The organism is Corticimicrobacter sp. (assembly GCF_040137905.1).
In the GTDB taxonomy this organism is placed as follows: Bacteria; Pseudomonadota; Gammaproteobacteria; order Burkholderiales; family Burkholderiaceae_B; genus Corticimicrobacter.
The window spans coordinates 1-57,093 of sequence record NZ_JBEFDG010000096.1; the positions used below are offsets into that span (position 1 = coordinate 1).

General features: G+C 61.7%; 54 protein-coding genes and 2 riboswitches. Of the genes, 40 read left to right on the forward strand and 14 right to left on the reverse strand.

The window, feature by feature from the left end; genetic code table 11:
* The coding region (locus ABN482_RS15905; protein WP_349504891.1) for a YeeE/YedE family protein at positions 1 to 799 on the forward strand (799 nt) is incomplete at its 5' end.
* Here ABN482_RS15905 and ABN482_RS15910 read toward each other — a convergent pair.
* Positions 725 to 2,023 carry a class I SAM-dependent methyltransferase gene (locus ABN482_RS15910; RefSeq protein WP_349504892.1) on the reverse strand — a complete coding sequence of 433 codons (1,299 nt, stop codon included), beginning with the start codon at positions 2,021 to 2,023 and terminating at the stop codon, positions 725 to 727. The two genes, ABN482_RS15905 and ABN482_RS15910, sit on opposite strands and share 75 nt — an antisense overlap.
* Positions 2,024 to 2,288: 265 nt before the next feature.
* Between ABN482_RS15910 and panD the strand changes: the two genes are divergently transcribed.
* The 23 genes from panD to hslO all read left to right on the forward strand — a co-directional run bounded on the left by panD (position 2,289) and on the right by hslO (position 27,946).
* Positions 2,289 to 2,702: an aspartate 1-decarboxylase gene (gene panD, locus ABN482_RS15915; RefSeq protein WP_349504893.1), complete on the forward strand. Its 414-nt coding sequence runs from the start codon at positions 2,289 to 2,291 to the stop codon at positions 2,700 to 2,702.
* 40 nt (positions 2,703 to 2,742) lie between these two features.
* Complete coding sequence (gene siaA / locus ABN482_RS15920) at positions 2,743 to 4,746, forward strand: biofilm regulation protein phosphatase SiaA (RefSeq protein WP_349504894.1); 2,004 nt, start codon at positions 2,743 to 2,745, stop codon at positions 4,744 to 4,746.
* A 14-nt stretch (positions 4,747 to 4,760) separates the two neighbouring features.
* The gene (gene siaB / locus ABN482_RS15925) at positions 4,761 to 5,297 is read left to right on the forward strand and encodes a biofilm regulation protein kinase SiaB (RefSeq protein WP_349504895.1); all 537 of its coding nucleotides are present in this window, start codon (positions 4,761 to 4,763) and stop codon (positions 5,295 to 5,297) included.
* 18 nt (positions 5,298 to 5,315) lie between these two features.
* Positions 5,316 to 5,702: a biofilm regulation phosphoprotein SiaC gene (gene siaC, locus ABN482_RS15930; protein WP_349504896.1), complete on the forward strand. Its 387-nt coding sequence runs from the start codon at positions 5,316 to 5,318 to the stop codon at positions 5,700 to 5,702.
* Positions 5,699 to 6,496, forward strand: a complete 798-nt coding sequence (siaD, locus tag ABN482_RS15935; protein ID WP_349504897.1) for a biofilm regulation diguanylate cyclase SiaD — start codon at positions 5,699 to 5,701, stop codon at positions 6,494 to 6,496. Before siaC ends, siaD begins: the two co-directional genes overlap by 4 nt.
* Positions 6,497 to 6,577: 81 nt before the next feature.
* Positions 6,578 to 6,820 carry a 50S ribosomal protein L28 gene (rpmB, locus tag ABN482_RS15940; protein WP_109062226.1) on the forward strand — a complete coding sequence of 81 codons (243 nt, stop codon included), beginning with the start codon at positions 6,578 to 6,580 and terminating at the stop codon, positions 6,818 to 6,820.
* A 97-nt stretch (positions 6,821 to 6,917) separates the two neighbouring features.
* Positions 6,918 to 7,088, forward strand: coding sequence for a 50S ribosomal protein L33 (rpmG, locus tag ABN482_RS15945; RefSeq protein ID WP_349504898.1), 171 nt, complete (start codon positions 6,918 to 6,920; stop codon positions 7,086 to 7,088).
* Between the two features lie 163 nt (positions 7,089 to 7,251).
* Positions 7,252 to 8,472: an ABC transporter substrate-binding protein gene (locus tag ABN482_RS15950; protein WP_349504899.1), complete on the forward strand. Its 1,221-nt coding sequence runs from the start codon at positions 7,252 to 7,254 to the stop codon at positions 8,470 to 8,472.
* The gene (locus ABN482_RS15955; RefSeq protein ID WP_349504900.1) at positions 8,469 to 10,370 is read left to right on the forward strand and encodes an ABC transporter permease; all 1,902 of its coding nucleotides are present in this window, start codon (positions 8,469 to 8,471) and stop codon (positions 10,368 to 10,370) included. Before ABN482_RS15950 ends, ABN482_RS15955 begins: the two co-directional genes overlap by 4 nt.
* A complete protein-coding gene (locus ABN482_RS15960) occupies positions 10,367 to 11,155 on the forward strand; it encodes an ABC transporter ATP-binding protein (RefSeq protein WP_349504901.1) in 789 nt (262 codons plus the stop codon). Before ABN482_RS15955 ends, ABN482_RS15960 begins: the two co-directional genes overlap by 4 nt.
* A 213-nt stretch (positions 11,156 to 11,368) precedes the next feature.
* A complete protein-coding gene (locus ABN482_RS15965; RefSeq protein ID WP_349504902.1) occupies positions 11,369 to 12,343 on the forward strand; it encodes a helix-turn-helix domain-containing protein in 975 nt (324 codons plus the stop codon).
* Between the two features lie 150 nt (positions 12,344 to 12,493).
* A complete protein-coding gene (locus ABN482_RS15970; protein ID WP_349504903.1) occupies positions 12,494 to 14,236 on the forward strand; it encodes a methyl-accepting chemotaxis protein in 1,743 nt (580 codons plus the stop codon).
* 196 nt (positions 14,237 to 14,432) lie between these two features.
* Complete coding sequence (locus ABN482_RS15975; protein WP_349504904.1) at positions 14,433 to 16,157, forward strand: methyl-accepting chemotaxis protein; 1,725 nt, start codon at positions 14,433 to 14,435, stop codon at positions 16,155 to 16,157.
* 138 nt (positions 16,158 to 16,295) lie between these two features.
* Positions 16,296 to 18,989 carry a leucine--tRNA ligase gene (gene leuS, locus ABN482_RS15980; RefSeq protein ID WP_349504905.1) on the forward strand — a complete coding sequence of 898 codons (2,694 nt, stop codon included), beginning with the start codon at positions 16,296 to 16,298 and terminating at the stop codon, positions 18,987 to 18,989.
* 3 nt (positions 18,990 to 18,992) lie between these two features.
* Positions 18,993 to 19,520 carry an LPS-assembly lipoprotein LptE gene (locus tag ABN482_RS15985; protein WP_349504906.1) on the forward strand — a complete coding sequence of 176 codons (528 nt, stop codon included), beginning with the start codon at positions 18,993 to 18,995 and terminating at the stop codon, positions 19,518 to 19,520.
* 17 nt (positions 19,521 to 19,537) lie between these two features.
* Positions 19,538 to 20,581, forward strand: a complete 1,044-nt coding sequence (gene holA, locus ABN482_RS15990; protein ID WP_349504907.1) for a DNA polymerase III subunit delta — start codon at positions 19,538 to 19,540, stop codon at positions 20,579 to 20,581.
* A 116-nt stretch (positions 20,582 to 20,697) separates the two neighbouring features.
* Positions 20,698 to 21,957, forward strand: coding sequence for a glutamate-5-semialdehyde dehydrogenase (locus ABN482_RS15995; RefSeq protein WP_349504908.1), 1,260 nt, complete (start codon positions 20,698 to 20,700; stop codon positions 21,955 to 21,957).
* 48 nt (positions 21,958 to 22,005) lie between these two features.
* Complete coding sequence (locus tag ABN482_RS16000) at positions 22,006 to 22,434, forward strand: CopD family protein (RefSeq protein ID WP_349504939.1); 429 nt, start codon at positions 22,006 to 22,008, stop codon at positions 22,432 to 22,434.
* 5 nt (positions 22,435 to 22,439) lie between these two features.
* Positions 22,440 to 24,212 (forward strand): THUMP domain-containing protein, encoded by a 1,773-nt coding sequence (locus ABN482_RS16005; RefSeq protein WP_349504909.1) that lies wholly within the window; start codon positions 22,440 to 22,442, stop codon positions 24,210 to 24,212.
* 241 nt (positions 24,213 to 24,453) lie between these two features.
* Positions 24,454 to 24,999 (forward strand): RDD family protein, encoded by a 546-nt coding sequence (locus tag ABN482_RS16010; RefSeq protein WP_349504910.1) that lies wholly within the window; start codon positions 24,454 to 24,456, stop codon positions 24,997 to 24,999.
* A 110-nt stretch (positions 25,000 to 25,109) separates the two neighbouring features.
* Positions 25,110 to 26,459, forward strand: coding sequence for an AMP-binding protein (locus ABN482_RS16015; protein WP_349504911.1), 1,350 nt, complete (start codon positions 25,110 to 25,112; stop codon positions 26,457 to 26,459).
* A 14-nt stretch (positions 26,460 to 26,473) separates the two neighbouring features.
* The gene (locus tag ABN482_RS16020) at positions 26,474 to 26,995 is read left to right on the forward strand and encodes a gamma carbonic anhydrase family protein (RefSeq protein WP_349504912.1); all 522 of its coding nucleotides are present in this window, start codon (positions 26,474 to 26,476) and stop codon (positions 26,993 to 26,995) included.
* Positions 26,996 to 27,004: 9 nt separating this feature from the next.
* Positions 27,005 to 27,946 carry an Hsp33 family molecular chaperone HslO gene (gene hslO, locus ABN482_RS16025; RefSeq protein ID WP_349504913.1) on the forward strand — a complete coding sequence of 314 codons (942 nt, stop codon included), beginning with the start codon at positions 27,005 to 27,007 and terminating at the stop codon, positions 27,944 to 27,946.
* A 127-nt stretch (positions 27,947 to 28,073) separates the two neighbouring features.
* On the opposite strand, the gene ABN482_RS16030 is transcribed toward hslO, so the two are convergent.
* The 3 genes from ABN482_RS16030 to ABN482_RS16040 all read right to left on the reverse strand — a co-directional run bounded on the left by ABN482_RS16030 (position 28,074) and on the right by ABN482_RS16040 (position 31,840).
* Positions 28,074 to 29,933 carry a methyl-accepting chemotaxis protein gene (locus ABN482_RS16030; protein ID WP_349504914.1) on the reverse strand — a complete coding sequence of 620 codons (1,860 nt, stop codon included), beginning with the start codon at positions 29,931 to 29,933 and terminating at the stop codon, positions 28,074 to 28,076.
* Positions 29,934 to 30,135: 202 nt separating this feature from the next.
* The gene (locus tag ABN482_RS16035) at positions 30,136 to 31,425 is read right to left on the reverse strand and encodes an MFS transporter (protein ID WP_349504915.1); all 1,290 of its coding nucleotides are present in this window, start codon (positions 31,423 to 31,425) and stop codon (positions 30,136 to 30,138) included.
* Positions 31,426 to 31,432: 7 nt separating this feature from the next.
* Entirely contained in the window at positions 31,433 to 31,840 is a 408-nt protein-coding gene (locus ABN482_RS16040) for a heme-binding protein (protein ID WP_349504916.1), read from the reverse strand.
* Between the two features lie 126 nt (positions 31,841 to 31,966).
* Between ABN482_RS16040 and ABN482_RS16045 the strand changes: the two genes are divergently transcribed.
* Positions 31,967 to 32,608 (forward strand): C40 family peptidase, encoded by a 642-nt coding sequence (locus ABN482_RS16045; protein ID WP_349504917.1) that lies wholly within the window; start codon positions 31,967 to 31,969, stop codon positions 32,606 to 32,608.
* A gap of 22 nt (positions 32,609 to 32,630) precedes the next feature.
* Here ABN482_RS16045 and ABN482_RS16050 read toward each other — a convergent pair whose 3' ends face one another.
* From ABN482_RS16050 to lptF, 3 genes are all read right to left on the reverse strand, one after another.
* Positions 32,631 to 32,981 carry a DUF2325 domain-containing protein gene (locus tag ABN482_RS16050; protein WP_109062206.1) on the reverse strand — a complete coding sequence of 117 codons (351 nt, stop codon included), beginning with the start codon at positions 32,979 to 32,981 and terminating at the stop codon, positions 32,631 to 32,633.
* Between the two features lie 188 nt (positions 32,982 to 33,169).
* The gene (locus ABN482_RS16055) at positions 33,170 to 34,123 is read right to left on the reverse strand and encodes a CysB family HTH-type transcriptional regulator (protein WP_349504918.1); all 954 of its coding nucleotides are present in this window, start codon (positions 34,121 to 34,123) and stop codon (positions 33,170 to 33,172) included.
* Positions 34,124 to 34,274: 151 nt separating this feature from the next.
* Positions 34,275 to 35,435 carry an LPS export ABC transporter permease LptF gene (gene lptF / locus ABN482_RS16060; protein WP_349504919.1) on the reverse strand — a complete coding sequence of 387 codons (1,161 nt, stop codon included), beginning with the start codon at positions 35,433 to 35,435 and terminating at the stop codon, positions 34,275 to 34,277.
* 123 nt (positions 35,436 to 35,558) lie between these two features.
* Here lptF and ABN482_RS16065 point away from each other — a divergent pair, with 123 nt between their 5' ends.
* From ABN482_RS16065 to ABN482_RS16080, 4 genes are all read left to right on the forward strand, one after another.
* Complete coding sequence (locus tag ABN482_RS16065; RefSeq protein ID WP_349504920.1) at positions 35,559 to 37,061, forward strand: leucyl aminopeptidase; 1,503 nt, start codon at positions 35,559 to 35,561, stop codon at positions 37,059 to 37,061.
* Positions 37,062 to 37,068: 7 nt separating this feature from the next.
* Positions 37,069 to 37,494 (forward strand): DNA polymerase III subunit chi, encoded by a 426-nt coding sequence (locus ABN482_RS16070; protein WP_109062202.1) that lies wholly within the window; start codon positions 37,069 to 37,071, stop codon positions 37,492 to 37,494.
* Positions 37,495 to 37,696: 202 nt separating this feature from the next.
* On the forward strand, positions 37,697 to 38,401 hold the full coding sequence (locus ABN482_RS16075; protein ID WP_349504921.1) for a Bax inhibitor-1/YccA family protein: 705 nt from the start codon (positions 37,697 to 37,699) through the stop codon (positions 38,399 to 38,401).
* Positions 38,402 to 38,485: 84 nt separating this feature from the next.
* Positions 38,486 to 38,938 carry a GNAT family N-acetyltransferase gene (locus ABN482_RS16080; protein ID WP_349504922.1) on the forward strand — a complete coding sequence of 151 codons (453 nt, stop codon included), beginning with the start codon at positions 38,486 to 38,488 and terminating at the stop codon, positions 38,936 to 38,938.
* Between the two features lie 64 nt (positions 38,939 to 39,002).
* Here the strand turns inward: ABN482_RS16080 and ABN482_RS16085 are convergent, their stop codons facing one another.
* Complete coding sequence (locus ABN482_RS16085; RefSeq protein ID WP_349504923.1) at positions 39,003 to 40,244, reverse strand: D-amino acid dehydrogenase; 1,242 nt, start codon at positions 40,242 to 40,244, stop codon at positions 39,003 to 39,005.
* A gap of 147 nt (positions 40,245 to 40,391) precedes the next feature.
* Positions 40,392 to 40,495, reverse strand: a riboswitch (glycine riboswitch).
* Positions 40,496 to 40,692: 197 nt separating this feature from the next.
* Between ABN482_RS16085 and ABN482_RS16090 the strand changes: the two genes are divergently transcribed.
* The 4 genes from ABN482_RS16090 (at position 40,693) to ABN482_RS16105 (ending at position 44,999) form a co-directional block, all read left to right on the forward strand.
* Positions 40,693 to 41,976 carry an aspartate carbamoyltransferase gene (locus ABN482_RS16090; RefSeq protein WP_349504924.1) on the forward strand — a complete coding sequence of 428 codons (1,284 nt, stop codon included), beginning with the start codon at positions 40,693 to 40,695 and terminating at the stop codon, positions 41,974 to 41,976.
* Positions 41,977 to 42,130: 154 nt separating this feature from the next.
* Positions 42,131 to 42,880, forward strand: a complete 750-nt coding sequence (cuyB, locus tag ABN482_RS16095; protein ID WP_349504925.1) for a cysteate racemase — start codon at positions 42,131 to 42,133, stop codon at positions 42,878 to 42,880.
* Positions 42,881 to 43,047: 167 nt separating this feature from the next.
* On the forward strand, positions 43,048 to 43,977 hold the full coding sequence (locus tag ABN482_RS16100; RefSeq protein WP_349504926.1) for a LysR substrate-binding domain-containing protein: 930 nt from the start codon (positions 43,048 to 43,050) through the stop codon (positions 43,975 to 43,977).
* Between the two features lie 50 nt (positions 43,978 to 44,027).
* The gene (locus tag ABN482_RS16105) at positions 44,028 to 44,999 is read left to right on the forward strand and encodes a diguanylate cyclase domain-containing protein (RefSeq protein WP_349504927.1); all 972 of its coding nucleotides are present in this window, start codon (positions 44,028 to 44,030) and stop codon (positions 44,997 to 44,999) included.
* A gap of 54 nt (positions 45,000 to 45,053) precedes the next feature.
* On the opposite strand, the gene ABN482_RS16110 is transcribed toward ABN482_RS16105, so the two are convergent.
* The 4 genes from ABN482_RS16110 to ABN482_RS16125 all read right to left on the reverse strand — a co-directional run bounded on the left by ABN482_RS16110 (position 45,054) and on the right by ABN482_RS16125 (position 50,342).
* Positions 45,054 to 46,214, reverse strand: coding sequence for a linear amide C-N hydrolase (locus ABN482_RS16110; RefSeq protein ID WP_349504928.1), 1,161 nt, complete (start codon positions 46,212 to 46,214; stop codon positions 45,054 to 45,056).
* A 51-nt stretch (positions 46,215 to 46,265) separates the two neighbouring features.
* On the reverse strand, positions 46,266 to 47,642 hold the full coding sequence (locus tag ABN482_RS16115) for a DUF3141 domain-containing protein (RefSeq protein WP_349504929.1): 1,377 nt from the start codon (positions 47,640 to 47,642) through the stop codon (positions 46,266 to 46,268).
* Positions 47,643 to 47,922: 280 nt separating this feature from the next.
* Positions 47,923 to 48,738: a MetQ/NlpA family ABC transporter substrate-binding protein gene (locus ABN482_RS16120; protein ID WP_502877319.1), complete on the reverse strand. Its 816-nt coding sequence runs from the start codon at positions 48,736 to 48,738 to the stop codon at positions 47,923 to 47,925.
* Between the two features lie 143 nt (positions 48,739 to 48,881).
* Entirely contained in the window at positions 48,882 to 50,342 is a 1,461-nt protein-coding gene (locus ABN482_RS16125) for a cryptochrome/photolyase family protein (RefSeq protein WP_349504930.1), read from the reverse strand.
* Between the two features lie 99 nt (positions 50,343 to 50,441).
* On the opposite strand from ABN482_RS16125, the gene ABN482_RS16130 reads away from it, so the two are divergent.
* The 5 genes from ABN482_RS16130 to ABN482_RS16150 all read left to right on the forward strand — a co-directional run bounded on the left by ABN482_RS16130 (position 50,442) and on the right by ABN482_RS16150 (position 54,981).
* Complete coding sequence (locus ABN482_RS16130) at positions 50,442 to 51,335, forward strand: TIGR01777 family oxidoreductase (protein WP_349504931.1); 894 nt, start codon at positions 50,442 to 50,444, stop codon at positions 51,333 to 51,335.
* 56 nt (positions 51,336 to 51,391) lie between these two features.
* Positions 51,392 to 51,559, forward strand: a riboswitch (FMN riboswitch).
* A gap of 187 nt (positions 51,560 to 51,746) precedes the next feature.
* Positions 51,747 to 52,352 (forward strand): 3,4-dihydroxy-2-butanone-4-phosphate synthase, encoded by a 606-nt coding sequence (gene ribB, locus ABN482_RS16135; RefSeq protein WP_349504941.1) that lies wholly within the window; start codon positions 51,747 to 51,749, stop codon positions 52,350 to 52,352.
* Positions 52,353 to 52,395: 43 nt separating this feature from the next.
* Positions 52,396 to 53,463 (forward strand): Dyp-type peroxidase, encoded by a 1,068-nt coding sequence (locus ABN482_RS16140; RefSeq protein ID WP_349504932.1) that lies wholly within the window; start codon positions 52,396 to 52,398, stop codon positions 53,461 to 53,463.
* Positions 53,456 to 54,253: a family 1 encapsulin nanocompartment shell protein gene (locus tag ABN482_RS16145; RefSeq protein WP_349504933.1), complete on the forward strand. Its 798-nt coding sequence runs from the start codon at positions 53,456 to 53,458 to the stop codon at positions 54,251 to 54,253. The genes ABN482_RS16140 and ABN482_RS16145 overlap by 8 nt, the downstream gene beginning before the upstream one ends.
* 8 nt (positions 54,254 to 54,261) lie before the next feature.
* A complete protein-coding gene (locus ABN482_RS16150) occupies positions 54,262 to 54,981 on the forward strand; it encodes a hypothetical protein (protein WP_349504934.1) in 720 nt (239 codons plus the stop codon).
* 86 nt (positions 54,982 to 55,067) lie between these two features.
* Here ABN482_RS16150 and ABN482_RS16155 read toward each other — a convergent pair whose 3' ends face one another.
* Both ABN482_RS16155 and ABN482_RS16160 read right to left on the reverse strand, forming a co-directional pair.
* On the reverse strand, positions 55,068 to 55,259 hold the full coding sequence (locus ABN482_RS16155; protein WP_349504935.1) for a YqaE/Pmp3 family membrane protein: 192 nt from the start codon (positions 55,257 to 55,259) through the stop codon (positions 55,068 to 55,070).
* A 134-nt stretch (positions 55,260 to 55,393) separates the two neighbouring features.
* A complete protein-coding gene (locus tag ABN482_RS16160) occupies positions 55,394 to 55,876 on the reverse strand; it encodes a hypothetical protein (protein WP_349504936.1) in 483 nt (160 codons plus the stop codon).
* 97 nt (positions 55,877 to 55,973) lie between these two features.
* Here ABN482_RS16160 and ABN482_RS16165 point away from each other — a divergent pair, with 97 nt between their 5' ends.
* On the forward strand, positions 55,974 to 56,909 hold the full coding sequence (locus ABN482_RS16165; protein WP_349504937.1) for a heparan-alpha-glucosaminide N-acetyltransferase domain-containing protein: 936 nt from the start codon (positions 55,974 to 55,976) through the stop codon (positions 56,907 to 56,909).
* On the forward strand, positions 56,910 to 57,093 hold a 184-nt coding region (locus tag ABN482_RS16170), incomplete at its 3' end, for a transposase (RefSeq protein WP_349504938.1).

Here is a 57,093-nt window from a genome sequence, read left to right on the forward strand (position 1 = left end):
ATGCATCAGCGCCCATCTGTACCGACTGGGCGAAGGTGCCGCAGCCTCCCCCTTTGCCCTGCTCGGTGCGCTGGTCGGCTTCGGCCTGGGTTTTGCCTCCTGGAATACGCTGTACCTGTCCGCCATTCAGTCGGCACCAGTTGCATGGCTGCCTCACTCGCTGGGCTACGGGGGGTCGGCATTGCTGCAGACCGCGCTGCTGGGCGGCATCGCCTGGCTGCTGCTGCGCACGCACCGCCCACCCGAAACGGCGGATGATACGCAGACTGCCTCCCTCTCCCTGACGACACTGCTGACACTGCGCTGGTCTGCCACGACAGGAGGCCTGCTGGTTGCACTGATTGCCGTACTGGCCTACCTGCGCATTGCCCCGCTGGGCGTCACGGCGGAGTTGGGCAGCATTGCCCGCACGCTTGCTGCCGGCTGGTCACTGCTGCCCGAGCGACTGGAAGGCCTCGACAGCTTCGCCGGTTGCGCCACGGCCATCAAGAACACCCTGCTGTCGCCCAACGGCGCGTTCGTGCTGGCCCTGATCGGCGGAGCCTGGGCTGCCGCGCTGGCCGCCGACCAGTTCCGTCCGCAGTGGCCGGACTGGCGCGCAGCCAGCCGCAATTTCGGCGGCGGCATCCTGATGGGCTGGGGAGCCATGGTAGCGCTTGGCTGCACGGTCGGCACCCTGTTGTCGGGCATCATGGCAGCCGCCGTTTCGGGCTGGATCTTCGCGCTATTTTGCGTCGCCGGTGCCTGGCTCGGCTGGAGATTGCGCGTACATGTAGCCTCGCGTCCACGGATAGGCTGAGACCGGCGGCGGCGCGGCCGGATCGATCCGCTGCTCCGCCTGGGTCTGGCACAGCACCTGATAGAGCGATATCCAGCCATGCTCGAATCCCATGGCACATCCCGCCAGATACAGCCGATAGGCGCGCAGCGCCCGTTCGCCCGCCTTCCCCTTTTCAGCCACCAGCACGGCACGCGCTTCCTCCAGCCGCGACTCGAGCGCATCGCTCCACGCCCACAGGGTCCGGGCATAGTGTGGCCGCAGACTTTCGGCATCGACTGCCTCGAACCCGCTGTGACTCATGGCTTCGACCACCCGGCTGACATGGGTCAGCTCGCCGCCGGGAAAAATGTAGCGCTCGATGAATTCGCCCATGCCATTGCCAAGCTCGGCGTTGTACACCCCTGCCGACGTGATGCCATGATTGAGCAGCATGCCCTCGGGCCGCAGCAGGTTGCGCAGCTTGGAAAAATAGGCCTCGAGCTGGGCGCGCCCCACGTGCTCGAACATGCCGACCGATGCGATCTTGTCGAATGGCTCACCTTCATCCAGATTGCGGTAATCGAGCAACAGCATGCGCACCCTGCCCGACAAACCGCGACTTTCGATCAGGCCATTCACATAGGCATGCTGGTTGTGCGACAGCGTAATCCCGGTCGCCTGCACCCCATAGTGTTCGGCAGCCCACAACAGCAGCCCGCCCCAACCCGCCCCGACATCCAGGAAACGCTCTCCCGGCTGCAGCCGCAGCTTGCGGCAGATATGGTCGAGCTTGGCTTCCTGGGCCTGCGCCAACGTCATCTGCGGTTCGCGATAATAGGCACACGAATACACCCTGCGCGGGTCCAGCCAGAGTGCGTAGAAGGCATCGGACAGGTCGTAGTGGAATTCGATCTGGCGTGCATCTCGGTCCACAGAATGACGCCACACCGATACCAGGCGCCGTATCAGCTCAGTCAGCCAGCCGCTGCGGGCAGCCTCGACCGGGGAGCCCGGCAACAGCGCCGCCGCCACGGCCATGACATCACGCATGCGCCCCTCGATATCGACCCGGCCCTCGACGTAGTCCTGCCCCAGCACCCCGACCTCGCCGGAAGCCAGGTTGGCGAGCGTCTTGATGTCATGCAGTTGCAGTCGGACAGCGGGAGCGTCCGTGCCGATCGGGGTGCCATCGGGCAGGATCAGCTGAACGGGATGGGGAAGCTGCTGCAGCCTGTTGGCTATGGCATTTGATACCGGACTCACGACACCTCCTTCTGGATGGAAAAAAGGTCTACACATGCACTCCGATGCAGCATGGGCTTCATCATGTCCTGATGACGAAACCCGCCTGAAAGAATACTACCTCCTGCAATCCTGTATTTCCATACCTGCAAAACCGGAATTGAAAGTGTCATTCATCAACTTTCCTGGCCGTCCCTGCAATTCTCCCTATATAAATTCGCTTCACGATTCTACCGATGACACTACAATGATCTCCCGTCATCCCCCGCTTACCACAGGATATATCGTGAGAAAAGTCGTTCGCGGCAAACTTCATGGCATCCGGGTCACAGGTGCCGATCTCGAATATCACGGCTCCATCACTCTGGACCCTGATCATTGCGAAGCCGCCGGCATCCTGCCACTGGAATTCGTCGATATCTGGAACAAGCATTCTGGTGCACGCATCAGCACGTATGTCATCTATGGCGAACGCGGCTCTCGCTGCTGCATCCTCAATGGTGCCGCTGCACGCACCTGCCAGAAGGGCGACGAGGTCATCATCTGCAATTCTGCCTATATTCAGGAGCACGAGCTTGAGCAGATCCAGCCAATGGTATTGACCTTTCATCCCGACAACTCGGTTCGCGAAACTCTGTCGTACGATGTCGGTCGCGACACACAGGGCCGCCTGTCCTTCAATATCGTCACGCATTCCTGAGACGCCCCCCCTCAACCCACACTCTTACACCCACTCGGACATGGCACTCTGGAAAGCCGGCCTGCGGGCCAAATCCATCGTCGCACTCCTGCTGGCCTGCCTGGCGGCGCTGATTCCCGCCGGCCTGCTCGGCTGGCAACTGATGGACAACGTGCGCAACCATTTCGGTGAAGCCTACGCACGCAACCTGATCCTGCTTCAGCGCCAGACCATCCTGGCACCGGTGGCGCGAGACATTGCCCTGGCTCGGCGCCTGGCCAACTCGGAAGTCACCATCCAATGGCTGCGCGACGAACAGGATCCCGACAAGACCGGGCTGCTGTTCAGGGAAGCAGAGAAATATCGCCAGGACCTGCACGACCACGCCTATTTCATCGCCAGCGCCGAAAGCGGCAACTATTACTTCAATGACGACACCAAGGCCTACAGCCAGCAGCCTCGCTACACGCTGAACACCAAGAGCCAGGACGACGCCTGGTTCTACAGCACGCTGCAGCAGGAAGCCCCCTATTCCCTGAACGTCAACCATGATGCCCAGTTGCAGGTCACGCAGATCTGGGTCAATGTCCCCATCCGGGATAATGGCGAGGTGCTCGGCCTGGCAGGCAGCGGCTTCAACCTGAGCCAGTTCGTGCAGGAATTCATCGCCAACAGCGAAAGCGGTGTCACACCGATGCTGGTCAACCGCAACGGCATCATCCAGGCACACCAGAATGAAAAGCTGATCGCCCTGAACCAGGCAGCCGGTGCTGCCGTGGGCGCGCAGCAGACCCTGGCAGGCCAGCTCGGCGATCCCACCCAGGCCGCGGCACTGGAAGACGCCATGCTGCTGGCCCAGGCCGAGCCAGGCACGGTGCAAAGCCTGTTCGTCGATATCGGCCAGCAACGCCAGTTGCTGACCCTGACCTACCTGCCCGAACTTGACTGGTACATCGTGCTGGCCGTCGACCTGCAGGCTGCCCGAGGCATCGATACCGGCTGGTTCAGCCTGATGATGGTGGTGGTCATCGTCTTGCTGGCGGTCCTGATCCTGGCCTTCGGCTATGCCGTGGAACGCCTGGTCCTGCGTCCCGTGCGGGACCTGCAGCGCTCCGCCCAGGCCCTGGCAGCCGGGCACTATGATGTGGCACCACCTCCGCCGCGTCACGATGAGCTGGGCGATCTGAACCGTGCCTTCAGCACCATGGCGGCGCAGATACGCAACCATACCCAGGACCTGGAAGGCCGCATACAGGCACGCACACAGGAACTCGAGCAGGCCAACGATGAAATGCGCCGTGCGCACCAGCAGATCAACGATTCGATCGAGTATGCCAGCCTGATCCAGCGCGCCATCCTGCCTGACGAGCAACTGCGGCAGATTCCCGGCCTGGACTCCTTCGTCCTGTGGCGCCCCCGAGACATCGTCGGCGGCGACTTCTACCTGTGCCAGGGCAATGCCGATCAGTACATCCTGGGGGTGGTCGACTGCGCCGGTCATGGTGTGCCCGGCGCGCTCATGACCATGCTGGCACGTGCCGCGCTGGACCATGCCGTCGCGGAAACCGACAGGCAATCACCGGCCGCCATCCTGCATCGCGCCGACCAGGCCATGCGCGACATGATGCACCAGTACGAGCTGCCTCGCGGCATTGCCACCAACATGGATGTCGGCCTGGTGTGCGTGGATCGCACGCTTGGCCTGCTGCATTTTGCCGGTGCCCGGATCGGCCTGTACTGGAGCGATGGTCATACTGTCGATGAGGTCAAGGGACACCGGCGCGCCATTGGTGACCGTCGCCAGGGTACCTACACCGATCAGGAACTGGTCTTGCGCACGGATGTAACATACTACCTGGTCACAGATGGCTTCCTGGATCAGGCAGGCGGCGAATTCGGCTACGGTTTTGGCCATACCCGCCTGGCACAGTTGCTGCTTGAAAATGCCGGCCTGCCGCAGGACCAGCGAGCCGCAGCCCTGGAAGCCGCCCTGGAGGCCTACCGCGGCAACCACCCACAACGGGACGATATTACCGTCCTGTCCTTCCACTTTCACACACGATGACCCATCACATGGACATGATCGACCTATTCGCCCTGAGGGCCAGCATGGATCGACAACGCATCCTGCTGTGCTTCAACGGCCCCATTTCCCGCAGCCTGATCGAAGAGATCGGCACGGCCCTGAAAAACTACCTGCAGGCCGACAGTGCGCAGCCATCGGCCGCCATGGATGTGTTCAGCGTATATATCGAAATGACGCAGAACATCCGCCACTACGCCCTGGCACAGGGCTACAGCGAGCAGGACAGCGCCGCCACGGTCATCGTCGCCAAGGAGGATGAGAGCCGCTATATCATCCATGCGGGCAATCTCGTGGAAGCTGCCGACGCCTCACGCCTCCTGGCCAAGGTGGATGAACTCGCCCCCATGGACAAAACCGCCCTCAAGGCCGCCTACAAGGCACAATTGCGCCAACCCCGCAACACCGATGCCGTATCGGGTGCCGGCCTGGGCTTGATTGACATCGCCCGCAAGTCAGCAGTTCCCCTTGCCGCATCGCTGACCCCCACGGAAAATGGCCGCGTCTTTTTCAGCCTGCGCGCCGTGATCTGATTTTTTGCATCGACCAGCATGAACGACCTGAACATCCCCAGCAGCCAATCCACTCCCGGTGTCACCAGTGCCTTTTCCGAAGGCGTCCTGCTGATGCGGGGAGACTCCTACCCCGAAAATTCGTACGAATTCTTCACGCCGATCATCCAGTGGCTCGAAGCCTACCTGGGCAGCGAGCAACGCCCCCTGCGCCTTGAGCTACGTCTGGTCTACATGAATACAAGCTCCGTCAAGGCCATGATGGACATTTTCGACATGCTCGAGGAAGCCCACCTGGGTGGCCAGCCAGTCAGCGTGGACTGGTACTACGATCCGCTCAACGAGCGTGTCTTCGACCTGGCGGATGAGTTTCGCGAGGACTGCACGTTCCCCTTCAACATCAGCAGCGACAGCCAAAGCACATGAACCTGCCAGAACAGGATCTGGCCGGGCATATCCAATCCCTGCTGGATGATCCTGCCCATCAGGGCCATCCACTGTACGACGCACTGCAGCGCCTGCTGGCCTACAGTGAAGAACAGAACGAGCGCCTGGCGCGGCTGGTCCGGATTTCCGATGGCTATCATTCCATTTCGCACAGCCGCCAGGAAACGCTGACGCAGCAATATGACAAGCAGTTGCGACGCCTCGAAAAACTGACCCGGATTTCAGACCGTTACCAGAACAGCCTGCGTGAACTCAGCGACGCCCTGCGTGATTCGGCCTCACGCGACGCCCTGACCGGACTGAACAATCGCCGCTTCCTGACCCAGCGGCTCCAGGAAGAAACCCGGCTCTCGCACCGCAAAGGCATCAGTTACGCACTGGGCATCCTGGACATCGATCATTTCAAGCTCATCAACGACCAATTCGGCCATGTGGCCGGTGACAAGGTCATTGTCGGCATCGGCCAGGCAATCCAGACAGCGCTGCGCGAGTACGACATCTGTGGTCGCTGGGGCGGCGAAGAGTTCCTGATCCTGCTGCCCGACACGGATGCGGATGCGGCACGCTCCGTGGCCGAGCGCGTGCGCCTGCGCATCGCCGAACTGGGGCCTGCGCTCGAGTCTGTGCTGGGCCAGGCACATCCCATCTCCGCCAGCCTGGGCTGGACGCAATACCGATCCGGCGAGGATTTCTCCGAAACGCTCACCCGTGCCGACAATGCCCTGCTTGCCGCCAAGTCGGCAGGACGCGACAGAACAGTTTTTATTGCATAATTGCTTGCCAAAGCACGTTCAATCGTAGTACCATTGCTGGCTTAGTTATGTAATTCCGATAGAATTCAAAGAGGTGCAACCATGGCACGCGTATGCCAAATTACCGGCAAAGGCCCGATGGTGGGCAACAACGTATCGCACGCTAACAACAAGACCAAGCGTCGCTTCCTGCCCAATCTGCAGTCGCGTCGTTTCTGGCTCGAAAGCCAGAACCGCTGGATCCGTCTGCGTGTTTCGACCAACGCACTGCGCACGATCGACAAGCACGGCATCGAAGCCGTCCTGGCCGACCTGCGCGAGCGCGGCGAAGCGATCGAAGGCTGATTGCCCAGATCCAAAGTGATACGTCCGATCCGGCATGCCGGATCGACACTGAACAAAACCAGGCTGTTACAGCCTACCTGTCTACCAGGAGCACATCATGGCGACCAAAGGCGCACGTGAAAAAATCAAGCTCGAGTCCAGCGCTGGCACCGGGCATTTCTATACCACCACCAAAAACAAGCGCAACATGCCTGAAAAGATGCTGATCAAGAAATTTGATCCCGTCGCTCGCAAGCACGTTGACTACAAGGAAACGAAGCTGCGCTGATTGCAGCCGCCTTGCCGGACGCACCTACTGGCCCAGCATGCATGGCATGTCGGGCCTTTTTCCGTTGCCAGCCAGAATCAGCACCAACCGGAGGAATTTTCCCGCACCGGTTTTTTTTGCAGTATATTTATGCTCATATTGAGCATTTATGGTTGCAGACCCCATGAATCCCACCCGCTTCGTCCGTACAGTCCTGCTGGCGCTTGGACTTGCCTCCTTCAGCGCCCTCGCCCAATCCGGATCAGACACCGCCACACCATTGCGCATTGGCGAGGTCAACAGCTACAAGGCCATTCCCGCCTTTCTGGAACCCTACAAAATGGGCTGGCAACTGGCCCAGGAACAGATCAACGCACGCGGCGGCGTGCTGGGACGTCCCATCGAGGTGCTCTGGCGTGATGACAACGGCAACCCCGGAGAATCAATTCGCGCTGCCCAGGATCTGATGACGCGCGAAGGGGCCGAAGTCCTGTTCGGCGGATTCCTGTCGCACACCGGCCTTGCGCTGACCGATTTCGCGCGCCAGCGCAAGGTATTCTTCCTGGCAGCGGAGCCGCTGACCGACAAGATCACATGGCAGAATGGCAATCGCTACACCTTCCGCCTGCGCCCCTCGACCTGGATGCATGTGGCAGCACTGGCACCGGAAGCCATCAAGCTCGACAAGAAACGCTGGGCCATCGTCTACCCCAACTACGAATACGGCCAGTCGGCCGTGGCCACATTCAAGCAAATGATGCAGGCCGCGCAACCGGATATCGAATTCGTCGCGGAACAGGCCGTACCGCTGGGCAAGATCGATGCCGGCGCAGTCGTGCAGGCACTGGACGACGCGCGCCCCGATGCCATTTTCAATGTCCTGTTCGCGGCTGACCTGACCCGCTTCGTGCGCGAAGGCAACACACGGGGCCTGTTCGAAGGCCGCGAAGTGGTTTCCGTCCTGTCCGGAGAGCCCGAGTATCTCGATCCTCTGGGGGCCGAAACACCACAAGGCTGGATCGTGACCGGCTACCCGTGGTATGGCATCGACACCCCCGGCAACCGGGCCTTTGTCGAGGCCTACCAGACCCGCTTCAATGACTATCCCCGCGTCGGCTCGGTTGTGGGCTATACCTCGCTCATGTCGCTGGCCGCCGGTATCGAAAAGGCCGGCTCGACCGATACGGAAGCCCTGATCGAGGCCTTCAGGGGCCTGCAACTGGACTCTCCCTATGGCCCGATCGAGTACCGCTCCCTGGATCACCAGGCCACCATGGGCGTCTACGTCGGCAAGACCGCACAGCAGGACGGCAAGGGCGTCATGGTCGATTTCCGCTATATCGACGGTGCCGACCTGCAGCCCAGCGACGAACAGGTACGGCAACTGCGCACGACTGCACCATGAATCTGGGCGGACTGCCGCTGCAACTGCTCAACGGACTGGCCGATGCCAGTGCGCTGTTCCTGGTCGCCAGCGGGTTGTCGCTGATTTTCGGTGTCACCCGCATCATCAATTTCGCGCACGGCTCGTTCTACATGCTGGGTGTCTATCTGGCCGGCACACTGATCCACGCGCTCGGCGCAACCGGCATCGGCTACTGGCTGGCACTGCCGCTGGCCGCCATACTGGTCGGCGGCATCGGTGGCCTGGTCGAAATCATTGTCCTGCGCCGTATCTACCGCGCACCTGAACTGTTCCAGCTGCTGGCCACCTTCGCCGTGGTGCTCATCATCGGCGACCTGGCACTGCTGGCCTGGGGCCCCGAGGATCTGTTTGCCCCGCGCGCACCCGGGCTGTCCGGCTCGATCGAGATTTTCGGACGCCGCTTTCCAGAGTACGACCTCTTCCTGATCGTTGTCGGCCCGCTGGTACTGGGCCTGCTCTGGCTGCTGCTGCACCGGACCCGCTGGGGCGTACTGCTGCGCGCCGCCGCCGAAAACAGAACCATGCTGGGCGCGCTCGGCGTCAACCAGGCCTGGCTGTTCACCACCGCCTTCGCCCTCGGTGCCTGCCTGGCCGGGCTGGGCGGCGCACTGGCCGCGCCACGCATTCCGGCCACGCTCAGCCTGGATCTCGAAATCATCGCCAGCGCCTTCGTCGTGGTCGTGGTCGGCGGTCTCGGATCGCTCGGTGGTGCCTTTCTGGCGGCCCTGCTGATCTGCGAGGTCAAGGCTTTATGTATTTTCATCGGCCAGGTCGATCTGTGGGGCTGGTCGTTCAGCATGTCGAAGCTGACCCTGGTTGCCGAGTTCATCATTATGGCGATCATTCTGGTGTTCCGCCCCTGGGGGCTGCTGGGCAAACCACTGCCCGAACAACATGATGCCGCACCGCTCAGCACCAGCCTTTCGAGCGATACGCCACATGCACCCGGCAGGGTGCGGCTGCTGCGCCTGGGTGGTGCGACGCTGGTCATCGGCCTGCTGGCATTGCCCTGGCTACTGGCGCATTGGCCCTACCTGACGATTCTGGCGACAGAAATCCTGATTGCCGGGCTTTTTGCCGCCAGCCTGTACCTGCTGATCGGTCCCGCCGGCCTGCATACGTTCGGCCATGCCGCCTGGTTCGGCCTGGGTGCCTACGGTGCAGCCCTGCTGTTCCTGGAGCTGAACCTGCCGATGGAAGCTGCGTTACTGGCGGGCCCCCTGGTCGCGGCGGCCGGCGGCCTGTTATTTGGCTGGTTCTGCGTACGGCTGTCCGGCGTCTACCTGGCCATGCTGACGCTTGCCACGGCTCAGATTCTCTGGTCCCTGACCTACCAGTGGGATGGCTTCACCGGCGGCAGCAACGGCCTGATCGGTCTATGGCCCAGCGCCTGGCTGTCCTCACCTGCAGCCTACTACTATCTCAGCCTGACACTGTCCGGTCTCGGCATCGTCTTCCTGTTTCGTCTGTCAGGCTCGCCGCTGGGCTATGCTCTGCGCGCAACCCGCGACTCTACGCTGCGTGCCGCTGCGATTGGCATGGATACCCGTCGCATCCAACTGGCCGGTTTCGTGGCAGCAGCACTGGTGGCCGGCCTGGCCGGCTCCGTGTACGCATTTTTCAAGGGCAGTATCGCGCCCGACGATGCGCTGTCGATCGGCCGCTCCGTGGACGGACTGGTCATGGTCATCCTGGGCGGACTGGGCTCACTGGCCGGCCCGCTGTCCGGGGCCGCCGCCTACACCTGGCTGCATGACAGCATTTCGAGACTGGGTGATTACTGGCATGCCATGCTGGGCGGCATTATCCTGCTGCTGATTTTCTTCATGCCACAGGGCCTGAGCAGCCTGTGGGCTCGACCGGGAGCACGCACATGACCCTGTCGCCCGGCATCGCCGTCCCCACTTCTCCCCCTGCGGCGCTGTTGCGCGTCGAGAACCTGAGCAAGCGCTTCGGCGGCCTGCAGGCTGTCGACAATGTCTCCTTCGAGCTGGCTGCAGGCCGGATGCTGGCGCTGATCGGTCCGAACGGTGCCGGCAAATCCACCACGTTCAACCTGCTCAATGGCCAGATCACACCGGACCAGGGCCACATCCGGCTGGCCGATATCGACCTGGCAGGCCTGTCGTCACGCGAGATAGGCAGGCAGGGTGTCGGACGCACATTCCAGACTGCCGCTGTATTCGGTTCGTTCAGCGTGCTCGAAAACATCCAGATTGCCCTGCTGGCGCGTGACCGCCGCCTGTTTTCATTCTGGCGCAAGGCCCAGGGATACCGGACTGACGAGGCCATGGACCTGCTGACGCAGGTCGGCATGCAAGGCAGTGCCGGGCGGCTGTGCGGTGTCCTGGCCTACGGCGACATCAAGCGTGTCGAACTGGCCATTGCACTGGCGGGCCGCCCTCGCCTGCTGCTCATGGATGAGCCGGCTGCCGGCATGACGGCACCTGAGCGACATGCTCTGATGGCTCTGGTACGGCACCTGGCCGATGAGCGAAATATGGCGATTCTGTTTACGGAACACAGCCTGGACGTGGTCTTTGCCCATGCCGACAGCATCGTGGTACTGGCCCAGGGCCACATCATTGCCGCCGGTACACCTGACGAGATCCGCGCCCACGCAGGCGTGCGCAGCGCCTATCTGGGCTCGAGCAGAGTCTGAATAAATCCCGGGATGAATATTCATTCGTGATATTCACGCATTGCAGGGTCAAATCCAGCCCCAAGAGACACTCAAGCAGCGATACCCCGCCTCCGGGTATCGCTATTCCCATGATTGACACACGTCAACTCAATTCACAATTGCACTATGAATCAGATATTCGCCCACAGACCACACGCCCCCGGATAATAGCGAGGGAATCTCCGAGACCATATGCTGATCGAGCTTTATTCTCCACCAGAAAGCCGTCATGAGTTATCCAGCTTTGATGAGTGCCGTGCCTTTGCCGCGACCCACTTTCCCTGGCTGCAACTTCAAGTGGACCGGCGGCGCGACTTCCGGGCCAATATCAATCACCGGACCTTTGGCAGTCGCCGTCTCACAACTGCCTACTACACGCAGGAATGCCGCATGCACTACGAGCGGCCCATCCGGAACCATGCGGAAAACGGTCATCTCAAAATTGTCTGGCTTCATGCCGGCGGCATGCACCTGAGCCAGGGCGGCAGGCAATGCATCCTGCCAAGCGGACAAGTCACGCTCTACGACGCCGGTTTTCCATATAGCCTGCACCTCGCCCCCGAGACCTGTCTGACCGTACTGACACTACCGTACGACACCATACCCGACTGGCACCTGCATGCCGCCAGACTCTGCGCTCGCCCCATGGCGAACCTGCCCTGTACACACACGGCACTGGTCGCCGCGCGCACACTGCTGCATGGCGCGCAGTTGAGTCTGGCCGATGCCGACATCATTCTGCAATCCGCCCAATGGCTGCTGCAGCACTCATTGCTGCAACAATTGCAAGACAGCCCTCAACCCGCGCTTGAACCCAAGCTGGCACAGGCACATCGCTTCATCCGACAGCACCTGTCCAATCCGGCACTCAGTCCGGCCACGCTGGCTTCGGCGCTGCACATTTCACGACGCACGCTATATGCACTGTTCCAGCATCACTTCCTGACGCCAGCCCAGTATATCCGCTGGATTCGCCTGGTTTCCGTGCGACAGGCACTGGCACAACCCGTACTGGCCCACAAAAGCATCCTGACGTTGGCGCTGGAGCACGGGTTCAACGACGCAGCCAGTTTTTCCCGCATGTTCAAACAGGCTTTCGGCGTGTCTCCACATCAGTGGCGACACAGGAACCTGCAGGAAGCAGCCTGCGACACCGACACGCAATAAGCCCTTTCCACATGCCATGATTTGCGCAATATCATGGCAGAGTGCCAAGCGCCAAATTTGCATCATGCGTCAATGTGTATGCACGGATCGGCAAGCAGCCGATCCGCCCAAGTCATTAGACTGGGCATCCCTTTTCAAGGAATATACATAATGCATTTTTCCGACTGGCGAGTCGGCACCCGCCTGGGTGCTGGCTTCGGCGCGCTTATTCTTCTTCTCGTCATCATGGGCGGCGTGGCATTGATCAACCTGTCCGGCATGAACCGCAGCATGGCCTATGTGATCGAGCATGAATATCCGCTGACAGTCGATGCCAACAACCTGATCGATAAACTCAACGAACAGACCGGTGCCTATCAAACCCTGCTGCTCACCAATAACCGGGGAGGATCGCAGGATCTGCTCAACACCATCCAGAATACGATGGGCACAATCTCCGCATTGATGGACTCCCTGGATAAATCACTGACGGATTCCCGGTCACGCCAGGCGCTGACCAACGCAACCACCATCCGCACAGAATTTCTCGCATCGGGTTCCCGGATACGGGAACATATCGCCGCATATGCGCAAGATGCGGCCACGAATGAATACCTCCGGGGCATGAAGCCCATTCAGGAGCGGTATGAGGAAGAAATAGTCAGGCTGATCGAGCGCGAGAATCAACTGATGCTCGAGGCCGGTGCCCAGGTCAAGGAATCGTACCAAGAGACTCAAATGATCATGATCACCCTGATTCTGGCCGGTGCCATCCTGGGCATCGGCATCGCCTTTTTCATGACGCGCAGTGTCACCCGCCCGCTGGGCGAGGCCGTTGCACTGGCCAACCGGGTCGCAGCAGGTGACCTGACCAGCCAGATCGAACATGCATCCAAGGATGAAACCGGGCAGTTGCTGCGCGCACTCGATACCATGAATGGCAGTCTGCGCACCATCGTCGAGCGCGTACGCACGGGCGCAGACAGCATTTCTTCGGCCACCGCACAGATCGCCGCCGGCAACCAGGACCTTTCGGGACGTACCGAAGAACAGGCCAGCTCACTGGAAGAAACAGCCGCCTCCATGGAGCAGATCACAGCCACCGTCAAGAACAACGCCAGCAGTGCCGGCGAAGCAAATCGGTTGGTGGATGGTGCCGCAACCCTGACCAAGCAAAGCGTCAGTGTCATGGGCGAAGTCAGCAGCACCATGACGGCCATCAGCGATGCCTCGCGCCGCATTGCCGAAATCATCAACGTGATCGACAGTATTGCTTTCCAGACCAATATCCTGGCGCTCAACGCCGCAGTCGAAGCCGCGCGCGCCGGCGAACAGGGTCGGGGCTTTGCCGTCGTCGCCAGCGAAGTGCGCAACCTCGCCCAGCGCAGCGCAACCTCGGCCAAGGAAATCAAGAGTCTCATCGACGAGTCGGTAGCGACCGTCGGACGCGGCAGCGCACTGGTTTCCCAGGCTGAAAATATCGTCCGCGATGTCGGCAAGGGCACCGAGCCGGTGATCGCCATCGTCAACGAAATCAGCCAGGCCAGTCGCGAGCAGAGTGATGGCATCGACCAGATCAATATCGCCATTGCCCAAATCGATGCCACTACCCAACAGAACGCTGCATTGGTGGAGGAGGCTGCCGCTGCAGCCATGTCACTGCGCGAGCAGGCCTCCGAGCTGGTCGGGTCGATTGCTCACTTTCGCACCGGGCAAACGGATACGGCCTCGGCAGCACGGCCCATTCGTCACCTGACTGCCGTACCTGCGACCTCGTCCAGGCCAGTTGAAAATCAGCCACCGACTCCAGCACACAATCCCACCCTCCGCCCGACCCGGAACAAGCCATTGGCCCTTTCAGCCAAATCCTCCCAGGAAACGGCAGGCAACGACGACGATTGGTCAACCTTCTGACGTTACCCGCCCGGTACCCGCGCAACACTCGCCACGCCGCAACGCGGCGTAACCAGTTTGCGTCCGCAATGGTTTGCGCAAAATCAGGTGAAAACGCATGGTGCCAAATATGCACCATGCGTCAATGTGTCTGCACACATTGACAAGCGCCACGCCGAATCAGATCAGTAGACTGGCATTCTTTCAAGGAATCCACATGATGCATTTTTCTGACTGGCGGGTCGGTGCCCGCCTGGGCCTCGGTTTCGGCGTGCTTGTCTTTCTTCTCATTGCCATGGGTGGCACAGCACTGGCCAATCTGGCAGGCATGCATCACAACATGCAATACGTCGTCGAAGATCAGTATCCCCTGACCGTCGACGCCAACACCTTGATCCAGCAACTGAATCAGCAAACGTCTGCCTATCAGGCCATCCTGCTCTCCGACGACGGCAACGACAAGGGGCCCCTCGTCAAGGAAATCGAGGACACCGCCGAAAGAATCACAGCCTTGCTGGAGTCTGTCGGCAAAATCATCACGGACCCAGTCTCTGTCCAGGCACATCGCAATGCATTGACCCTTCGCACGGACTACCGCGCATCGGGTGAGCGCATTCTCAGACAGGTTGCGGAACACATGAAGGCTGAGGCAACGCGTGAATATCTCAACACCATGCGGCCATTGCAGAAACGCTATGAAGCCGAACTGCTCAAACTGATCGACCGTGAAGACGACCAGATGGTCGATGCCGGGGAACAAGTCAAGAGTTCATACCAGGCAGCCGAATGGCTGATGGCATCCCTGATCGTGGCAGGCTCCATCCTGGGCATCCTGATCGCCATGTTCATGACCCGCAGCGTCACGCGCCCGCTGGGGCAGGCTGTCGCACTCGCCAACCAGGTTGCTGCAGGCAACCTGACCGCCAACATCAGGCACACCGCCAAAGATGAAACCGGGCAATTGCTGCGAGCACTCGGCACCATGAACGAGAGCCTGCGAAATATCGTCACCCGGGTGCGCAGCGGAGCAGACAACATTGCCTCCGCGACCGCGCAGATCGCCGCTGGCAACCAGGATCTGTCCAGCCGCACCGAAGAACAGGCCAGCTCACTGGAAGAAACAGCCGCTTCCATGGAACAGATCACGGCCACCGTCAAGAACAATGCCAGCAGTGCCGGAGAAGCCAACCGGCTCGTAGGCGGAGCCGCAAGCCTGGCGCAGCAAAGTGTCCAGGTCATGGGTGAAGTCAGCAGCACCATGACAGAAATCAGCAATGCCTCGCGCCGGATTGCCGAAATCATCAACGTGATCGACAGCATTGCCTTCCAGACCAATATCCTGGCGCTCAATGCTGCTGTCGAAGCCGCGCGTGCCGGCGAACAGGGCCGAGGTTTTGCCGTCGTGGCCAGCGAAGTGCGCAACCTCGCCCAGCGCAGCGCCACCTCGGCCAAGGAAATCAAGACCCTGATTGATGATTCGGTCACAACAGTCGGACGCGGCAGCGCCTTGGTCACGCAGGCCGAAAACATTGTCCGCGACATGGGCAAGGGGACTGAGCCCGTCATCGCCATCGTCAATGAAATCAGCCAGGCCAGTCACGAACAGAGTGACGGCATTGACCAGATCAACGTGGCCATTGCCCAGATCGATGTCACTACCCAACAGAATGCCGCATTGGTGGAGGAGGCTGCCGCTGCAGCCCTGTCCCTTCGCGAGCAGGCCGCCGATCTGGTCGCATCGATTGCCCACCTGAACACCGGTGATACCATACATTCACAGCCTGTTTCCCCTGTCAGAAACATCGCTGGCAGGATGCACGGGCAGTCATCTCAAGTCGGCACGCATCCAGCCAAGACGCATCCCGTATCGCGCCCCGCGTTGGCACACACCGCAACTTCCGCAAAAGACACGGCTGAAAACGACGACTGGTCGACCTTCTGAGCCATTCGTCCTGTTCAAGGGGAAAAGGCCCGAACAGCCGGTGCCTATCCCCTCCTATATAATCTCAGGATTCGGGCCAGCCGGCCCGCGCCTTCGTGCGCCTTGATCGTCCCTTTTCTTTTGCGCCAGACTGAGTCCATGCAGGAACGCTACCACCCCACCGCTGTCGAAGCAGCCGCCCAGGCTGACTGGAATACCCGCGATGCCTATCGCGTCGTCGAGCACGCCCAACAGGCCGACGGCTCCGAAAAGCCGAAATACTATGCCTGCTCCATGCTGCCCTACCCCAGCGGCAAGCTGCACATGGGGCACGTGCGCAACTACACCATCAACGACATGATGGCGCGCCAGCTGCGCATGCGCGGCTACAACGTCCTGATGCCGATGGGCTGGGACGCCTTCGGCATGCCTGCCGAGAATGCTGCCATCAAGTCGCAGGTACCACCGGCCAAGTGGACCTACGACAACATCGCCTACATGAAGAAGCAGATGCAGTCGATGGGTCTGGCCATCGACTGGTCGCGCGAGATGTGCGCCTGCGATCCCGAGTACTACCGCTGGAACCAGTGGCTGTTCCTCAAGATGCTCGAAAAGGGAATCGCCTACCGCAAGACCCAGGTCGTCAACTGGGATCCGGTCGACCAGACCGTACTCGCCAACGAACAGGTGGTCGATGGCCGTGGCTGGCGTTCCGGTGCCCCGGTCGAAAAGCGAGAAATCCCCGGCTACTACCTGCGCATCACGGACTACGCCGAAGAACTGCTCAACAACGTCCAGAACGGTCTCGAAGGCTGGCCCGAGCGGGTCCGCCTGATGCAGGAAAACTGGATCGGCAAGAGCCAGGGCGTGCGCTTCGCCTTTACTCACGATATTCGTGATACAGCCGGCCAGTTGATCCAGGACGGTCGCATGTATGTGTTCACCACGCGCCCCGACACCATCATGGGTGTCACCTTCTGCGCCGTGGCTCCCGAACACCCGCTGGCCACGCACGCTGCCGCCAACAACCCGGCGCTGGCAGCCTTCATAGAGCAATGCAAGCAGGGTGGTACTACCGAGGCCGAAATGGCCACGCGTGACAAGGAAGGTCTGCCCACGGGCCTGTTCGTCACCCATCCCCTGACGGGCGACCAGGTCGAGGTCTGGGTCGGCAACTACGTCCTGATGAGCTACGGCGACGGTGCCGTCATGGGCGTACCGGCACACGACGAGCGCGATTTTGCCTTTGCCCTCAAATATGACCTGCCGATCCGGCAGGTCATCGCCCCTGCCGCCTCGCTGGCCAGGGAAGGCCAGTTGCCAGCTTACGATGCCACGCAATGGCACGATTGGTATGGCGACAAGCTGCACGGTGGCTGCATCCATTCCGGCAAGTACGACGGCCTGCCCTACGCCGAGGCACTCGATGCCGTGGCTGCGGATCTGTCCGCCAAAGGCCTCGGCGACAAACAGACCACCTGGCGCCTGCGCGACTGGGGCATTTCGCGCCAGCGCTACTGGGGCACGCCCATCCCGATCATCCACTGTGCCGACTGCGGCCCTGTGCCGGTTCCCGAGCAGGACCTGCCTGTCGTGCTGCCCGAGCACCTGATTCCCGACGGCAGCGGCAATCCGCTCAACAAGGATGAAGCCTTCCTGTCCTGCAGTTGCCCCACGTGCGGCAAGCCTGCTCGCCGCGAAACCGACACCATGGACACCTTCGTGGACTCGTCCTGGTACTTCATGCGCTACACCTCGCCGGGCAACAGCCAGGCAATGGTCGATGCCCGCAACGACTACTGGATGCCGATGGACCAGTACATCGGCGGGATCGAGCATGCAGTCATGCACCTGCTGTACGCCCGCTTCTGGACCAAGGTCATGCGCGACCTGAAGCTGGTCAGTTTCGACGAGCCTTTCACCCGGCTGCTGTGTCAGGGTATGGTGCTCAACCATTGCTACTCGCGCAAGAATGCCAAGGGCGGCATCGAATATTTCTGGCCCGAAGAGGTCGAGAATACCTATGACGCCAAGGGTGCCATCACCGGAGCCTGTCTCAAGGCCGACGGCAGCGCCGTGGATTACAACGGCATCACCACGATGTCCAAGTCCAAGAACAACGGTGTTGACCCGCAGTCACTGATCGACACCTACGGTGCCGACACCGCGCGCCTGTTCGTGATGTTCGCCAGCCCGCCTGAACAGACGCTGGAATGGTCCGACTCGGGCGTCGAGGGTGCCAACCGCTTCCTGCGCCGCCTGTGGTCGTTCTCCCAGACGCACCAGCAGCAGATCGCAGCAGGCCTGGCCCAGGGATCGGCAGGCAGCATTGACTGGTCATCCGCCTCGGCAGCCGCCAAGGATCTGCGCCGTACGGTACATACCATTCTCCGACAGGCTGACTACGACTACCAGCGCATGCAGTACAACACCGTGGTGTCGGCCGGCATGAAGCTGCTCAACACGCTGGACGACGCCAAGCTTGATGACAGCCCACTGTCGGCCGCGGCGCTGGCCGATAGCCTGTCGATCCTGCTGCGTATCCTGTATCCGGTCGTCCCCCACATGACCTGGCTGCTCTGGCGCGACCTGGGTTACGCCGAACGGCACGGCGATCTGCTCGATGCCGCCTGGCCCATCGTGGACGAGGCCGCACTGGTCAGCGACGAAACCGAACTCATGCTTCAGGTCAACGGCAAGCTGCGCGGTGCATTGCGCGTTCCCAGCAGCGCTACGCGCGAAGCCATCGAGCAGGCGGCAGCACAACACCCGGAAGCCCTGCGTTTCCTGGAAGGCCGCCCCGCCAAGCGCGTGATCGTCGTTCCCAACAAACTCGTCAACGTCGTAGGCTGAGCCATGAGCATCAAGCGGATCCTGCCCCTCCTTGCCCTGCTGCTGTCGCTGGCCGCCTGCGGCTTCACCATGCGGGGCACGACGCCGCTGCCATTCGATACGCTATATGTGGGTGTGCCTGACAACACCCTGTTCGGTGCCCAGTTGCGACGTGCCATACGTGCGGCATCTCCTGGCACGCGACTGGTCACCGAACCCAACAAGGCCGATGCCCGCCTGCAACAGATCCAGCGCTCTCAGGCCCAGCGGGAGGTCTCACTTGATCCCAATGGCCGTGTCGAAGAATATGAACTCAGCGTGTTCTACATCTTTCGCCTGACAGACAAGGCCGGCCAGCCATTGATTCCGGACATCACACTCTCGGCCAGTCAGGACATGCCCTACAGCGACGAAATCGTTCAGGCAAAGGAAGGCGAAATGACACTGCTGTACCGCAGCCTTGAGGAAAGCCTCATCGGTCGCCTGATCAATCGCCTGACCGCCCCTGACGTGAAGGCTGCGGCACAGGCCGCCCGCGAAGCGCAGGACTGAGCGGACCCGGCCAGAACATGGACGCCGATCGTTTCCTCGAGCAACTGGCGGCTGCGCCCGCCAGGCTGCAGGCCCTGTACTGCATCACCGGCGACGAGGCCCTGCTTGTCATCGAGGTGCAGGATGCGTTGCGCCAGGCGGCACGACAGGCTGGCTATACCGATCGTACTGTCCTGACACTGGATGCGCGCAGCGACTGGAGCAGCGCACTTGCCAGCACGCAGGCCGTCTCCCTGTTCGGCGATCGTCAGTTGATTGAGCTGCGCCTGCCCTCGGGCAAGCCGGGCAAGCCGGGGGCCGACGCACTGCAGCAGCTTGCTGCGCAGCAAGCTCGCGACAGCGCACAGGGGACACCCGAAGCCATCGTCATGATCAGCCTGCCCCGGCTGGACAAGACCACCCGCACCAGCAAATGGTTTTCCGCCCTTGAGCAATCTGCCTGTCTGATTGAAATCGCCAGTGTGGACCGTGCCCGGCTGCCGGCCTGGATCGGCATGCGGCTGGCCCGCCAGGGACAGAAGCTTGATCGGGACAGTCTGCAATGGATGGCCGACAAGGTCGAGGGCAACCTGTTGGCCGCACACCAGGAAATCCAGAAACTCGGCCTGCTGTACCCGGAAGGCGATCTTGCCGCGGAAGACGTACACAATGCAGTGCTCAATGTGGCACGCTACAACGTGTTCAGCCTGCGCGATGCCATGCTGGCCGGCCAGGCAGAACGTACCCTGCGACTTCTGGATGGATTGCGCGCCGAAGGCGAGGCACTGCCGCTGGTGCTCTGGGCGGTCGGTGACGAGATCCGCCAACTGGCCAGACTGGCCGCAGCCCGCCAGAGTGGCCAGGACATGGGCGCGCTGATGCGCCGGCTGCGTTTTTTCGGCGATCACGAGCGCCTGGCCCGACAGGCCCTGGATCGTGTACCCACGCGCATCTGGCCCGCTGCCGTGCGCCATGCCCACGATGTCGATCGCCTGATCAAGGGCTTGGCTGCCGAAGGCAGAATGGCGGATCCCTGGGAAGAGATGACACGGCTGGCGCTGCGCATCGCACGACCGTCCTGATACATGTCCGACACGGCACTGAGCCAGGTCAATCGCGAAGCCCCTTCCTGCCCGGTATACTTCCTCTCGGTGCATTTTTTGCCCTGATCCTTGCACCGACACCCAAAACAGCCCCTATGTCGACTCTAGCAGATACCCTTCTTGCCATCGGTGCCCAGGCCCGCCTGGCATCCCGCGAGATGATGCGCGCCAGCGATCATGCCAAGGCTGCGGCACTGCGTGCCATGGCCCGAGCCCTGAATGAACAGCGAGATACGCTGCAGGCCGCCAATCGCCTCGATCTCGAGGCCGCCGAACACAGCGGGCTTGAGCCAGCCATGCTGGATCGCCTGAAACTGTCCGACCGGACGCTCGACCTGATGGCAGCCGGCCTCGGACAGATTGCCGCCATGCCGGATCCGGTCGGTTGCCTGTCTGCCACCACGGTGCGTCCCAACGGCATGCAGATCGCGCGGATGAGTGTCCCTCTGGGGGTCATCGGCATCATCTATGAATCGCGTCCCAATGTCACCATCGATGCAGCAGCCCTCTGCCTGAAGTCAGGCAACGCCGCCATCCTGCGTGGTGGCAGCGAGGCCCTGCACTCCAATGTCGCCCTGGGTCGCATCATCCGGCAAGGGCTGCGGGAAGCCGACCTGCCCGAGCATGCCGTCCAGGTCATCGACACGGCCGATCGTGCCGCCGTCGGCTTGCTGGCCACCATGACCGAACACGTCGATGTCATCGTGCCGCGTGGCGGCAAGGGCCTGATCCGCCGCCTGAGCGAAGAAGCCCGCGTACCACTGATCAAGCACCTCGATGGCAACTGCCACATCTTCGTCGATGCGGCAGCCGATCTCGACCGCGCACATACCATCGTCTTCAACGCCAAGACCTACCGCTACGGCATCTGCGGTGCGCTCGAAACATTGCTGGTCCATCAGGATGTCGCACCGGACTTCCTGCCACGCATGGGTGCGGCACTCACCGGGCACGGCGTCGAACTGCGTGGCTGCGAACGCACCCGCGCCCTGCTGCCACAGGCCCTGCCCGCAACCGACGACGACTGGGCCACCGAATATCTGGGACCGATCCTGGCCATCCGTGTAGTCGAAGACATCGATGTTGCCATGGCGCACATTGCCCGCTGGAGTTCCGGGCATACCGAATCCATCGTGACGGAAGACCTGGGCGCAGCCAGGCGTTTCCAGCGCGAGGTCGACTCCAGTTCGGTCTATGTCAACCTGCCCACCTGCTTTGCCGACGGCTACGAATACGGCCTGGGTGCCGAAATCGGTATTTCCACCAACCGCCTGCATGCCCGGGGTCCGGTCGGACTCGAAGGCCTGACCACCTACAAATGGGTGCTGACCGGCGACGGCCAGACGCGTGGCTGAACCCGGCCAGCAGCCTACTCACACCTGAAGGATACGATTGCCATGGCAATGCTCTGGATCAAGATACTGCATATTTTCTTCGTCATCGCCTGGTTTGCCGGGCTGTTCTACCTGCCGCGCATTTTCGTCAACCTTGCCCAGCAGTCCGACCATCCCGACACCTACGCCTGTCTTTTGGGCATGGCCCGCCGGCTGTACAGTTTCACCAGCCTGCTGGCCATGCCCGCCGTCATGTTCGGCCTGGCGCTCTATGGTGCCTATGGCATCGGCCTGTATGGCCCCGGCAACGGCTGGATGCATGCCAAGCTGCTCTTCGTGACCCTGCTGATCGGCTACCATCTGTCCTGTGGTGCCATGCTGGCCCGCTTCGAACGGCATGAGAACAAGCGCAGCCATACTTTCTATCGCTGGTACAACGAAATCACTGTCCTGCTGCTGTTCGGCATCGTGACCATGGTCGTGCTCAAACCTTTCTGATATTCATGACAGACTCTTCCTCCGACAAGTCACGCAAGACCCTTTCCCTGAAACCACGGGAAGAAAGCAGCGACAAGCCCGGCAACGGCACGCGCATGCGTACCGGCGCACGGGCCCGGCATGCCAGTTTCGAACCCCGCCGTGCGGCCAATGCCGCCGCGACCGATACAGAGCCCGCAGCACCGCAACAAGCGCGCCGCGCCGCGTCCGGCCCCGGCGAGCGCCGCAGCAACGACAGGCAGGCTGACGATCGCCCCGCCCGGCAAGCGCATGCTCGCCAGGCAACGCAGGGCACACGCAGCACCGACACTCGCGGCGCAGATACTCGCCGTGCGTCCGATACACGTCGCAGCCCAGATACACGTCCGGGAGCCAGAACACGGCACGGAGCAGACACAGAAAACCGTACCGACCGGCCACGCCGGGAACCTGCCAAACCAGGCTCCCGCGACACTGACCGGCGCAACACGCCCGCCCGCCCACAGGCTGCCCGCCACGAACGCAGCGACCGCCCCGCGCGGCAGCCAGGGCGCGAACCTCGTCAGCCTGCCCGCCACGAGGCACCTGCCCAACGTCAGGCAGCAGTCCCGGACAGCAACGGCCTCTATGCCGTATTTGCCCCTTGCCCCCAGGGGCTGGAGCAGTCCCTGGCCGATGAACTGCTGGCCCTGGGCTATGCCGATGTCCGTGCCGACCGGGCGGGCTGCCGCTTCCGTACCGACTGGACCGGCATCATGCGGGCCAACCTGCACTCGCGCCTGGCCACCCGTATCCTGGTTCAGGTAGGTCAGGCTCCTGTACACCACGAAGACGATATCCTCGCACTGGCGCGTTCGATTCCCTGGGAGCGCTGGTTCGGCCCGGAGCAGACGCTGCGCGTCGATACCTCAGCCATTCGCAGTCCCATGCAGAGCCTGCAGTATTGCAACCTCCGAGCCAAGGACGGCATCTGCGACCGGCTGCGCGAGCGCGAGGGGGCCCGGCCGGATGTCGATACCGTGCGCCCGGATGCCCGGGTACACCTGTTCCTGACCGAAGATACCGGCACGCTCTACCTGGATACATCCGGCGAATCCCTGTTCAAGCGCGGCTGGCGCTTCGACAAGGGTGAAGCCCCCCTGCGCGAAAACCTGGCCGCCGGCATGCTGGCGCTCTCCGGCTGGACACCCGCTCACGCACTGCTGGACCCGTTCTGCGGCAGCGGCACCATTCTGATCGAAGCTGCACACATTGCACTGGGCATTCCCCCCGGAATCTCGCGTCCCTTCGGCTTCATGCGCCTGCGCGACCATGACAAACATGCCTGGCATGCACTCAAGGATGCCGCCCTGGCAAACGCCAGGACGCAGGCCGAGGCACCGTTGGTCGGCTTTGACATCAATGCCGATGCCATCGCCGCCGCTCGCCAGAATCTGCTGCGCAGCACTCTGCCGGGCGATGTCATCCATTTCGCACAGGGTGATGCACGCACTATCGATGCTCCGGCGACAGAGGGCTGGATCATTGCCAACCCTCCATATGGCGAACGCATGACCGCACAGGATGGTGCCGCCCTGTGGCCTGCCTGGGCCAGCAATCTCAAGCAGAAATTCGGAGGCTGGCAATTGCACGCCATTTCCAGCGACCTCGACCTGCCCAAACATCTGCGGCTCAAGCCGTTGCGACGTACGCCGCTGCGCAACGGCGCGCTCGACTGCCGGCTGTTTGCCTTCGAACTGGTGCAGGAAAGCTACCGCGACAACAAAATACCGAAAGCTGTTGCAGACGATCAGGGTTAACCCGTATAATCGGAACCGTATTCAGGATGGTTGCCCTTCATGCGCAGCCATCGGGATCGGATCCGGACAGCGGCAACGCTGCGATACGACCCTCGATTTCCCCTTGAGAGTCATCAGACTCTTTTTCAACCGCCTTCATGGCGGTTTTTTTTGTCGCAGGTTTATCCTTGGTCAATGAACCACATCAGCGACTGTGCGCCACAGCACATGAAAAAACCACCTTTTACGTCATAATGGCGGGATGACGAAGTCCACCTCATCTCTCTCTCCTGCCGTGATAAAGACACCCGGTCGCTGGCCCCGTTTTGCCAGCATGATGTATGAAGGCATCCTGCTGTTCGGACTGGTTTTCCTTGCAGATTTCATCTTCGACACCCTGACCCGCAGCGATCATGCGCTGTTGCTGCGGCACACCCGCCAGGCATGGCTGTTTGTCGTCCTGGGGGCCTACTTCCTGCTGTGCTGGCGCCGTGGCGGCCAGACGTTGCCCATGTCCACCTGGCATATCAAGCTGGTCGATGCGCAAGGGCAGCGCCCCTCCCTGGCGCGCCTTGCCTTGCGTTACCTGCTGCTCTGGCCACTGCCCCTGGCTGCAGGCGCACTGGTCTGGCTGATCGGCCGCTGGACGGGCTGGTCATCGTCCGGCCTGCTGATCGTCTTTGCCCCGTTCACGATCTTTATCTGGACCTGGCTGGACCGGGATGGCCAATTCCTGCACGACCGCCTGGCCGGCACCCGCCTGACCCTGCTGCCAGCGCGCCAGCGCAAGCCGCATCCCATCGTCTGAGCTTGATGCCGGTCATCGATAGACGAGGCTGAAACAACCACCAGGCCGAAAAAGGTTGCCGTTCCCGGCAGCATCAGTAATGATTGCATGTCTGAAAGAACACGCAGGCCATGAACGATCATTATTCGACCCTATACGACACCTTCGGATGGTGGATACCAGGCCGCTTCAGTCTGGCGCAGGCCTGTTGCTACCGCTGGGTCGAAAATGCGGCAGACGCACAGCGCATCGCACTGTACGCCGTCGACCCTGAGGGGCGACTGGATACCTGGTCCTATGATCGGCTCGCCCGCACCGTTTCTCGCCTGGCCAACGGCCTGACGCGCATGGGCATTGTCCGGGGTGACCGTGTCGCCCTGGTTCTGGGCCAGCGGCCCGAGTCGCTGGCTGCCCTGCTTGCCGTCAACAGTGTCGGTGCCATCGCCGTACCGCTTTCCTGCCAGCTCGGGCCCGACGCGCTCGAACAGCGTCTGCGCCATGCCGAGGCCCGGCTCGCCATCATCGACAGCGAAGGCGGCGAAAACCTTCTGCGCATCCAGCATCGCTGCCCGAGCCTGTCGCTGATCCTGGCCATCGACATGATCAACGAGCATGTCATGTCCTGGCGTACCCTGCTGGCGCGCCAGGAGGATCACTTCACGCCGCTGACCATGCTGCCAAGCGATCCCGCCCTGCTGCTGTACCCGCAAGGCCCTGCTGCCGGACGCAAGCCGCGTGGCCTGCTGTATTCACAAGTCAGCCTGATCGGCAGCCTGCCAGGTTTCGTTGCTGCCCATGACTGGTTTCCGCAGTCCGGCGATGTGCTCTGGACACAATCGGACTGGTCACTCGGCACCACCCTGCTCAACACGCTCCTGCCGGTGCTCTATTTCGGCCGCTCGCTGGCCGCCACCGCAGGCCGGCTCACAGCCTGGCGACTGCAGGCACTGCTCGACCAACTGCCGCTGACCTGTCTGTCCTTTCCGGCTGCGGCGTTCGAGCACCTGCGCGAAACCTGGGCCGGTACGGAAATACGACCAGCCCACCTGCGCAATCTGGTCGTCACAGGCAGGATGCCCCCGGCTGACCTGAGTGCCCATTGCCAGACATTGTTCGGCATTCCCGCCAATTTCGTATATCAGCATCCCAGCGAAGCTGTCAGCCTGATCGGCGAAAGCGCCAGCCAATGGCCCAGCAGGCCTGGCAGCCTGGGACGGGTCTACCCGGGCCATCGCATCAGGCTGGCTCAGGCAGGCCACACAACAGCCGACGACAGTCACGACACAGGTACCCTGGAGATCAGCCGCACCGACCAGCACGACCATCAAGACCCTGCCCTGGCCCTGGGCTACTGGCGAGATCCGACCCTGACCCTGCACCAGCCCATCGCCCCCTGGATCGGCTCGGAAGAATGGCTGTACATGGATGAGGCAGGCTATCTCTGGCCAACTACCGACACCACACCCTCCGTGCCCACCTGACACAGGACAAGGACATGCCCATCTACCGCCTGCACGACCAGACGCCACGCATTCATCCCAGTGCCTTCGTTTTCGAAAACGCCACCGTCATAGGCGATGTCGTGCTCGGCCAAGACAGCAGTATCTGGCCCAACGCCACGCTGCGGGGTGACAATGCCACAATCACCATCGGCCCACAGAGCAACATTCAGGATGCATGCGTACTGCATGTCGATGTCGGCCATCCGCTGCATATCGGCAAGGGTGTCACGGTCGGGCATCAGGCGATGCTGCACGGCTGCCACATTGCCGACGGTGCCCTGATCGGCATGCAGGCCATCATTCTCAATGATGCCCGCATCGGCCGGAACTGCCTGATCGGTGCCGGCACCCTGATACCCGAAGGCAAGGAAATCCCGGACAATTCACTGGTGATCGGCATCGCCAAGATCGTTCGCACACTCTCTGACGAAGAAATCACGCAGATGCATCTCAACGCCCGGCACTATGTCGAGAAAGCGCGCAACTACCGTGAAGCACTGGTGCGGATAGACTAAAATCCTGCCATGAGCGACGATCTACTGAAAACCTACCTGTTTGCCGACCGTACCGTGCGTGTCGTCGGCCTCAACCTCGGACACGCCTGGCAGGCAGCGCACCAGCACCATCAGTATCCCGAAGGCGTTGCCCGCCTGCTGGGAGAATTGACTGCCGCAGGTGCCATGCTGGCTGCCAACCTCAAGTTCGATGGCTCCCTGCTGCTGCAGGCACAAGGAGACGGCCCGCTGTCGCTGATCGTCGTTGAATGCCGTGCCGACAAAACCATTCGGGCCATGGCCAAGCTTCGTGAAAACCAGCCCCTGCCCGAGCAGGGTGGCGTACAGGCCTGGCTCAACCCCGGCGGCCAGGGACAACTGGCCGTGATCCTCGACCCTTCCCGCAAGCAGCCTGGCCAGCATGCCTGGCAAGGCCTGATTCCTCTGGAAGGCGACACCATCGCAGAGGTCCTCGAACAGTACATGGCGGCCTCCGAGCAGCTCGATACGCGGATATGGCTGGAGGCCAACGAACATCAGGCCAGCGGCCTGCTGTTGCAACGCCTGCCAGACCACGGCGGGGCCCTCGATCAGGCATCGGAAACAACCGAAGATACAACCCACACCTGGGATCGTGCCTGCCACCTGGCCAGCACACTGCGTCCTGGCGAGCTACTGCAGACTGATACCGACACTCTGATGCACCGCCTGTTCTGGGAAGAGTCGCTGCTGGCATTCGAACCGCAGCCCGTGCGCTGGCACTGTACCTGCTCACACGACAAAGTACTTGACATGCTGCGTATGCTCGGTGCCGAAGAACTGCGTGACATGATTGCCGAGCGTGATGGCGATATCGATGTGCGCTGCGACTTCTGTGGCAAACCCTATCACCTCGACAGTGTGGACTCCACCGCCCTGGTACGCCAGCTCGAACAGCAGCCCGACACTTCGGAGCATGGCCGGCTGCACTAAGCCGCCAGCCGGTCGCCATCCTCTATCTGGCGTACACGCAACCACAGATTCGATCTGCCGCCGCAGCGTGCTTGTCGAACCTGTGGTTGTTGCCCGCCGTATCTGAAACAGGTACGGCGTGGATGACCTAGCGAGAAGACAGCAACAGAGGCGCAGCCCTGTTGTGGCCTTGTCCCTGCGCATGCTCTGAACCCGACTCCAGCGTAAAGGCCGACACGGTATCCGCCAGATAGTGCGCCTGCTCATTGAGCGTGATGGAGGCCGCCGTCGACTCCTCCACCAGCGCAGCATTTTCCTGGACCGATCTGTCCATGTCCGCCACGGCCTGATTGATCTGGCCGATACCCGTGCTCTGCTCGGTCATGGCTCCATTGATTTCACCGATGATATGCGTGACGTGCTGGATGTCCTGCACGATCTCGCCCATGATCACGCCCGCAGTACGCACGCGCTCGGTACCGGCCTGCACACTGCTGCTCGACGCATCGATCAGTGTCTTGATCTCCCGGGCAGCCTGGGCCGAGCGTTGCGCCAGCGCACGCACCTCACCGGCCACCACCGCAAAGCCCTTGCCCTGCTCGCCGGCACGCGCCGCCTCGACAGCCGCATTCAGCGCCAGGATATTGGTCTGGAAAGCAATGCCGTCGATCACGCTGATGATTTCGCCGATCTTGGTCGAAGTCCGAGAAATTTCATCCATGGTCGTGACCGCACTTTCGACAGCCTCGCCCCCACGGCCGGCTGACGCACTGGCGGCCTTCGCCAGGCGCGACGCCTGGTCGGACGACTCGGCCGATTGACGCGCATTGGCGGTCAACTCTGCCAGAGCTGCGGACGTTTGCTCAAGACTGCTGGCGGACGATTCGGTCCGGTGTGACAGATCAACGTTGCCGGCCTTGATCTCGTCGGTCGCGGTTCGCATCGACTCGACGCCATTGCGGACATCCTGCAGTACCGTCGCAATCTGCTGCACGAATTGATTGAAGGACGACGAGATCTGTGCAACCTCATCCTGCCCCGACACAGGCAGCCGCTGGGTCAGATCGCCACCACCGGAACCGATCTTGTCCATGGCATCACGCACCTGGGACAGGCGACGGAAAGACTTGGTAGTCAAGGCAGCAGACACGGCGGCAGCCAACAACACCAGCACCACGATCGCCAGGATCAGCGTGCGCAGCAGGCTGCCCAGACCCGTAGTCGCCTCGGCCTCATCCATGGCCACTACCAACAACCAGTCCGTGCCGTTGACCGGCTTGGCCTGAAGCAAATGGGCACGGCCATCCAGCGCAGCCTGCATGGGAGACTGCGTTTTCACCAGTTCAGCCAGAGCGGCGGGGGTCAGCCGATCGGACAGTTCAGTCGCGGGTTTGAGCACATACTGAGCATCCGGATGCGCCACGATCAAACCTTCGGTATTGACGACAAACCCACTGCTGCTGGGCGTCGGGCGAATGGCCGACACCACCTCACGCACGCCATCAAGGGACACGGCACCGCTCAACACACCCTGCAGCGAACCATTGCGCAGCATCGGCATGGTAAATGCCACATAGATGATGCCACTCACAGAATCAGGATAAGGTTTCGTAACAACCAGCTTGCCCGCCTGCGCGGCCGTTTTGTACCAGGGGCGCGCCGTTGGATCATAATCTGCGGCCACATTGACCGTCGACTTGAAGCTCTTATCCGTCCAGCCTACGGACGTGATCGGAAAACCGCTGGCCTTGCTCATGTAGATAGACAACTCGCGCGGATCACCATATTCAATAGCAGCCGCAGTCGCCACCACGGCCTGCGATTTGGCAGCAACCCACTGATCGATGGCCATGGCATTGCCTGCCGTGATCGCATCGAGATCCTGCTCCAGCGTCTGCAGGGTACTGTCCCGCGCAATGCTGTAGGCGGCTATGCCGGTGATGACCAAGGCAGCCACCACGGTGGCTGTACTGATGAAAAGAATTCTGGAACGCAACGTCTTAATCATTGAAGCAACCGAATCAGAAACAGGACGGGAGATGCGCGCAAAATTGCCACAAAAGAATCGATTGGCAATAATTACGCAACACCTTGAAGTATTTTTGATTGGATTCTAAGCCGTTTGCGCCCAGATAACAGCACAGGCTTACATATGCTGACATGACCAAACACGGAAGTAACAACTTTGTGCAAGTCCCCCTGCCGGGGATTCAAGCAGATTGACGGGCCCGTACCATCCCTCTCTCTACATTGATCCGACACAGTGTCCACAGTCCCAGCACAAAGAAAATACCGGTCAGTGCAATCGCCAACCGATGATTGCCCGCAGTCCACCACGTGACGATACCGTAGGTCACGGGCCCGATAATGGCCGCCAGGCGACCGGAAAAGGTCCACAGCGCAAAACTTTCGGCCAAACGCTGTGCGGGTGCGAAAATCCCCGCCAGCGTCCGCCCTGCACTCTGGCTCGATCCCATGCACAACCCTGCCAGGGTTGCCGCCGCCCAGAACAGCTCCACACTTTCGGCCATGGCAGCCATGACCACCATCAGCAGCCATCCCGCCAATGTCAGGCCCAGGGCAAGGCGATGCCCAAGCCAATCCTGCACATGCCCAAACGCGAAAGCGCCCAGCGCTGCCGCGATATTGACCAGGAAAACAAGCATCATGGTCTGCTGCAGACCGAACCCCATGACCTGTTCGGCATAGACGGCTGCCAGTGTGATCACCACCGCAATACCGGCCTGATAAAACAGGCCGCACAGCAACAGCCAGCGAAAATCAGGCATATCGGCCATCCGTTGCCAGGCTTGGCGCAGGCCCGGACGCACCTTCCACTGAGCGACCGGCCCCACCTGGGTGCGGCCACGCTCGCGCAACAACAGCAAGGCCGGCAAGGCCGCCACGGCAAACACGGCAGCAGTCAATAACATCACTGACGGCACATAGCCTGCGGCCGCCTGTCCTTCTGCCTGTCCTTGCAGGACAACATACAACCCCAGCCCCAGTGTCAACATGCCGCCCACGTACCCCACGCTCCACCCCCAGCCGGATACCCGTCCCATGGCATGAGGCTGGGCCAGTTCAGGCAGAAAAGCTGCAATCATGCTTTCGCCGATGCAGTAGCAGACGTTGGATACGACGATCGCCACAATCGCCAGCGCCATATCCCCCGGCCCGGCCCCAACCAGCGAGGCCGTGGCCAGGACACAGCCTACCGTGCTCCAGACCAGGATTTTTTTCTTGCCGGCGTGCGCATCGGCCCAGGCACCCAGGCCGGGCATGACGGCCATGACGATCAGGTAGGACAGTGACAGAGTCAATGTCCACAACAACGTGGCCCAATCAGCATTGCCTGCCACCACGCCCACAAAATAGGCATTGAACACGGCCGTCAGGACGACGGTGGTGTAGCCCGAGTTGGCAAAATCATAGAAGGCCCAGGCCACCGCTTCGGAACGGCGGACACCCGGATTGAGATAGCGAGGGGACCGGGCCATGCCTGTCTCAGGCGTTCAGTGCAGCAATACCGGCAGAGGCAATCTCGGCATCTTCGTTGGACTTGACGCCCGACACACCGACGGCGCCAACCACCTGGCCCGTCACGACAATGGGCACCCCGCCTTCCAGCATGCCTTCGACCAGCGGAGCCGACAGAAACGCCGTCCGCCCGCCATTGATCATGTCCTCGAAGCCCTTGGTTTCGCGCCGGCCCACGGCGGCGGCATGTGCCTTGGCCGGTGCAATGTGCGATGACAGGGGCGCGGCACCATCGAGGCGTACCAATCCAAGCAGATGCCCTCCATCGTCGGCAACCGCAATAGTCACGGCCCAGCCATGGCTCTGGGCGTGGGCCCGGGCGGCCGACAGGATGCTCTGGACGTCATCATGCGTCAGGACGGATTTTTGTTTCATGGTCTTTCTCCCTTGGTGTGATTTGCGAAAGGTCAAAGCAGGATGATATCCCGCCCGGCAATTCGATTGTTACTTCGATGTATCTTTTGATAGAATCGCAGGGTACGCGCCATTCCGATGAGACCCATGCAGATACCGAAACCCGCCCTGACTGCCCAGTCCGGTGCCGGCCGGCCTCGTTCCGGCATGGCGCTTTGCCTGTTCGCCGCCTGCACCATTCTGGCGGGTTGCGCTTCAACACAAGGGCCATCAGCTGAAAGCCCGATACGCCGCCAGACCGCCTCAACGGGCTTCGAGGGAGCCGATCCGATCCGCGACTTGCTCCTGAGCCGGGATGTGCAGATCGCACGTTCCGTCCGCCCAACCCCCGACAGCAACGATCCCGATGCCAACCCGCTAGCCAGTGCAGCCCTGGGCTACCTTGGCATACGCTACCGCTGGGGAGGCCGCTCTCCCGAAGAGGGTTTTGACTGCAGTGGCCTGATTACCTATGCTGCAGAGCAGTCATTGGGGCTCAAGTTGCCGCGCAGCTCGTACGAACTGGCCAGCGAAGGCGAGTCCGTCTCCAAGCACGACCTGCAGGTTGGGGATCTGGTATTTTTCAACACCCTGGGTCGACGTTTCTCGCACGTCGGCATCTACCTGGGCAACAACGAGTTCGTCCATTCGCCCCGCGCCGGCAGCGTGGTGCGCATCGAAAGCATGGACATATCCTACTGGCGCAAGCGCTACAACGGCGCTCGCAGGCTCACAGCCAGCGCCAGTTGATCGGTGATCCCCTGTGGCGGGATCAGAAACAGCTTTGCTTGCTCTGTTTACGGTACGCACACGACTCGTTGCCGCACAGGCCGCATTGCGTCAACGCCTGCTGCATACTGCACACTGACCGACGGCATGCCACGACCCGGATGCCGGATCGCTGCGCCGCATGGCGAAAGGTCTTCATCACGTTGTGCCCCAGGAAGTCCGTCAGCAGAATGACGAGCTCCGTACCCGAGGGCAATTGCAGGGTTTTCTTCTGGTGAGACGGATCACGCCCACTGATGTGATGCGTGATTGCGATGTTGTGCCCCTTGAGCAGATCGGGAATATTGCCAAGCCGATCGGCCCCGACGACAACTGCACTGACGGTCTGCGCCATGTTCCACCTTGCGTATTAAATTAGATAAATACAATGATAATAATTCTTGTTAAAGAATCAATAGACAAGACGGGAATTTCGATTGATTTTTTATACCAGAATAAAAAATCGATTGAACAAACAGATCGATCAGTACGGCATGTGCCCGCAAAAGGAGACAGGCGCGGGAGCCCGCCTTCTTGCAGGACTCAGGATTCTTCCGGTTGCGTGCCCTGGATTGCGTCCAGTACAGCCTCACGGGTGAGGCCTGCCGACAGCAGTTGCAGGAAGGTATAGACATAGTCGCGCAGGAACACACCTGACTTGATGCCTATACGAGTGGTATGTGTACCGAACAGTCGGCCGACCGGCAGGCCTATCAGGCCGTGGTCACGCCTCGGATCGAATGCCACGCCTGCAATGATGCCAATGCCCAACCCCACATCGACATAGGTCTTGATGACGTCTGCATCGATGGCCTCGAGCACGATATCCGGCCGGACATCGGCCCGTGCAAAAGCCTCGTCGATCGAGCGACGTCCCGAAAATGCCCTGTCGTAGGTCACGATCGGGTACTGTGCCAGTTGCTCCAGCGTCAGTTGGCGCGCCTCGCTCGAGGTCAATTCTGCCAGAGGATGGTCAGGACGCACGACCACCGAGTGCTCCCAGGTATAGCAAGGCAGTGTCACCAGACCGGGCGTCGCCGCAAGCGACTCGGTCGCCACCGCGATATCGGCCTGTTCGTGCAGCACCATTTCGGCCAGTTGCGTCGGGCTACCCTCGGCCAGCGACAGGTGAACCTTGGGGAACTGTCGTCGGAAAGCAGGAATGACCTTGGGCAGCAGATAGCGTGCCTGGGTATGCGTGCAGGCGATCACGAGACCGCCCTCATCGCGCCGGGCAAACTCATCGCTGACTTTCTTGAGATTGTCGATTTCGCGCATGATCCTGTCGATCACCTGCGCCACGGCCATCCCAGGCTTGGTCAGCCCCTTGATGCGCTTGCCATGGCGCTCGAAAATCTTGATGCCGAGCTCGTCCTCGAACTCGATGATGGCCTTGGATACCCCCGGCTGCGAGGTATACAGCGCCCGAGCAGCCTCGGTCAGGTTGAAATCACGGCGGATCGTTTCGCGAACGAAACGGAACTGTTGCAGATTCATAGTTGGCCCCAAAACAATCGAACCAATTATAAGTAATAATGAATTTGCGATATATATATTAAAGAAATAAGAAAATGCCGCGTGTACATGCAGTCCCGCTACAGCAGACTGCGGACGAATTCCTTATCATGCATGACGCATGCAACACGGGTCATACTGTCCCCGGAGCCTCTTGATGCCGTGCAGCCCCCGTACCACCACCCTTGCCCGCGCCGCCATCCTTGGGGCCGGCCAACCGCAAACGCCTGTACAGCAGCCAGGCAGTGAGCGCCCCCATGAGCGCATGCACCAGCCATACACCCACACCAAAATCCAGCTTGCCACTGCCGATCCAGCCTCGCGACAAATTGATCAGATTCATATACAGCAGCCCGATCAGGCCTGCCAGCAGCAGATCCCCTGAACGCCCCAGGCGCGGATTGACCACGCCCAGCGGCACCGCCAGCAACGCCAGGTTGAGCGCAGCCAGCGGCAGCGCCAGACGCCACATGATCTGCCCTCGTGCGCGGTTATCGTTATCTTCCAGCAACTGCAGGGTAGGACGCGCCTTGATCACCTGTTCGGCTGCCGCACGGGCCTGTTGCAATGGATCATCGGAAGAACGGCTTTCCAGCCTTACGCCATAGCGCTCGAAATCCGCGACACGCATTTCTGCCTCACCTGGCTTGAGGTCATAGCGATGCCCCGAGCTGAGCACCAGAAAGCGATCGCCGTTTTCCTGTGTCTCGATACGGGCGCTGCCAGCCATCACCAGGCTGTGCCATTCAGGCTCGTTGATGCGGATGAATACGCCCCCCAGTTCCTGATCCGGCGAAGTCGGCTCTTCGGCAAAGAACACGCGCTGCCCACCTTCCGACTCGGCAAACTGCCCGGCCACGACCTTGGACAGATCGGAGCGTTGCTCGAACCGCTCGCGATACTCGGCGATCTGCCGATAGGCCCAGGGCGATGCACCCAGCGTGAGCACTGCAATCAGTACCGCCACGGGAATCGCACAGCGCAACACCGGCCGCAACCAGTCGGCCAGCGACAGCCCGCTGGCAAACCAGACAACCATCTCGGATTCACGATAGGAACGGGACACCGTGGTCAGCACCGCAATGAACAGCGAAACCGCCAGAATGACCGGCAAGGCGGTGATGGTCGAAAAAGCCGCCAATCCCAGCACTACGTCTGCACCGATCTGACCGCCAGCCGCATCGCCCAGCAACCGCACCAGCAGTACGCTCAACCAGACAATCAGCAGGGTAGACATCACAACGCTGGCATGACTGACGATTTCACCAACGACGGAACGCTTGAACAAAGACACGATGTGAGGGCACGGTAGGTAGCAACGGGTGAATTATGCCGCATCCGGCCGCTACAAGTCCGTTCGGATATGCGCCATAATGCAAGATTCGAGACTGCGCCACCTGCGCCAGGAATGCAAGACATGGAATTCAGCACTCAAACCACGCTTTCCCCTCACCAGATCAAGACCGCTGCACTCGGCCTGGGTGTCTATGCCGATGGCACGCTCAGCACGGCCGGGCAGGCGCTCGACCGCGCAGCAGGCGGCTTGGTATCGGCCACCATCAAGACCGATTTCGACGGAGCGGCAGGTGCCACGCTGGTGCTGCGCCACTTGCCCGGCATCAAGGCAGAGCGCGTGATCCTGGTCGGCCTGGGCAAGGCGGATCAATACAGCCCCGAAGTACACGCCCGGGCCGAGCTTGCCTTTGCCCAGGCCTGCGTACAGGCCCGTGTCGAAGAAGCCGTTTCCGAACTGGCCGCCCTGCCCTGCGAAAACAGCACCCTGCACCAGCGTGCACAGCGAGCCGCCACCAGCTATGGGCGCGCGCTTTATCGCTATACCGCCACCTTCGGCAAGCCGGATGCCGAAGCTGCACCGCGCCTGAACAGGGTCACGCTGCTGGTGGCCCGCAGCCATGCTGCCGAGGCCCAGAAAGGCCTCAAGGAAGGCCGAGCCATCGCCAACGGCATGGATCTGACCCGCACGCTGGGCAACCTGCCGGGCAATATCTGCACGCCACGCTATCTGGCCGATACGGCCCGCAAGCTGGCCAAGGAATTCAAATCGATCAAGGTCGAGGTGCTCGACCAGAAGGAAATCCAGGCACTCGGCATGGGCTCGTTCCTGTCGGTTGCCAAGGGTTCGGACGAGCCGCCGCGCTTCATCATCCTGCGCCATCAGGGCAAGAAGACCGGCAAGGGCAGCGACAAGGCTCCCCACGTGCTGGTCGGCAAGGGCATCACCTTCGACTCGGGCGGCATCTCGATCAAGCCGGCAGCCACCATGGACGAAATGAAATACGACATGTGCGGCGCAGCCAGCGTGCTGGGCACGTTCCGTGCCCTGGGTGAGCTGGACCTGCCGCTCAACGTGGTCGGCCTGATCGCTGCCTGCGAAAACCTCCCCAGCGGCCGTGCCAACAAACCGGGCGATGTCGTGACCAGCATGTCGGGCCAGACTATCGAAATCCTCAATACCGATGCCGAAGGCCGTCTGGTCCTGTGCGACGCACTGACCTATGCCGAACGCCTCAAGCCGGCCTCGGTGGTGGATATCGCCACCCTCACGGGTGCCTGCGTCGTCGCACTGGGCCACGTCAACAGTGGCCTGTTCTCGACCGACCAGGCACTGGCCGACAGCCTGCAGGCGGCCGGACGCGTATCGCTCGACACCGTGTGGCAATTGCCCATCCAGGACGCCTACCAGGAACAACTCAAGTCGCGCTTTGCCGACATTGCCAACATCGGCGGCCCGGCCGCCGGTTCGGTCACGGCAGCCTGCTTCCTGTCACGATTCACCAAGGCCTATCGCTGGGCTCACCTGGATATCGCCGGCACGGCCTGGCAAAGCGGCAAGGACAAGGGAGCCACAGGCCGCCCCGTCCCGCTGCTGACCCAGTACCTGCTGGACCAGGTACGGTAAGCAACCCATGGCGAAAATCGACTTCGCCTTCGGTGCCCCCGACCGTTTGCGCACAGCCTGCGCCATGGTGCGGTCCCGCTTCCAGGCGGGCCATACCCTGACGGTCTGGTGCAGCGATGCCCTGCGACTCGACAATTTCGATCGCATGCTGTGGGCGTTCGACGATATCTCGTTCATCCCGCATGTCTATGCCGACGACCCGCTGGTCGCCGACACGCCGATCATTCTCACGCGCCAGACAGACACCTGGCCCGATACGCTCTGGCTGGTCAATCTGGACATGGACTGCCCGCCCGAACCTGGACGCTACGAGCGAGTGCTCGAGATCGTGTCACAGGAAGAGGATGAAGTACTGGCGGCACGTGAGCGCTGGAAATGGTACAAGCAGGCCGGACACGAACTGGTTGCACACAACCTGGGCCAGAAGCGCTGAACACCGCCTGCATACACAGCTAGGCTGTCCGCATTCAGCACACTCGCAGCGTGAGCCGGCGAAACGCATATGCGCAGGCCCCCTGTCGAACCTGTTACAATTTGCCGACAAAAAACTATTCTTTCAGGAAACTGTCAGTTATGCTAGCGGTCAAAACGGGATCGCTGTATCCTGCGCCCTGTATTGATAAGGAGCTTTAGCAATGAACGATTATCGACCCTCCACCATGAACCAACCCTACGCCGGTTCCGCTGGCGAGGTCGTGCGCAACCGCGTGCTGCGCAATACGTACTGGCTGCTGGCCCTATCCCTGATCCCCACTGTACTGGGTGCCATGGTCGGCCTGAGCACCGGCATCAACCGCGTCATGGGCGGCAGCCCCGGCCTGACCGCCATCCTGTTCCTGGCAGGAGCCTTCGGCCTGATGTATGCCATCGAGCGCAACAAGAACAGCTCGCTGGGCGTCGTCCTGCTGCTGGCCTTCACGTTCTTCATGGGTGTGATGCTGTCCCGCCTGCTGGGCTTCGTGCTGGGCATGAGCAATGGCGCACAACTGATCATGACCGCCTTCGGCGGCACTGCCGTGGTGTTCGGTGCCATGGCGACCCTGGCCTCGACCATCAAGCGTGATCTGTCCGGCATGCAGAAGTTCCTGTTCATGGGTGCCATCGTGATCCTGGTCGCGGCACTGGCCAACATCTTCCTGCAGATGCCTGCCCTGATGCTGACCGTCTCGGTTCTGGCCGTGGTGATCTTCTCCGCCTTCATGCTGGTCGATATCCAGCGCGTGATCAACGGTGGCGAAACCAACTATGTCTCGGCGACGCTGGCGATCTACCTGGACGTGTACAACGTGTTCTCCAACCTGCTGATGCTGCTGGGCATCTTCGGCGGCGACCGCGAATAAACCGGCTTTCATAGCCTGATCCAACCCCGTCCGGCTTCGGACGGGGTTTTTTTATTGTCAGATCAATACCCACAACAGCCCATCATGACCCTGGATTTCAAATGGAACCGGCTGGAATCACTCACAGCCCCTGCACTGTACGAAATTATCAAAGCCCGCGAAGCCGTATTTGTGGTCGAACAGCAATGTATCTACCAGGAAATCGATGAGATGGCCCCTCACTCATGGCATCTGTCCGTTCTGCTCGCTGGGGAGCTGGCCGCTTATGCAAGAGTGATCGACCCCGGCCTGAGATTTGAGGAACCCTCCATCGGCCGGGTCATGACACTGGGCAAGTTCAGAAAGCTCAAGATCGGCCGTGCGCTGATGACTGAGGCCATTGCATTTACCGAGAAAAACTTTCCTGGAACAGGGATCCGCATCAGCGCCCAGGCATACCTGCAGAAATTCTATGAATCCCTGGGTTTTCAGGCGCTTGGTGACACATATGATGAGGACCACATTCCCCACATTGAAATGGTGAAAGCGGCCGCTTGAGAGGTTGCGATCACCCCACAACGCGCATCGGTGCAGCGCCCCCATGCGCGGGCGCTGCCGGCAATCATGACACCCGTATCGATCCCTGCACCAGGTCCGTGACCAGTTGCGCAGTCATGGCTGACAGCGTCCAGCCCAGGTGGCCGTGCCCGGTGTTGTAGAACACGCCGGGCTGGCGTCCCGGCCGCACCTGCGGCATCATGTTGGGCATCATCGGTCGCAGCCCGGCCCACGGCACTACACGGGCCGTATCGACCGGCGCAAACTGGCGGCGCGTCCAGTCGATCAACGGCTGCACCCGGTCGGCACGCACATCCTTGTTGTAGCCGTTGTACTCGGCTGTACCGGCGACCCGCAGCCGGTCCGCCCCCAGGCGGCTGGTAACGATCTTGGCCTCTTCGTCGAGCAGGCTGACCCAGGGCGCAGCGGCCTGGCTGGCTTCGTCATCCATATTGACCGTGATCGAGTAACCCTTGACCGGATAGATATTGACCCGGTCCCCCAGCATGGCCGCCAGCCGACGGCTGCCGGTGCCCGCGCAGATCACGACGGCATCGGCCTGCAGTGTGTGTGCGTCCCCCGCGCCGCCCGGTGCCACCGAACTGGCGGCGATCCGGAATCCGGCCCCGTCACGGCCGATATCGTGCACCTCGATATCCTGCATGAACTGAACACCATGGTGCTCGCAAGCTGCCGCCAGCCCACGCGTGTACTTGTGGATATCGCCCGTGGCATCCGACGGCGTGAAAAAACCACCGTAATAGGTTCCCTGCAGGGCCGGCTCGATGGCATGGATCTCGTCGTTACCAACCGCTGTGCGCTCAAGGCCGCCCTGTTTCAGCAGTTCACTGACCTTCAACCCCGACTCGTAGCCATGGCGCGAATGGTAGACATGCAGGATGCCACGCTTCTCGACATTGAAGTCGATCGCCTCGTCAGCGGCCCACTGGTACAGGTTGTCGCGCGCCGCGATGGCCAGCCGGACGGTTTCAACGGTATTGGCCCGGTAATCCGGGATTGCCTTCAGGAACTCATAAATCCATGAGTACTTGTGCCAACTCGGCATCGGGTTGAACAACAGAGGGGCATTGCGGCGGGTCATCCACTTGAGCCCCTTGATGACGGTGGCCATGTTGTTCCAGACCTCTGCGTTGCAGGCGGACAGCTGCCCGCCATTGGCAAACGAAGTCTCCATGGCGGGATAACGGTGACGCTCCAGGACGGTGACGTCGTAACCCTGCTTGCGCAGGGCATATGCGGTGGTGACGCCGGTAATGCCGGCGCCGATGACGGCGATGCGTGTCATACGGAACTCCAATGCACGAGGGCATCCGCCACGCGGCGGACACACCCCATCTGTCCCGTTGACCTGAGAGCTTCTCCGGCGACCCGTGACGGGTTGCGCGAATCCCCTTCGGTGGACGCTGTGTGCGCCTCTCTCCAGATTGTCCCGAGCCTGTGCGCGATCTTTTTGCCTGAGAGTTTCCGGGGCGGTTGCTCCGTCGGCGCCGGCTGCGCCGCCTGGAGGCAGCCGCCGGTCTCTTTCGCGCGCTCGACGCTTCGACGCAAATACATTACCTGATCCACATCCAGGATGGATATCGGGACAAGCCCGGATAGCGTCCATGTCAAAAGCGCCCCACACGCGACGACCGGCTGCGTATAGATATTTTTGCAACAGAAGGCCTCACAAACCTCAGGAACTGATAATATACGCATCGCGTACACCACCACACCCTATGGACCGCCCTGCCATGAGCAACCAGCAAACTTTCCTGCGCGACGCCATGCGCCGCCTGAACATGACCCGCGAAGCCTTCGCGACGCGTATCGGTGTGTCGAGACGCGCCCTGGATACCTGGCTGCTGCCCGACGACTCGCAGGAGTCGCGCAGCATGCCCGAGATCGTCGAGCGTTTCGTATCGGAAATCCTCCAGCATCAGACCGAAACAACACAGAGCGTACACAAGCACCAGTCGCTGGCAGATGCGATTGCTTTCGAAGGACGTCCGCAATTGCTGTCGGTGGATCAGTTCTCCCGCGAGTCGGTCGAAGCGCTGTTCCTGGTGGCCGACATCATGCAGCCCATTGCCCGCCGCCAGAAAATCTCGCGCGTACTGGAAGGTGCCGTGCTGGGCAACCTGTTCTTCGAGGCCAGCACCCGGACCCGAGTCAGCTTCGGTGCCGCCTTCTGCCGCCTGGGCGGTTCGGTCTGCGATACCACCGGCTTCACGTTCTCGTCGATGGCCAAGGGCGAATCGATCTATGACACCAGCCGTGTGATGGCCGGCTATGTGGATGCACTGGTGGTCCGCCACCCCGAACAGGGCTCAGTGGCCGAGTTTGCCCGCGCCACCAATATCCCGGTCATCAATGCCGGCGATGGCCCGGGTGAGCACCCCAGCCAGGCATTGCTGGACCTCTACACCATCCAGCGCGAGTTCTCACGGCTGGGCAAGCTGGTCGACGGCGCACACATCGCCCTGGTCGGCGACCTCAAATATGGCCGGACCGTCCACTCGCTCTCCAAGCTGCTGGCACTCTACAAAGGCATCAAGCTGACCCTGGTCGCCCCTCCCGGGCTGGAGATGCCCTCCTACGTCATCGAGCGCCTGGGCAAGCACGACATGGTGATCGAACAGACCGACGATCTGGAGAAAGGCCTGGCGGGTGCAGACGTGGTCTATGCCACGCGCATCCAGAAAGAGCGCTTCCAGAACGAATCCTTCGAAGGCTACCGCCCTGACTTCCAGATCAACAAGGCACTGATCGACAGCGCCTGCGGTGCCGACACCATGATCATGCATCCGCTGCCGCGCGATGGCCGGCCCGATGCCAACGACCTGAGCACCGACCTGAACCTCGATCCGCGCCTGGCGATCTTCCGCCAGACCGACAACGGCATCCCGGTACGCATGGCCATCTTCGCCACGCTGATGGGCGTGGACGGCCAGGTGCAGCGCTCGATGCGCGATGCCACCTGGCGCCGCCCTGCCATGGTCGGCCCGGACGATGCCGTGTTCCACGGGATCGACTGATCCACATCACACATTGTCGACAGCACGCCGTCCATCCAGGCCGGCAAAGGTGCCGCTCAGTGACTCTGCGGGCCCGAAAGGCGCATCATGCATTTTTTGCATGATGCGCCTTTTGCATTGGAAGAAATACCCATGGGCTGCCTATCATGGCGGCATGGCTACTTCATCCTATCTCCGCTCCATCGGCGTGCTTGGCGGCATGGGTCCCCTGGCGACGCTGGATTTCATGCACAAGGTGCTGGACGCGACACCTGCCGCGACCGACCAGCAGCATGTGCCGCTGATCGTGCACAGCGTGCCCCAGATTCCTGACCGCAGCACCGCTATCCAGCAGCAGACCGATACCCCGTTCCTGCCCATGCTGGCGGGCATCCGGCAACTGGAACGGTGCGGCGTGGATGCCATCGTCATCCCCTGCAATACGGCGCATTTCTGGTATGACAGGCTGGCGCGCGCCAGCCAGACACCCATTCTGCATATCGTCGATGCCGTGGCCGGCGAACTGGCCCGCCAGGGCAGTACGGGCGGACGCTATGCCCTGATGGCCACGCGCGGCACGCTTGCGACCGGCGTATACGACAGGATGCCGGTCGGGTTCGCAGGCAGCTTCGAGGCACCGGATGAATCCGTCCAGCGCCTGGTGGACGACACCATCCGGCTGGTCAAGGCCGGCCAGGAAGCCGAGGCACGCAGGGTCGGCAGCCAGGCACTGCAACGCCTGATCGACGAACAGGGCTGCGACGGCGTGGTGCTGGCCTGCACCGAACTGCCGGTTGCCCTGCGGCAAACCAGCCACGACGCCTACTGCCTCGACGCCACCCAGGCGCTGGCCCGACAGGCCGTCCATTTTTCGCTGCATGGCGGCGTGCAGCCCCACCCGAACACCATCCGCCAGGCCGCCTGAGCAGGCCATCCCCCCCAGGGCGCATCGATATCCGTTTGCAGTGATCAAGCCACGCATAATCACTCTCGCAACACTCAGCAGCAGGTCCGCTCGCGCCTGCCCGGCATCGACCACCCACCAGCGATCACCGTAAAATAGGACAGATACTCTCAGGCTCTGGAGCACACATGGACACAGGCTGGCTGCAGGATTTCGTGACGCTGGCACAGGTCAACAATTTTACGCGCGCCGCCGAGATCCGCCATTCCTCGCAGGCGGCTTTCAGCCGCCGCATCCGCGCCCTCGAAGCCTGGGTCGGCGCAGAGCTGATTGACCGCAGCGTCTTCCCCACCCGTCTGACCGAAGAGGGCAGTCGCTTCCTGGAACATGCCCTCGAAATCGTGCGTCGCGTGGCCGATGCCCGGATCGACATGGCCGATCGCCCTTCCGGCTACCGCAGCATGATCCGCATCGCGGCCCCCCACGCCCTGGCAACGGGCATGCTGCCTCAGTGGTGGCATGACTGGACCCAGCGACTGCCTGCAATCGGCTGCACCGTCAATCCGGTCAACGTGCACGATGCCGTCACCTCACTGGTGGCCGGCAATGCCGATCTGCTGGTCTGCTTTCACAATCCGCAGCAACCCATTCACCTGGATACCGCACAGTACGAGCGCCTGACGCTGTGCGCACAATCGCTGCGCCCCTATGCGGCACCCACATTGCTCGCCCAGCGCCGCTGGACCTTTCCCGGCTCCACGCAACGCCCCATGCCGGTCCTGGCCTACTCGCCGGGAGCCTACCTGGCGCGCATGACCGACCTGATCCTCGACAATGCGCCACAGCCGCCGGTCATGGAACGGCAGGCGGAAAGCGACATGGCCGATGTGCTGCGCGAAATGGCAATTGCCGGACATGGCATAGCCTGGTTGCCCGACTGCGTAGCCCAGCGGGCGCTCGACGCCGGCCTGCTGGTGCCGGCCAGCGAAGAACCCCGCTGGACACTGCGCCTGTCCGTCATGGCCTATCTCGATACCGCCAATGACCGCCCCGGCGTAGGACGGCTCTGGAACAGGCTGCGCAGTCTGTACGACAAAACCGACGCGATTTCGACATAATCCGCCATGCAGACATTGCTGCAGAACAGCAAATTTCGGAAAATGCAGGCATGACAGGCACACTCGATAACTGCGGATATGCATCCCTCCCGCATATTCCCTTTCCGCTTGTCAAGCGTATGTTCGATGCGCTGCCTTATGCCGTGTCATGGGCCACATTGCCGGGCATGCATATCCAATACAACAACCCTGCCTTTGACCAGTTGTTCGGCTACCCTGAAGGACATTTCCGCACAGCCGCCCAACTGATGGCCGAGGCCTATATCCATGAGCGCCAGAGAGAGCGCCTGCGCCGACATTGGCATGATTTCGAATTCCCCGAAGATACCGAACTCATTCCGATACCCGATATCGAAATCGATATTCTCAGTGGCACCGGCGAGATCAGGACTGCACTTCATTGCGGCATGATCCTGCCGCGCCAGAAGGTGAGCATCGCCATTTTCAAGGATATTTCCGGTGTGACCCACGACCATCGGATGCTGCGCGAATATGCATTCCTCGACCCACTGACCGGCGTCGCCAACAGGCGCGGGTTGCAGGAGCGCTGGAGCGAAGATGCCACGATTCAACCTGACCGGCGGCTGGCCTTCATCATGGTGGATCTGGACAACTTCAAGCCCATCAACGACACCTACGGCCACGAAACAGGCGATGCAGTACTGGGCATTGCCGCCGCGCGGCTCAAGGCCATCCTGCGTGAAAAAGATCTGGTATGCCGCCTGGGTGGCGACGAATTCGGACTGCTGCTGGCAGCCCCCGAGGACCAGGCCCAGCTCGACATGATCTGCCGCCGCATCATGCTGTCGCTGACAGCCCCGATCCATGTCGGTCCGCTGAATCTGCAAGTCAGCGCCAGCATCGGCGGCTGCCTGTACCCTGATCATGCAGGCAACCAGCGCGAGTTGCTGCAACGAGCCGATATGGCGATGTATCAGGTCAAGAAGACCGGCAAGTCTGGCTGGCGCTGGTGGTCTGCCGCAACCGCTCCGCTCGATGGCGACAGCCCCCGAACGGACTGAGTCGGACCGACCCGGATCATGCCGAGGCCGGCCCACGATGCACGAATCGGCAGATCAGCTTGCCGCCAGCAGTGCAGCCGAGCCATCGGCCAGGCTGGCCGCCACGTCCTTCAGATCAACATGCCGTACCTGCTTGATCGAGGCCAACTGGGCCAGATCGAAACGAACGTAGTTGATGCCGGCATAGGTCCGCACGTACAACTGACGACGCTGCAGGTCGATCAACGACGTCCAGGAAGTGTACTCCGAGGTATACAGCCAGTCGCCATTGACGCCAGGGGCCGTGATATTGACCAGCGACTCCTTGAACCGGTCATCTTCGGTGATGCCGCGAGGACGGTCGAAATTGTTCATCACATGCGCCAGCGTCGTGATGGCGCTGTCGGCATCCTTGGCCTTTTCCGCAAACTGCGAATAGTAGACCGCACGCACGAAACGCCCCACCGACGTATTGGAGGCCGGCAACGCCACCGTGGCAATGCCGGAGTCAGGCTGGGCGAACGTCACGCCGTTGAGCTCCAGCTTGGAATGATCCTTGTTGCTGAGGAACGTGTAATTGTTCAGATTGGTCATGTGCCAGGAGAATTCCGGCCCGTTGGTCATGACGCCCAGTGGGTTGTCCAGCACGTTCTGCTTGCCATCGGCAAACTCGATCACCAGTGACTTGCCGGTCGCATCATGCAGCGTATAGTGGAACGGCGTCTTGAGCAGTCCCAGGGGCAGCAGTGCAGTGACCAGGACCGGCTGCTTCTCGAGTGCATCCTTGACCTGCGCAACCGTACCGAACTGCGACAGCGTCCAGGCCCCCAGGTCGATGGCCGACAGTACGGCCTGGGTCTTCTTGATCATGTCAGCCGGACCTTCGGTGCTGGCAAAGGCCAGCAGCGCAAAGGTCAGCCCCTGGTCATTGACACCTTCTGCAACCTTGACTTCGCCATTGACCGGATCCGGCACGCCGATCGAGACAAAGGCGTGTCTTGCCGTGAAGTCCAGCACATGGTGCTGATCGGCCTGCGAACCGAAAGTCGTGCCTGCCGGTACGTAGGACACCTTGTACGGCAACTCCATCGGCAATTCCATGGTGCGCCCGGCATAGGCCCCGCCGTTCATGTCCCTGTACAGGAGCGAGGTGCATGCCTGGGCGGCAGGTGCCAGGGCCGTGCAGCCCAGCGTAGCGGCCAGGACGGCACGGCGAAAAACGGATTGTCGGGTCATGGGTGGTTTCTCCTCGGCTGACAGATATTGGTATGTGTAGGCAAAACGAGCTCAGCGCTTGCGTGGCGTGGCAGGCGGCACCGGCTTGGCTGCTGTGCCGGACTTGGCTGCAGCAGGCTTGGCCGCCGGCTTCTTGGACCTGGTAGAAGCCGATGCGCGGGCGGGTACCGTTTTTTCGACAGGCGCAGCCAGGGCAGCGATGGTTGCCGCCATGGCAGCAGCCGGAGTCGCAGCAGCCGTCTTGCTGCCTGGTGCAGCAACCGCTTTTTTTACGGCAGGCTTGGGTGTCGAAGCCACAGGCGTCACAAGCTTGGCATCGGGTCGAGCCTGTGCAGACGGGGCAGGACGCGGTGCTGCCGGCGGCGGTGCGGCATCGGTGGCCTTGGCAGTGACTGGACTCGCCACGGCAGCAGGTGCCAGAACTGTCGGTGCAACCACAGGACTGGGTGCCACTGCAGCTACGGCAGCAACAGCAGGCTGCGCTGTAGCCGAAGATACCGCTGCCGGTATGGTGCCGGCAGGCCGTTCGGCCACGCCTGGCAAGGAGGCTTGCTGGCTTGCTGGCTGCGGGCGGGACGGTTTTGCGGCGCGGGCAGCAGCAGGCCTGTTTGGCGCAGACACCACGGGCGTAGCCCCGGCAGGCTTGGCTGCGACCGGTTTCGCAGGCTTGCCAGCAGCCGGCTTGCCTGGTGCCGTTTTCTTGGCAGCCGGAACCTTGGCAGCAACGGCGGGCTTGGCAATGGCTTTCGCGGGAGCATCAGCCTTGGCTGCCGGCACCGAGGCCTTGAGTTTCGCCTCGGCGGGCTGCGTACCCTGTACAAAATCGGGCAGTCGCGGCAACGCGCGCAGTGTCAGAAATACCTGCTCCACCGCCTGGTCACGCAGATCGGCGTACGTATGCAGCGCATCGGCAAGCAGGCCCGACAGTTGTTGCTGGAGCAATAGATAGGGATTGTCACTGTCAGCAGGATGCCGCTCGGCTCTGACCGTCGCGGCCAGTTGTGCCACACCCTGCATGAGCGGATTGCGATCGGAAAACACGGCATCATCCAGCCGCGGCAGTTGACGCTCGACCAGCAAGTGCGCAAAAGCCGGCGTCAGGGCTTGCTCCAGCAACGGCCGGACATGCTGTTCGTAGTGCTCTGCATCGACTTCAGACAACCGTTGCAGGGCTGCCAGCAGGCGCACCGCTTCCTGGCCGACCACGGCTTCGGCATCGCTGTCCTGCGCTGCTGCAGTTTTTGCCTTGTGGTGATCTGGCCGATTGGCACGCTGTCGCAGTACATCCAGCAGCAGCACGCTGCGCTGCCAGGCATCCAGTGCATACTCGTATGCTGCCCAGGGGCCGGGCAGTCCAGCCGTGCCGGCAGGCGGTGTCAGATGACGGAAAAACTCGCCAAGCGGATTGAAAGTCTGATGGTCTCGCATTTGATCTCGAAGCTCCTGCTCACAGTCTGAGAGACGTGCCGCCTCCTGCTCCGATCAATGCGCCTTGCTGCGCGCCCGGCTCCATCCTGCGCAGACCTCCGGCCAGGCCCACTTGCAGCCCCGGAACATGACGAACAGCACAGCTTATTTAGGAACGGGCATGGCCGGCACAGCGCCCGGCCACCGTTTTTTTGCATTGCAGCAAAACAATATAACAGGTTGTAAAGGCCGTCAACCGTCCCTGGCTATCCGACGCTTGCTGCAGGCAACGCCTGCGACATCACCAGGGGAAGGAAATCAGCTCGCCATACAACTGGCGCAGCTTTTCACGCACCTCTGGTGTCTGCTGATAGATTTCGATGAAACGCAGAATACGCGGATCATCGGCACGCTCGGGCAACGTCACCCAGCGAATGGCATAGCGGCGCACATTATCGGAATCGGTATTGTCGTAGAACAACGCATCACGCTCGTCGATACCCGCCAGCTTGGCAAACGAGGCATAAGTCACCGAAGCGGTCACGTCATCGAACGAACGGGTCGAGTGCGCGCCATCAATCTGCACGATCTCCAGTGCCAGCGGATTCTCGACGATATCGGCCAGCGTGGCTTCGTGGGTGGCACCGGGCCGCAATTTCAGCAAGCCGGCCGACTGCAGCAACAGCAACGCACGGGCAGTATTGACGGGATCACCCGGCACCGCGATGGTTGCCTGTGGCGGGATCGGGTCGCCCTTGCCGAGCTTCTTGGAGTAGATGCCCATCGTCGTCGAGTATCCATAGGCAATCGGCATCAGCTCGCTGCCCTGGCTGCGGTTGAACTGTTCCAGGAAAGGCTGGTGCTGGAAGAAGTTGACATCAATGGACCCATCGGCCACCGCCCGGTTGGGCATGACCCAGTCATTGAGTTCGACCAGTTCCACCTCCAGGCCTTCTTCTCTCGCCTTGGCAACCGCCAGTTCGGTCGCGGCATTGGCCACGACCGGGATCACGCCCACCCTGAGCGGCCGCTCGGCAGCCTGTGCGCCAGCCGATACAGCCAATCCCATCCATGCCACGGCAGCCAGTGCCATGCGCGTGCCTCGGAAAAACGACATGTCCCACCCCTGAAACAAAAGCATACACAGTACTATAAACCGGGCCTGCCACCCGGATTTCCGAGGTCGCCAGCAGGGCTGATCCCTGTTTCCTGTCGCGGCACATCCCAGATCCGCAGTCACGCTGCCTTCGCTCGGTGCGCCTACTTTTTCAGACCCTCGAAACGCATCAACGTCCGGGCACGCGCCAGGGCGTGATCCACCACCGGCAAGGGATAATCCTGTCCCAACAGCAGTCCGCAGGCCTGCAGTTCCAGGGGTTTCATGGCCGCCGGAAAATGGATATGCCGGTCTGGCACCCTGGCCAACTCAGGCACATAGCGACGGATGAAACGCCCGTCGGGATCGAACTTCTGTGATTGCGTAATCGGATTGAAAATGCGGAACCAGGGCTGTGCATCACAGCCGGTGGACGCTGCCCATTGCCAGCCACCATTGTTGGCCGCAAGATCATAGTCATTCAGATGCTCGGCAAAGTGGCGCTCGCCCCGGCGCCAGTCTATGCCCAGGTCCTTGGTCAGGAAGCTGGCCACGACCATGCGCAGGCGGTTGTGCATATAGCCGCTCTGATGCAACTGGCGCATGGCCGCATCGACCAGCGGGTAACCCGTGCGCGCACCGGTCCAGGCATCCCACAGCTCGGGGGCCTCGTCCCATTGCACCTGATCGTATTCCGGCCGGAAGGACGCCTCCACCACGCGGGGATGGTGCCACAGGATCATGAAATAGAAATCCCGCCAGGCCAGTTCGGACAGCCAGACCTGCGCTCCTTCGCTGCCCTGGCGGACCTGTTCGTGGGCCAGTGCGGCCAGCCTGCGAATCGAGATCGTGCCGAAACGCAGGTGCGTGGACAGATAGGACACCCCCTTGCGTGCCGGATAGTCACGCGCCACGCCATACGCAGCCATCCGCGGCAAGAAATCCTGCAACAGCGTCTGCGCACCCGACATGCCGGCAGGCAGAGGCAACTCAGCCAGATTGGTACGCTCGAAACCGATATCCGCCAGCGATGGCATGGCACCTGCCGAATCGGCATCCGGCACCGCGGCCAGATGCCGGGCATGGCGCGCCACCGGGTACGGCCTGAGCTGAAAGGCATCGAGCTGCTGCAGCCAGGCCCGCTTGTAGGGAGTAAACACGCTGTAAGGCAGCCCCTGCCCATTGAGCACTTCGTTGCGATCGAGCAGCACCTGGTCCTTGTAGTCGCTGAAGGCGATGCCGGCCTCATCCAGTGCCCGCTTCACCTGCCGATCACGGGCGATGGCAGCCGGTTCGTAGTCCCGGTTCACCAAAACCTCATTCACCCCCAGGCTGCGGGCCAGCGTAACAATGCACTCGGTCGCCACGCCGTGACGCACGATCAGCCCGCCTCCGGAAGCGCCGTTTTCCGCAGCCAATGCCTTCAGCCCCGCATCGAGCGCCAATACGCTGGCATGGATGAACTCCACGCGCCGGTCACGGCGGGCTGGCAACGCATCAAGAATATCGGTATCGAAGACAAAGGCGCAAAACACACGCGCATGACGGCGCAGCGCGTGATAGAGCGCAGCATGATCGTCGCAGCGCAAGTCGCGCCGGAACCAGACCAGGGCGGAGGAAGTCATGACAAGCCTGTTTGCAGAAACCAAGGAACACAGCAGAATATGCGTGCTGCACAGTGTATTGGACAACGTGCGCACATGCCACGAACCGGGAGAACCCTCATGCGTATCCTGCTGACCGGCGGCACAGGCCTGATCGGCCGGCCGCTTTGCCGATATTGGGCGACACAGGGCCACGAACTGTGGGTCTGGAGCCGCCGCCCCCTGGATGTGCCCGGCCTGTGCGCCGGCGCACGCGGCATTGCGCGCCTGGAAGACTTTCCGGCTGAATTGCCGCTAGATGCCGTCATCAACCTGGCTGGCGCACCGATTGCCGACCGCCCGTGGACGGCCTCGCGTCGTCAGCTACTTTGGCAAAGCCGTATCGACCTCACCCGCAGGCTGGTCGAGTGGATGGCACAACATTCCACACCCATCCCCGTCCTGATCTCGGGGTCTGCCGTCGGCTGGTACGGCGATGGCGGCGAGCAGGCCATGGACGAGGCCAGCCCGCCTGGACAGCCGAATTTCGGCAGCGCGCTCTGCACGGCCTGGGAGCATGAGGCCTTACGCGCCCGGCCACACGGCACACGTGTGATCCTGCTGCGTACGGCCCCGGTACTCAGTCCCGATGGCGGCATGCTGGCACGATTGCGCCTGCCGTTCAGCCTGGGACTGGGCGGACGCCTGGGCAACGGCCAGCAATGGATGCCCTGGATCCATCTCGACGATCAGGTGGCCCTGATCGATTTTCTGCTCAGACATGCTGACTGCGACGGCCCCGTCAACGCCTGCGCCCCCGGCCTGGTGCGCAATGCCGAGTTCACCCGGCTGCTGGCACGCAGCCTGCATCGCCCCGCCCTGCTGCCCCTGCCTGCGTGGGCATTGCGGCTGGCGCTGGGCGAAATGTCGGTCCTGTTGCTGGGTGGGCAGCGGCTGGCACCCACAAAGCTGCTGTCCACCGGCTTTGCCTTCCGACACCCCGAGCTGGCACAGGCGCTGGCGACGCTGCGCTGACACTTGCACATCGTGCAGAATCGCGGCACTATCTGCCCTGTCGGCAACCTGCCGGCAAACGTCTTCAGGGCGGGGCGAAATTCCCCACCGGCGGTAGGCAAAGGTCACTGCAGCACGCAGCCACCTTTGCAAGCCCGCGAGCGCTCCCGGCCATGGTCGGGAGGTCAGCAGATCTGGTCAGATGCCAGAGCCGACGGTCACAGTCCGGATGAAAGAAGATGCACGACAGCGATCGCGCCTGGTGCGCGGACACGCGGCCTGCCCGCGTCGGTCCGACGTACCTGGTGCGTTTTGTACCCGTGCGCCCCGAAAACGTCTTCTCATCCTATTGCATCTCCGAGGAGCGTTTACATGCATGCAGCATCCATTCAACCGTCATCCCTCACCATTGCCAGCATCTGCCATGCCGATATGGCGCGGCAACGTGTCGAGGCCGCGCTCGAGGCGATCCGGGCGGGCCGCCCCGTTGTCCTGACCGATGACAACGACCGCGAGGACGAAGCCGATCTGATCATCGCGGCCGAACGACTGACTGAAGCCACCATGGCGCAACTGATCCGCGACGGCAGCGGCATCGTCTGCCTCTGCCTGACGGACGACACCCTGACCCGGCTTGCACTGCCACAGATGGTAGAGCATAACGAAAGCAGCCACGGCACGGCCTTTACCATCACCATCGAAGCGCGCCAGGGCGTCACCACCGGCGTGAGTGCGCATGATCGGCTGGCCACCATCCGGGCCGCCATCGCGCCCGACGCCACGCCAGCCGACCTGGTACGTCCCGGCCACGTTTTTCCGTTGCGTGCACATCCCGGCGGCATCCTGGCCCGGCGTGGCCATACCGAAGGCGCCGTCTGCCTGGCCGAACGCGCAGGCCTGCGCCCGGCGGCCGTGCTCTGCGAACTGATGAATCCGGATGGCTCCATGACGCGCGGCAGGCAGGTGCTGGACTATGCCGCACGTCATGACCTGCCGCTGCTGTCCATCGCCGATCTGGTTGACGTACTATGTATCTGAACATGCCAGAGTCACTTTACGTCCAGACCCATACCTCTACGCCATGACCGACACCCCATCATCACCCGCACCGCAACCAGTCTACGGCGCGGTCACCAACAACGCCTTTTTCATTGTTGCCACCCTCCGGGATGATGCGCAGAGCCTGGCCCAGGTCCGCGCCTGGTGCGCGGATGTGGCCGGACTGGCACGTGCTGTGGGCAAGCGCGTACCCGCCGGCCACCTGTCCTGTGTGGTCGGATTCGGTGCCACGGCCTGGGATCGCCTGTTCGGCCTGCCCAGGCCAGCCGGCCTGCATCCGTTTCGCGAATTCGGCAGCAGTACGCGCCGGGCCATCGCCACGCCGGGCGACCTGCTGATACACATCCGGGCAGAACGCACCGACCTCTGTTTCGAACTGGCGACCCAGTTGCTGGGACGCCTCGAGGATGCCATCGACGTAGTGGATGAAGTCCAGGGATTCCGCCAGTTCGACCATCGATCCATGGTCGGGTTCGTGGATGGTACAGAAAATCCGGAAGGCGACGAGGCCGTACGCTTTACCGTGATCGGTGACGAAGACCCGGACTACACGGGCGGCAGCTATGTGCTGGTACAGAAATACCTGCACGACATGAAAGGCTGGAATGCCCTGCCGGTGGAAACCCAGGAGCGCATCATCGGTCGCACCAAGCTGTCAGACATCGAACTCGACGACGACACCAAGCCCAGTTGGGCCCACAATGCCCTGACCGTACTCGAGGACGACGACGGCAACGAAATCAAGATCCTGCGCGACAACATGCCCTTCGGTCGTCCCGGTCACGGCGAGTTCGGCACCTACTTCATCGGCTACGCCCGCTCGCCCGCCCCCATCGAGCAAATGCTGGAAAACATGTTTGTGGGCGTGCCGCCCGGCAACTACGACCGTCTGCTGGATTTCTCGCAGGCCGTGACCGGCAGCCTCTTCTTCATTCCGTCACTGCCGCTGCTCGATACGCTGTCGGAACAGGCACCCGACACCTTGCAGGACACGAACACCCATGACCCGGTTGCCGACACCTCTTCCGGCAAGCCTGGCAGCGGCCCCCTCAACATCGGATCTCTCAAAGGAGCACCTCGCCATGAATAACCTGCACCGCGAACTGGCCCCCATTTCCAGCGCCGCCTGGGCCCAGATCGAAGAAGAAGTCGCCCGCACCTTCAAGCGTTCGCTGGCCGGACGCCGCGTGGTCGACGTTCAGGGTCCGCTGGACCCGGATCTGGCGGCCATCGGCACCGGTCATCAGCGCGGCATCGCGGCCCCGCTCGACGGCGTACAGGCACGCCAGCGCGAAGTCCGCCAGGTAGTCGAATTGCGCGTACCGTTCGAACTGTCACGCGAGGCGATCGACGATGTCGAGCGTGGTGCCGACGACTCCGACTGGCAACCGGCCAAGGATGCCGCCACGCAACTGGCGCTGGCCGAAGACCGCGCCATTTTCGACGGCTACGAAGCCGCCGGCATCATCGGTGTGCGCCAGGGCGCGTCCACCACACGGCTGTCGCTGCCCCCCGATCTGGCTGACTATCCCACCGTCATCGCCAAGGCCCTGGAGCAACTGCGCCTGGAAGGCGTGGACGGTCCCTATACGGTCGTGCTGGGTGCCGATGCCTACACGGCGGTCAGCGAAGCCAGCGACCAGGGCTATCCGGTGCTGGAGCATATCCGCCGGCTGGTCAATGGCGAAATCATCTGGGCCCCGGCGATCCAGGGCGGCAGCGTGCTGAGCACGCGTGGCGGCGACTTTGCCTTCCATATCGGCCAGGACCTGTCCATCGGCTACCAGAGCCACACCGACAGCAGCGTACGCCTGTACCTGCAGGAAAGCTTTACCTTCCTGCTGCTGACGACCGAAGCATCCGTCACGGTACAGTCATAGGAAACGCGATGCTCGGCTCTGCCGGCGCGGCCGGGGCTGCCCTGGCCGCCACGCTGCTCACCGCGCTCGCCCTGCTGTCGGTGATAGCCGTACTGGCCTGGATACGCAGGCGCATCCGACAGGCTCGCCAGGGACCGGTGGCACCACTGTCCTGGCGTAGCAGCCTGCTGCTGTGCATTGCCCTGGCCTATCCGGCAATGGTCGCAACCCTCTGGATAAACATCTGGCTGCAGCAACGGGGCCAGGATGCGCTGGATGCCAACCGGCAGGCCCGGCGCTATGTCACCGTACAGGCCGCGTCTACATTCGGCGAAATCATGCTCCCTGCCGGCACCCGCTTGCTGCGTGACGACCCACTTGACCCCGGTACGCCCGACTGGCCGGTGACATTGCGGGCTGTACAGGCCATGCGCTTTCCCGCGCCACAGGCCATAAATGCTGCATGGGTGTCCGCCGTCCAGACGGCACCGCCGCTGATGGAGCTGGCGCAACCCCGGCGCTTTACCGTACAGGCGGAAGGGCCGTCACAAGGCCGGGAAATGCTGTGCGACACGGGCTGGATTGCCCAGTTTCGCCTGCCGGACGATCAGCGCTACCGTGAAGACTGGCAGCGGAATGGCCTGCCTCCTGAGTCGTTTCAACCTTCCCGATGGCTGTTCGAAACCTGTTTCGAAGGCAGCCCGATCCTAGTGCCGACGCTGCGCAATGGCGAAATTGCATGGGAATGACGTACGACTGAGCCAGGGCTGCAAGGCATTGCTCACGTACATCCGCACGGCCATGCCCATCACAGCCGGGGCCGGACAAAGACAGATCAACGCCCGCGGAACGAGGCTTCGATCTTCTTGTCGGTTTTGTACTGGCTCAGGGCATAGACCGCCCAGAGCGCGGCGGGAACCCAGCCGATCAGGGTAATCTGCAGCAGCAGGCAGATGATGCCCGCGATCGGCCGGCCAATCGTGAAAAATACGGTAAAGGGAAGAAAGATCGCCAACAAAAGACGCATGGTTCAACTCCTGTCTATTCGGGGCCAGCCTTGGAAAACGACGCATCGCATCCGCAGGCTGTGTCCCGAATAGCGTACCACGCCGTATCCTGCCGGGTCTGGACGTGGCCCCGGGCAGACACCGTCACGCCCGCTCAGGGCATGCGTTCGGCATTGCGGCGCTGTGCATCGAAATTGATGCCTGCAATCGTCTCGGGCACGGTCTTCTCTGCCAGCTTGCTGTGGTAATAGACGAAATACTGCTTGAGCGCTGCAGCATGCTGCGTACCGGCTTCGCCCAGGCGCTGCTCGGCCAGCGCGGCCACGGCGGCAACCTGCGACGGATCAAGCGAGGCAGGATCGGCATTGGTCACCAGGATCGCCAGCAACTCCGGCGCAATGACGACAGGCTTGGGTGCCTGCGCAGCCTTTTCGGCCGCAAGCTCGGCATTGATGCTCTGCCAGCGCAGCATCTGGACGCCCACCACCACACACAGCAACGCAACGGAAATACCGATATGTATCAACGACTTTTTCGGGCTTCCCTTGCGAAAATAGAACCAGTGAAAGAACATCAGCATCGCGATGATGAAATAGACGCCGAGCACGCCAGCGATGACATCAACTATAGTATCCACGACAGGTACCACTCCTCTACGGCAGGTTGCAATTTAAAATCTTACGTAATATTGTAACTTCCTATCCAGCCACGACAGGCCACACAGGCAAACTATCTTGAAATCCGGACGCATCGCAGGCCTGGATCTGGCACGCTATCTGGCCTTGGCCGGCATGATTCTGGTCAATTTCCGGCTGGCCCTGCACCCTGTCTATCCTGGGCCAGCTTGGCTGGAATGGCTGTTCGCTGCTCTTGAAGGCAAAGCTTCCGCCACCTTTGTCGTCCTGGCCGGCCTGGGTCTGGCATTGGCAACGCGTACGCAGGCCCCGATCGCTGCACGGTACTGGACAACACGACGAGCGCTGTTTCTCTTGCTTATCGGCCTGCTCAACCTGCTGGTCTTTCCCGCAGACATCATCCACTACTATGCGTTCTATTTCCTGCTGGCTCTGCCCTGGCTGCAATCAGGAAAACGCACCCTGTGCCTGGGCATACTGAGTCTGGCCGGGCTTTCCAACTGGGCACTGCTGAATCTCGACTACGGCACAGGCTGGGATTGGACCACCTTGCAATATACCGACCTGTGGACGGCCAACGGTTTTTTCCGCAATACCTTTTTCAACGGCTTCCACCCCGTACTCCCCTGGCTGGCATTATTGCTGTACGGCATGCTGCTGGCACACCTGCCGCTGCAACATGTACGCACCCAATGGGCATTGGCGGCTACCGGCCTGTCGATGGCAGGGGCAGCCTTCCTGCTGGCCTGGCTGGGTCAAGATAGCCAATGGTCCTGGCTGCTGGGTACAGGCCCCCTGCCACCCGGCCCCGGTTACCTGCTCCTTGGCATGGGTTCGGCCAGCATCGCCATCAGCGCCTGCCTGCTGATTGAACGCCATTGGCCCAATGGCCCATGGACATGGATGCTGCCTGCCGGACGCATGACGCTGAGCCTTTATCTGGCGCATATTTTCATTGGCATGGGACTGCTCGGGTCCTACCCCGTTAAGACGGACACTTCAGAAACGCGTCATACAGGACGCAAAGGAGTATGAGTGATGAAACGCAAGAAATACAGTGCCGAATTCAAAGCGGGAGCGGTTGAACAGGTGCGCCGGTCGGATGTCAGTTGTGCCCAGGTCGCTCGGGAGTTGGGTATAGCCTCGGACTTGCTCTCTCGCTGGAAGCGGGAGGCTGATACGCAAGGCTCCAAGGCCTTTATTGGTAGTGGAGCTGCAC

Coding starts and splice junctions, on each gene's coding strand:
- siaA (WP_349504894.1), top strand. CDS start 2,743: ATGGCACTCTGGAAAGCCGGCCTGCGGGCCAAATCCATCGTCGCACTC.
- siaB (WP_349504895.1), top strand. CDS start 4,761: ATGATCGACCTATTCGCCCTGAGGGCCAGCATGGATCGACAACGCATC.
- siaC (WP_349504896.1), top strand. CDS start 5,316: ATGAACGACCTGAACATCCCCAGCAGCCAATCCACTCCCGGTGTCACC.
- siaD (WP_349504897.1), top strand. CDS start 5,699: ATGAACCTGCCAGAACAGGATCTGGCCGGGCATATCCAATCCCTGCTG.
- rpmB (WP_109062226.1), top strand. CDS start 6,578: ATGGCACGCGTATGCCAAATTACCGGCAAAGGCCCGATGGTGGGCAAC.
- rpmG (WP_349504898.1), top strand. CDS start 6,918: ATGGCGACCAAAGGCGCACGTGAAAAAATCAAGCTCGAGTCCAGCGCT.
- ABN482_RS15950 (WP_349504899.1), top strand. CDS start 7,252: ATGAATCCCACCCGCTTCGTCCGTACAGTCCTGCTGGCGCTTGGACTT.
- ABN482_RS15955 (WP_349504900.1), top strand. CDS start 8,469: ATGAATCTGGGCGGACTGCCGCTGCAACTGCTCAACGGACTGGCCGAT.
- ABN482_RS15960 (WP_349504901.1), top strand. CDS start 10,367: ATGACCCTGTCGCCCGGCATCGCCGTCCCCACTTCTCCCCCTGCGGCG.
- ABN482_RS15965 (WP_349504902.1), top strand. CDS start 11,369: ATGCTGATCGAGCTTTATTCTCCACCAGAAAGCCGTCATGAGTTATCC.
- ABN482_RS15970 (WP_349504903.1), top strand. CDS start 12,494: ATGCATTTTTCCGACTGGCGAGTCGGCACCCGCCTGGGTGCTGGCTTC.
- ABN482_RS15975 (WP_349504904.1), top strand. CDS start 14,433: ATGATGCATTTTTCTGACTGGCGGGTCGGTGCCCGCCTGGGCCTCGGT.
- leuS (WP_349504905.1), top strand. CDS start 16,296: ATGCAGGAACGCTACCACCCCACCGCTGTCGAAGCAGCCGCCCAGGCT.
- ABN482_RS15985 (WP_349504906.1), top strand. CDS start 18,993: ATGAGCATCAAGCGGATCCTGCCCCTCCTTGCCCTGCTGCTGTCGCTG.
- holA (WP_349504907.1), top strand. CDS start 19,538: ATGGACGCCGATCGTTTCCTCGAGCAACTGGCGGCTGCGCCCGCCAGG.
- ABN482_RS15995 (WP_349504908.1), top strand. CDS start 20,698: ATGTCGACTCTAGCAGATACCCTTCTTGCCATCGGTGCCCAGGCCCGC.
- ABN482_RS16000 (WP_349504939.1), top strand. CDS start 22,006: ATGCTCTGGATCAAGATACTGCATATTTTCTTCGTCATCGCCTGGTTT.
- ABN482_RS16005 (WP_349504909.1), top strand. CDS start 22,440: ATGACAGACTCTTCCTCCGACAAGTCACGCAAGACCCTTTCCCTGAAA.
- ABN482_RS16010 (WP_349504910.1), top strand. CDS start 24,454: ATGACGAAGTCCACCTCATCTCTCTCTCCTGCCGTGATAAAGACACCC.
- ABN482_RS16015 (WP_349504911.1), top strand. CDS start 25,110: ATGAACGATCATTATTCGACCCTATACGACACCTTCGGATGGTGGATA.
- ABN482_RS16020 (WP_349504912.1), top strand. CDS start 26,474: ATGCCCATCTACCGCCTGCACGACCAGACGCCACGCATTCATCCCAGT.
- hslO (WP_349504913.1), top strand. CDS start 27,005: ATGAGCGACGATCTACTGAAAACCTACCTGTTTGCCGACCGTACCGTG.
- ABN482_RS16030 (WP_349504914.1), bottom strand. CDS start 29,933: ATGATTAAGACGTTGCGTTCCAGAATTCTTTTCATCAGTACAGCCACC.
- ABN482_RS16035 (WP_349504915.1), bottom strand. CDS start 31,425: ATGGCCCGGTCCCCTCGCTATCTCAATCCGGGTGTCCGCCGTTCCGAA.
- ABN482_RS16040 (WP_349504916.1), bottom strand. CDS start 31,840: ATGAAACAAAAATCCGTCCTGACGCATGATGACGTCCAGAGCATCCTG.
- ABN482_RS16045 (WP_349504917.1), top strand. CDS start 31,967: ATGCAGATACCGAAACCCGCCCTGACTGCCCAGTCCGGTGCCGGCCGG.
- ABN482_RS16050 (WP_109062206.1), bottom strand. CDS start 32,981: ATGGCGCAGACCGTCAGTGCAGTTGTCGTCGGGGCCGATCGGCTTGGC.
- ABN482_RS16055 (WP_349504918.1), bottom strand. CDS start 34,123: ATGAATCTGCAACAGTTCCGTTTCGTTCGCGAAACGATCCGCCGTGAT.
- ABN482_RS16065 (WP_349504920.1), top strand. CDS start 35,559: ATGGAATTCAGCACTCAAACCACGCTTTCCCCTCACCAGATCAAGACC.
- ABN482_RS16070 (WP_109062202.1), top strand. CDS start 37,069: ATGGCGAAAATCGACTTCGCCTTCGGTGCCCCCGACCGTTTGCGCACA.
- ABN482_RS16075 (WP_349504921.1), top strand. CDS start 37,697: ATGAACGATTATCGACCCTCCACCATGAACCAACCCTACGCCGGTTCC.
- ABN482_RS16080 (WP_349504922.1), top strand. CDS start 38,486: ATGACCCTGGATTTCAAATGGAACCGGCTGGAATCACTCACAGCCCCT.
- ABN482_RS16085 (WP_349504923.1), bottom strand. CDS start 40,244: ATGACACGCATCGCCGTCATCGGCGCCGGCATTACCGGCGTCACCACC.
- ABN482_RS16090 (WP_349504924.1), top strand. CDS start 40,693: ATGAGCAACCAGCAAACTTTCCTGCGCGACGCCATGCGCCGCCTGAAC.
- cuyB (WP_349504925.1), top strand. CDS start 42,131: ATGGCTACTTCATCCTATCTCCGCTCCATCGGCGTGCTTGGCGGCATG.
- ABN482_RS16100 (WP_349504926.1), top strand. CDS start 43,048: ATGGACACAGGCTGGCTGCAGGATTTCGTGACGCTGGCACAGGTCAAC.
- ABN482_RS16105 (WP_349504927.1), top strand. CDS start 44,028: ATGACAGGCACACTCGATAACTGCGGATATGCATCCCTCCCGCATATT.
- ABN482_RS16110 (WP_349504928.1), bottom strand. CDS start 46,214: ATGACCCGACAATCCGTTTTTCGCCGTGCCGTCCTGGCCGCTACGCTG.
- ABN482_RS16115 (WP_349504929.1), bottom strand. CDS start 47,642: ATGCGAGACCATCAGACTTTCAATCCGCTTGGCGAGTTTTTCCGTCAT.
- ABN482_RS16120 (WP_502877319.1), bottom strand. CDS start 48,738: ATGTCGTTTTTCCGAGGCACGCGCATGGCACTGGCTGCCGTGGCATGG.
- ABN482_RS16125 (WP_349504930.1), bottom strand. CDS start 50,342: ATGACTTCCTCCGCCCTGGTCTGGTTCCGGCGCGACTTGCGCTGCGAC.
- ABN482_RS16130 (WP_349504931.1), top strand. CDS start 50,442: ATGCGTATCCTGCTGACCGGCGGCACAGGCCTGATCGGCCGGCCGCTT.
- ribB (WP_349504941.1), top strand. CDS start 51,747: ATGGCGCGGCAACGTGTCGAGGCCGCGCTCGAGGCGATCCGGGCGGGC.
- ABN482_RS16140 (WP_349504932.1), top strand. CDS start 52,396: ATGACCGACACCCCATCATCACCCGCACCGCAACCAGTCTACGGCGCG.
- ABN482_RS16145 (WP_349504933.1), top strand. CDS start 53,456: ATGAATAACCTGCACCGCGAACTGGCCCCCATTTCCAGCGCCGCCTGG.
- ABN482_RS16150 (WP_349504934.1), top strand. CDS start 54,262: ATGCTCGGCTCTGCCGGCGCGGCCGGGGCTGCCCTGGCCGCCACGCTG.
- ABN482_RS16155 (WP_349504935.1), bottom strand. CDS start 55,259: ATGCGTCTTTTGTTGGCGATCTTTCTTCCCTTTACCGTATTTTTCACG.